The sequence below is a fragment of the Cryptosporangium phraense genome (assembly GCF_006912135.1).
Taxonomy (GTDB): Bacteria; Actinomycetota; Actinomycetes; order Mycobacteriales; family Cryptosporangiaceae; genus Cryptosporangium; species Cryptosporangium phraense.
Genome location: NZ_VIRS01000019.1, coordinates 1 through 56,033, shown reverse-complemented (window position 1 = coordinate 56,033; position 56,033 = coordinate 1). Strand labels below are relative to the sequence as shown.

Genomic DNA, 56,033 nt, shown 5'->3' with positions numbered 1-56,033 from the left:
TCTTGAGCAGGAAGCCGCTGGCTCCCGCGCGGAGCGCCGCGTAGACGTACTCGTCCAGGTCAAACGTGGTGAGCATGAGCACATGGGCGGTCAAGCGGGCATCGCTGAACAGCCGCCGGGTGGCCTCGATGCCATCCAACCGGGGCATTCGGATGTCCATCACGACGACGTCCGGGGAGGTGAGCAGCGCCTGCTCGATCGCCTCCGCGCCGTCGGCTGCCTCGCCCACCACGACGATGTCGTCCTGACCGGCGAGGATCGAGCGGAAGCCGCCTCGGACCAGCGCCTGGTCGTCCACCAGCAGCACGCGGATCATCGCGCCGCCTCCAGGGGTAGCTCCACCTTGACTCCGAAGCCGCCCTCGGAGCGCGGGCCGGCCGTCAGTTCACCGTCGTAGAGGCCAACTCGTTCGCGCATGCCCAGCAGCCCGTGCCCGGTCCCGACCACCGGTTCGGAGCCGGTCGAGCCGGACCTGCCCGTGTCGATCACCTCGATCGTCAGCGTTTCGTCGGCGTAGCACACCGCAACCGAGGCGCGGGCCGGTCCGCCGTGCTTCAACGTGTTGGTCAGCGCCTCCTGGACGACCCGGTAGGCGGTCAGTTCGACGCCGGGCGGCAACGGGCGCGGCTCTCCGTCGACGGTCATCTGAACCGGCAGGCCCGCCGCACGGACCTGCTCGACCAGCGCGGACAGCTCCGCGATGCCTGGTTGCGGGGCCAGGGTCGCGGCCATCCCCAGGTCAGCGCGGCGGAGCAGGCCCAACATCCGGCTCAGCTCGCCGACGGCGTCACGGCCGGTCTCCTGCACCGAACGCAACGGCGCCCGCGCGGCCTCCGGGTCGCGGTCGAGGAGATCCTCCGCCGCGCCGGCCTGCACGACCATCACGCTGACGCAGTGCGCGACGATGTCGTGCAACTCGCGAGCGATCCGGCCGCGCTCTTCGGCCAGCGCCGCCCGGATCGACTCCTCGCGTTCGGCCGCCAGCCGTTCGGCCCGCCCCCGCTCGGCGTCATGTTGACGTTGCCGGTGTCTGATCCCACGTCCGGCCACGACCGACACGAGGTAGGGGACGATCGCGAACGGCAGGTTCTCCACCGTGCGCAGCGCGGGAAGCCGCAGCATGCACACGGCCAGGGCCAGCGCGGCGGCGCCGGCGCCGATCAGCGCGCCCTTCCGGTCCGCGTAGCGGGCCACCGAGTAGGCGGCGATCAGGATCGGCAGGAAGTCGCCCCAGAGCTGGAACGTCAGCTGCGTGAACAGCTCCGGCCCGGCCACCGCGACCGCGACCGTGACTGCCGTTGCGACCGGGGCGCGGCGCCGGAAGACCAGCACGCCGGTGATCACCAGGGTCACCAGCGCGGAGACCAGCTGCGAGCCGTAATGCTGCGAGTTGTCGAGGTTCAGCCGCAGATCCAGCTGGGCGAAGGCGGTGACGATCGCAGCAAGGGCGACGTCGTGGCGTAAGTAGCTCGGCATCGGCCCCCCTCGTCGGCTCGGAGGCCGACGGTAACCGCTGGTCCCTACTCAGGGCGTCGTACCTGAGGAGCATGGTCGCCCTTCTCAGGTCGCACGTCGACGACGTTCTGACCCGACCTCCGGCTCTCGGGTGCATGCCTCGCGCTGGACGCCTTGGTCCACGGTCGAGCACCAACCTTTGGTCAGCGCCGCGCCAGTCAGGGCCGCGGTGACCGAGTTCGGAGGATCCCATGCCCCTCGACCGCGCTCGTCTGGCCGGCCTCACCCTGCTCGTGGGGAGTGCCGTGGCCAGCCTCGGCTACCTGGCCGGGCTCCTGTTCGTCGGTGGCTCCGGCGACGCCCGGTACGACGATCCGCTGTGGACACCGCTGTACGGCATCGCGCTCGCCGGTGACCTGCTCATCGTGCTCGGCTTACCGGCCGTCCTGATCGCCCAGGGTCGCCGGGCCGCACGGCTGACGCTGATCGGTTACGTCGGCCTCTACGCGGCCCTCGTGATGCTGAACATCTGCGAGGGTTGCTTGGAGGCCTTCGTCAAACCCTACGTGCTGCACCACGGCGGGATCCCGACCAGCGTGCCCGGGTGGGGGGTGTTCGAGGGCGTCGCCCTGGTGCTCATGCTGATCGGTCTGATCGGCCTGGGCGTCGCCGTGATCAGGGCCAAGGTATTCGCGTGGTGGGTCGGGGTGCTGTTGATCGCCTCGCCGTTCGGCTCGTTCGTCCTGCCCTCGCAATTCGCTCTGCTCAGCGACTTCCTGGCCTATGCCGCCCTGTTCGTGATCGGGCTGCGGGTGGCTCGGACCCACGACCCGGCCCCGGTCGCGGCCTGAGAACAGCCCGGACGGCCGCCATCGGTGTCACCAGAGCCAGTTTCTGGCCGACCGGATGCGGCCCCTGGCCGGGTGGATCGGCACCGGTCCCACCGAGCGGTGGGAAAGAACGCAGCGTCTTCGGCGCTACTTCGACGACGTGGGGAATCACTACCAGCGAATAGCGAGCGCGGCGGAGAGCCCGCCGCCGGACGGCCGACCCGCTCGGCGCAGCCAGCGGCGGGAACTCCAGCTGATCGTCGATGAAATGCGCCGTAAAGTTGATGAATTAGACCGGATGGTCCTCGGGCTGGAGGTCGAGTACCGCCTCCAGCGCCCGCCGGAAGCCGATCGCTGAGCAACTACCTGAGTTGCGCCACCAACGCCTCCGTACGCTGCGCCAACGTCGGGAACCCCAGCGCCCGGTGCGCGCTCAACGCCTTCACAGCATGCGCCCTCGCCTCCTCCATGCGGCCCAACGCGCCCAGCACCGCCGCAACGTGGTGATGCGTCGATCCCCAGCACGTGCCCGACGTCCCCAGCGTCGCCAGCCACCCCGCGTACGGCATCAGCTCCGCCAGCACCGCCTCCGGGTCGGGCGTCCCTAATTGCGCCCCCACCAGCGCCCACTGCACCAGCAGGAAATCCGTCGCCCAGTTCGACTTGATCGTCGTCCCCCAGCGGCCCACCAGGCGGCGCGCGTAGACCTCGTCGCCGGCCTCCACGGCCGACAGGATGGTCGCCGGGCGCAGGACCTCGAACGCGGGCTTGCCCGCGTACTCGAGGAGCTGCTCGAGCGCCTCGCCCGATCGGCCCTGGGCCCGGCGGCTGGTGAACAGCTGCACCAGGTGCGGCAGCTCACCGCCCCAGAGGCTGGTGCGATGGTGGAACTCCAGCGCCTCGGCCGAGAGCCGTTCGCCCTCCTCGTAGCGTCCGGAGAGCATGGTGCGGGTCGCCTCGGCGAACCTCAGCACGCCGTCGAGCTCCGGGCGGTTGACCTCGCCGACCAGCTCCCGGGCTCGGGCCAGGTCTCCGTCGAAACCGGCCAGGTCGCCGGCGCGCATGAGGTTGCCCATGCGGTGGATGCGGGCGACCAGCTCGTGCGGCCTCGGCAGGCCGGCCAGCCCGATGGCCTCGGTGGTGGCCCTGGTGCGGTCGGCCTCCCGCTCCGGCACCCAGGCCGCGATGTAGAAGTTGTTCAGCGTCTGCCCGAGCAGCGCCGGGTCGTTCAACGGCCGGGCCAGCTCGACGGCCCGGGCCGCGTGCCGCTCGCCTTCGGCTCGCTGCGGTCCGTAGTAGAGCTCGACGCCCAGCGTCCCCAGCATCGCGGCCCGCTGCGCGTCGGTCAGGCCCGGAGCGTCGACCCGATCGCGGAGGATCTGCACCATGCGGTCGTCGACGACGCCATACGGACGCCAGTTCCAGGCGGTCACCCCGCCGAACACCGTCACCGCCTCGACGACGGTCCGCTCGTCGCCGTCGGCCAGCGCCAGCTGGACGGCCTCGTCGAGCGCCTCGCGCGCGCCCTCGGTGTCGCTGCAGTTGCGGCGGGCGCGGCCGAGTTCGATCAGCAGGTCGCGCCGGCTGACCGGCGAGTTCTGGTCGAGTGCGGCCAGCGCGAGCTCCCAGAACTCGACCGCCTCCGGGTGGGCCCGCTGGGCCGCGGCCTGGTGGGCCGCCTTCACCGCGTAGTCGACGGCCTTCGCGCTGCTGCCGACGCGGGCGGCCAGGCCGAAGTGGTGGGCGAGCTCGGCCGGGTTGCCGTCGCGGGTCTCCAGCGCCTCGCCGACCCGGCGGTGCAGCCGGGCGCGCTGCAGACGGCTGAGCCCGACGTAGAGCGCGTCCCGGACGAGCGCGTGCGAGAACCGGTAGTCCCAGCCGTCCGGCAGCTCTTCGACCAGGCCGCTGGCCACGGCCGGTTCGAGCAGCGTGAGCACGCGTTCGTCGTCGAGCTCCAGCACGAGCTGGAGGACGTCGACGTCGATGTCGCGGCCACCGACCGCGGCGGCGCGCAGGAGCGCCTGGGTGTCCTGGGGGAGCCGGGCGACCCGGCGGTCGATCACCTCGCGGACGCCGGCCGGGACCGCCGAGGTGACGGCCTCGCTCCCGGCCAGGGCGGCCGGGTGCTCGCTGCTCAGCAGCCGGAGGAGTTCGCCCAGGTAGAACGGGTTGCCGCCGGTGCGGTCGTGGAGGGTGCGGGCCAGCTCCGGGGTGGCCTCGACGTGGTGGGCGGCGAGGTACAGCTCGGTGTCCTCGGCGGTGAACGGGTGGACGCCGATCCGCTCGACGCCGGGCTGGCGGGCGACGTCGCCGAGCGTGTGGTGGAGGGCCTCGGCGTGGTCGCCGGCTTCCTGGCGGAGCGTGACCAGGATGAGCGTGGGGGAGCGGTGGAGCTCACCGGCGACGAACGCGAGGAGCTCCAGCGACGAGGCGTCGGCCCAGTGCAGGTCCTCGATGACGATGAGGGCCGGGGCGTCGTGGGCGAGCAGGGCGTTGGCGACGTCGGCGTGGAGCTGGAAGCGGGCCGCGTCGGGATCCGGGTCGGTGGCCGGTGTCTTTCCGGTGAGGAGGCTCAGCGCCGAGTCCGAAGCGGGGGACGAGGCCTCGAGGACCTGGAGCCAGGGCCAGAAGGCCGGTGAGGCGCTGCTCTCGACGCAGCGGCCCCAGGCGACGCCGAAGCCCAGGTCGGTGGCGGCGTCGGCGGCCGCCCGGGCCAGCCGGGTCTTGCCGATGCCGGCCTCGCCGGTGAGCAGGACGACTCCGCCTCGGCCTCGCGGGAGCTCCCGGAGCCGGTTGGTGATCCAGCCGAGCTGGAAGTCCCGGGCGATCAGCGGCGCGGCGGCGGCTCCCGGTAGCGCCGGGACGGTGGGCCGCGCCTCCGCCGCCGGCCGGCTCGGGTGCGGCTGAGTGGGAAACGGAGCCAACGCCTCGGCCGGGGCCGGGATCGGGGCCGGGCCGGGGGGCGGAACCACGTCGAGGGATCGGTCCTGGCGGAGGATCTTCGACTCGATCTCGCGGAGTTCAGGCCCCGGATCCAGCCCCAGCTCGTCCGCCAGCACCCCCCGGACCCGCTGGAGCGCGCCCAGCGCGTCGGCCTGACGGCCGCCCCGGTACAGCGCCAGCGCCAGCAACGCCCAGAACCGCTCCCGGAACCGGTGCCGCTCGACGATCTGCTCGAGCTTCAGCACCGCCTCGGTGTGACGCCCCAGCGCGAGCCAGGCTTCGATCTGCAACTCGTGCGACTCGAGGTGCAGGTCGTGCATCCGGGTGATCGTCGGCTGGGCGAACGCCAGGTCGGAGAAGTCCTGCAGCGCCGACCCGCGCCAATGCGTCACCGACGCCCGGAAATGCGCGTCGGCCGCGGCCGGGTCCCCCGCCCGGAGCGCCTGCCGCCCGGCGTCCACGTCACGCGTGAAGCGGACGAGATCCACCTGCGCGGGGTCGACGTCGAGCAGATACCCCGGCTCGCGGGTCAGCAGCGTACGGGGCGGAGTCCGCGGAGCCCGGTCGGGCTCCAGCGTCCGGCGGAGCTGGGAGATGTAGGCCTGCAGCGTGCCGGTGGCGCTCGACGGCGGCTCGTCGGCCCAGAGCTGGTCGATCAGGCGGTCGAGCGGCAGCACCTCGCCCGGCGTGATGAGCAGCATCGCGAGGATCGCGCGCTCCTTGCGGGGCCCGATCTCGATCGGCTGCCCGTGCCCGTCCAGCACCACCAGGGGGCCGAGTAAGCGAAAGTCCAGCACGGGCCCCCCGCTTCAGGTGTCTCGGGACACCCAGCGACGCCCCCCAGTGTCGGCAGCGTAATCGGCGTTCTCCGGCCCGGGATCCTCCGCAAAGCCGAGTCCGTGCAGGATGTTCGTCAATCGCCCATCGGCCTCGATACAGAGCTCGAGCACCGTTCCGGCCCCATTCAGGCTTCGCCGGACGTCCGACATGAGGCGGGTGGCCAGACCGCGGCGGCGGAAATCCGGGTCGACCGCGAGGGCGACCAACCGGGCCCGGCCCGGACGCACGGCGAGCACGACCGCGGCCGCCAGGGCCCGGTGCGGATCCTCACCGGCGACGTCGACCAGCAGGAACCGCGGCCCGTCGGGAGCGTCGAGCGCGCACCGGCGCAGGAGGTCCGTCGCCGGGTCCGGCGCGGCCGGGGGCGAGATCCGCAGCACCACCATGTCCGCCGTCACGATCCAGAGGATCGCGAGGCGGCCTTGGGCGCGACTTGGATCCCACTAGGATTTCCGTCCCCAAGCGCGGATCAAGTCGGCGCCAAGCCGCTTGACCCACTGTTTCGTTGTCGAACAACGAGCAGTGAGGGAAGAACGATGATCACCACCGACGCCGTCGGTACCGACCTGAACCGCATGGTCCGCGGGCAGGTGCTCACCCCGGGCGACTCCGGGTGGGACGTGGCCCGGCGTCCGTGGAACCTGCGCGTGCAGCAGGAGGTGCGGGCGGTCGTTCTCGCTTCCGACGCGGCCGACGTGGCCGCCACCGTGCGGTACGCGGCCCGGAACGGGCTCTCGGTCGCCGCGCAGCCGGTCGGCCACGGCGCCACCACCGCGCTGCGCGACACGATCCTGCTCCGCACCGGGGCCTTACGCACGGCCGAGATCGATCCGGTCGCGCGGACGGCCCGCGTCGCCGCCGGGGCCGGCTGGGCCGACGTGCTCGGCCGCGCCGGGGCGCACGGGCTGACCGGCCTGGCCGGCAGCTCCACCGGCCCGAGCGTCGTCGGTTTCACGCTGGGTGGCGGGCTGTCGTGGTTCGGCCGCAAGTACGGCTTCGCCGCCAACGCGGTCCGGTCGGCCGAGGTCGTGGACGCCACCGGCGAGCGCTACCGCATCGACGCCGCGAGCGACCCGGAGCTGTTCTGGGCGCTGCGTGGTGGCGGCGGCGACTTCGCGCTGGTCACCGAGCTGGAGTTCGACCTGTACCCGGCGCCCCTGCTGTACGGCGGACGGCTGCTCTGGCCGGTCGAGCGGGCCGCCGAGGTGCTGGAGGCGTACCGGGAGACGGTCGCGATGGCGCCGGAGGAGCTGAGCCTCTGGTACACGCTGCTGCGCTTCCCGGCGATCCCCGAGCTGCCGGAGTTCCTGCGCGGGCGCGCGATGGTGGCGGTGGACGCGACCTACCTGGGCGGGCTGATCAGCGGCCGCGAGTTGCTGGCGCCGCTGCTGAAGGTGCCGGGGACGCTGCTCGACACGGTCGGGACGCTGCAGGTCGCGGACCTGGGCTCGGTCGCCGCCGAGCCGCTCGACCCGGTGCCGGCGATGGAGTACGCGGCGCTGCTGCCCGAGCTCACCGACGACGCCGCCGACACGCTGCTCGGCCTGGCCGGCCCGCACAGCGGGTCACCGCTGACGTCGGTGCAGCTGCGTCACCTCGGCGGCGCGCTGGCCCGCCCCACCGGGACCGGAGGCGCGGTCGGGCACCTCGAGGAGAGGTTCAGCCTGAACGCGATCGGCATGCCGATGGGGCCGGGGATGGCCGAGCAGATCGAGACGCACCACGGGCTGATGGCGCAGGCGCTGGCCCCGCACGCCAGCGGGCGGATCTTCTTCACGTTCCTCGGATCGGAGGAGAGCCCGGTGGCCGCGTTCCCGCCGGACGTGCTGGCCCGCCTCCGGGCGATCAAGCAGGAACGGGACCCGTTCGGTGTTGTCCGCAGCAACCACCCGGTGTTGAGCTGACTTCTTACCCTGGGTACATGACCAGACACCTGGCCGCCCTTGCCACCGCCGCCGTGCTCGCCGTCGGCCTCCTCGCCGGCTGCGGCGGAGAGAACTCGCAGACCAACTGCAACCTCAACTCGTGCACGATCACGTTCGACCGCGGGGTCGACGCCAGCGTCTCGGTGCTGGGCGTCGAGGCCAAGCTGGTGAACGTCCAGAACAGCCAGGCCACCGTCGAGGTGGCCGGTCAGCAGGTGACGGTGCCGGTCGGCCAGGACGCCCAGTCCGACGGCTTCAACGTCAGCGTGCAGTCGATCACCGCCGACAACGTCGTCGTCGAGATCTCCGCGAACTAGAGCGGCTCGGTCCGGAGTTCGTGCGCGCCGTCGGCGCGCGTCCCCTCGTAGTAGACCCGGACGCCGGGGATCACCGAGACGTACCGCAGGCCGCCGGGCGCGAACGGGGAGCGCGTCGGCGGTCGCGGGTCGGCGGTGAACGCCGAGAACAGGCCGTCCGGGCCGAGCGTGCCGATCGCGCGGCCGGTGGCCTCCTCCCAGTTCTCCTCGGCGGTGGCCCGGCCGTCGTAGAGGGCCACCGCGTCCGACCCGGTCACCACGACCGACGAGAACCGCACCCCGCGCGCGTCCCACTCGCCCGGACGCCCGGCCAGCGCCGTGCCCTGCCAGGTCCACTCGACGCCGTCCGGGCTCGTCGCGTACTCGGTCGTCATCCGGTCGGCGTGCTCGTCGGACTCCAGCGGGTGGACCGACGCCCAGAGGTGCCACCGCCCGGCCGCGTGCACGACCACCGGATCCTTGACGCCGGTCGTCTCGTTCCCGGGCAGGACGGTCCGCGGCGCGGCCAGCGGCAGCTTCTCCGGGGTGTCGGCCTCCAGCAGGACGACCCGCCAGTGCTTGGTGCCCGGCGTCGCCACGCTCACGTAGAGCCGCCAGCGTCCGTCCGGCGCCCGGAGCAGGGCCGGACGCTCGAGCGAGTCCGAGTCGAACTCCTCCCGGCGGACCTCGGCCACCGGCTCGAAGTTCACCCCGTCGCCGGAGCGGGCGATGACGTTCACGTAGCCGCGTCCCGCGCCGATCGGCAGCCGCAGCCGGTACGCCAGGTAGAACGTGCCGTCGACGAGGACCGCGCTCGGGGCCCCGGCCCAGGAACCGGTGCGGCTGTCCGGGGGTTCGACGACGACGGTCGCTCCATCCCAGCGAGGTATCACGCGCTATCTCCTTCGGTGTGCCGGCGGTGGGTTCTCGAGGTCCAGCCAGTCCTGGTACGACTCGCCGGTCACTTTCTCCAGTAACTCGATGTCCTCGGTGAAGTACGGGGTGATCGTCGCGCGCTCGGCCGGCATGAGGCGCGGCCGGTGCCCCTTCTGCCGGTGCAGCACGGTGAGCAGCGGGCCCCGGGCGGCCAGCCGCAGCGGCACCGGGAAGTGCTGCCCGAACCGGCCCCCGGTGCGTAGAGCGGTCCGAAGAACCGCGTTGACGGGAGTGTCCGGCACGTACGGCGTGACGTTCGACGACGGCACCGCGGTCAGCACCCCGGTGCGCACGCCGAGGAACGCGCAGACCCGATCGAGTGCCTCGACCGGCGTGTCCCGCAGGTCGCGGTAGCGCATCAGCAGCACCTGCTCGCGGTCGAACAGCGTGAAGAGATGCCGGAGCTGTTCGCCGTAGCGTCCCTGGCCGAGGTAGTGCCAGAAGTGCGCCCAGCCGGCCGCCTTCCGGGCCGGTTCGGCCTCGCAGGCGGTGACGAAGTCGCGTTCGGACTCCAGGCCGGCCGCCCACAGGTGGTACCAGTTCGAGTGCGCGCGATCGACCGGGTTGCGCAGCACGACGATCAGCTTGGCGTCGGGGATCGTGCGGGCGATCCGGGCCTGGGCGTCGAGGTCGTAGAGGTAGAACGGGGTGGCCTCACCGGTGCGGGTGCCCGGCGGGGCCGGGGCGAACAGCGCCTCGTAGTCCGCGCGCCGCCAGACGTGCTCCTGGTAGGTCTGGGCGTCTCCGGGGCCGCCCCGGGCCGGCGGCGGCCCGTCGGACAGGAAGTACTTCGGCTCCTTCACCGCCGAGAGGTACAGCTCGGGGTGGTGCACCAGCGCGGCGTGCAGGGCGGTCGTCCCCGCCTTGGGGACGCCGATGACCAGGAAATCGGGCAGCGTCATCGGTCTCCCTGCTCCGGTCGGCGCACCAGCGCGGCGGCGATCGCGTCACCGGTGCGTTCGGCCAGGAGCAGCGCTGCTCCCGTGGTCCGGTCGAGGCCGTAGGGGTCGACGGCCAGCGGCTCGGCGACCGCGATCGTCACCCGGCCGATGTCGTTGGTCTCCAGCCGGTCGGCCGGGCGGCGGCGTCCGGTGTCGATGTCGACCGTGTCGGTGACCTCGCGGACCAGCCCGCGGACCACCCGGCCGGTGTGCCGGACCAGCACCCGGTCACCCGCCCGCACCGGGCGCTCACCGAGGATCGCCAGGTCGGCGACGAACTCCCGGACGACGTCGGCCGGCGCGTCGGCGGCCGCGATCAGCTCGCCCCGGCCGACGTGCAGGTCGTCGGCGAGCGTGACGGCCGCGGCCGCCCCCTCGCCGGCGGCGTCCAGCTCTCCGTCGGCGTCCTCGAGCGTCCGCACCCGGGTCCGGCGTCCGGACGGCTGGACGACGACGTCGTCACCGGGGCGCAGGACGCCGGAGGCGACCGTCCCGGTGTACCGGCGGCCGGGCGCGACCCACTGCACCGGAAGCCGTAGCGGCGCCCCGGCCCGGACCGGTACCTCGACCGAGGCCAGCAGGTGCAGCAGCGTCGGCCCCTCGTACCAGGGGGTGCTCGGCGACGGAACCGACACGTTGTCTCCGGCTTTGGCGCTGACCGGCACCGCGGTGACCCGCGCGATCCCGACTTCCTTCGCGTAGGCCTCGGCGTCGGTCACGACCTGCGCGAACGCGGTCTGGTCGTAGCCGGTGAGGTCGATCTTGTTCACGGCCAGGATCAGGTGCGGCACCCGCAGCAGCGCGGCCACGGCCGCGTGCCGCCGCGTCTGCTCCACCAACCCGTTGCGGACGTCGACGAGCAGCAGCGCTACGTCGGCCGACGACATGCCGGTGACCGTGTTGCGGGTGTACTCGACGTGACCCGGGCAGTCGATCAGGATCACGTCCCGGGCCGGCGTCGAGAGGTAGCGGTGGGCGACGTCGATCGTGATGCCCTGCTCGCGCTCGCTGCGCAGGCCGTCGACCAGCAGCGAGAGGTCGAGTTCGGAGCCGCGGGCCCGGCTGGCCGAGGACACCGCCTGCAGGGTGTCGGCCAGCACCGCCTTGCCGTCGTAGAGCAGCCGCCCGACCAGTGTGCTCTTGCCGTCGTCGACCGAGCCGGCGGTCGCGACACGGAGAAGACCGGTGACCCCCATCAGAAGTAGCCCTCCCGCTTGCGGTCCTCCATGGCGGCGTCGCTGGTGCGGTCGTCGGCCCGGGTCGCGCCGCGCTCGGACTGCTCGGCCAGCGTCACCTCGGTCAGGACGGCGTCCGCGTCGGTGGCGTTGCTCTCGACCGCGCCGGTGCTGATCGCGTCGCCGACCGTGCGGTACCGGACGCGCCTGGTCGACGCGGCCGCCCGGTCGGCGTCCGACGACCACTCGGTGATCGCGAGCAGCATCCCGTCGCGCTCGACGACGTCCCGGTCGTGGGCGTAGTAGAGGGCCGGGAGCGGCAGCCGCTCGCGGGCGATGTAGCGCCAGACGTCGAGCTCGGTCCAGTTGGAGAGCGGAAAGACGCGGACGTTCTCGCCCGGCTGATGCACGCCGTTGTAGAGGCGCCAGAGCTCGGGCCGCTGGCGGTGCGGGTCCCAGCCGCCGAACGTGTCGCGGAGCGAGAACACCCGCTCCTTGGCCCTGGCCTTCTCTTCGTCGCGGCGGCCGCCGCCGATCAGCGCGTCGAACCGGTGCTGCTCGATCGCGTCGAGCAGCGTGCGGCTCTGCAGCGCGTTGCGCGACTGGCCGGCGGCGACGTCGGGCACCCGGCCGGCCGCGATCGTCTCCTCGACGTGCGCGACCTCCAGCCGCGCGCCGGTCTCGGCGACCCGCCGGTCGCGGAACTGGAGCACCTCGGCGAAGTTGTGGCCGGTGTCGACGTGCAGCAGCGGGAACGGCAGCGGCGCACCGGCGAACGCCCGGGTGGCGACGTGCAGCAGGACCGCGGAGTCCTTACCGCCGCTGAACAGCAGCGCGGCCCGGTCGAACTGCCCCGCGGCCTCGCGGAGCACGTGGATGGCCTCGGCCTCGAGCAGGTCCAGGGCGCCGGGGGCGGTGTGGTCCGGGATCAGCCCGGCGACGCGTGTCCCCATGGGCTCATTGTTACCCGCCCCTAGCGGGATGTCACATCGATCCCACCGATTGGATAGGGAATCCGATTCACCGTGGAGTCGGGGTGTTCGTCGTCCGGGTGTCGTCTTCTTCCTCGTCGTCGCCGCCCTGTTGGTCGCGATCACGCTCACGGTCACGGTCTCGGGACCGCTCGCGGTCGCGGTCGCGCCGCTGCTGATCGGGATCGACCGGACCGCCACCGACGCTCGGGTCGCTCTTCAGCGTCGGCGGGGACCCGTCGGCGCCGTACTTGCGCAGCGTGGAGGGGCCGACGAAGTTCTTCGGCGGCACCGTGCTCAGCGCGGTCTGCATCGTCTTGATGAACACCGACGCCGGCACCCGGTAGTTCGGCACCGGACGTTTGGACGGGTTGTCGGGGTCGGAGAAGAACACCGCGGCGGCGAGGTTCGGGGTGAAGCCGACGAACCAGGCCGCCTTGTTCTCGTCGGTGGTGCCGGACTTCCCGGCGATCGGCCGGACGAACGCCCCGCCGACCCGGGCCGCGGTCACGCCGTTGTTCCGGGCGCAGCCGCCGGCCGCGCTGTCGCCCACCGGGCAGCGGGCGGCGTCGGCCACCGCGTCGGCGATGTCGGGCGCGAGCACCTGCTTGCAGGTCGGGTTGCCGAACGCGATCTGACGTCCGTTGCGGTCGGCCAGCGAGAGCAGCGGGGTCGGGTCGCAGCGCTTGCCCCGGGCCGCGATCGTCGCGTAGGCGGTCGCCATGTCGAGCGGGGTGACCAGCGCCGTTCCCAGCGTGAACGAGCCCCAGGCGTTCGGGTTGGACTGCACCGCGGTGCGCTGGTCGTAGTCGGCGCTGGAGCGGAACGTCACGCCGAGCCGCTCGGCCATGTTGACCGCGTTCTTCACCCCGACGCGTTCCTCCAGCTGGACGAAGTACGTGTTCACGGACTCGCCGAAGCCGGACCACATCGTGTGGGTGCCGGCCATCCGGGCGGCCGCGTTCTTCGGGCACCAGTAGTCGCCGTCGCAGGCCACCGGGCCGGTGGCGTTCCGGAACTGGGTCTTGATCCGCGACGGCGAGTAGATCTTCGTGCCGAGCGGATAGCCCTTCTCCAGCGCCGCGGCCAGCGTGAACAGCTTGAACGTCGAACCGGCCTGGTAGCCGGGGGAGACGTTGGTGCCGGTGAGCAGCGGGTTGACGGTGTTCGGGGCCGACTTGCCGCCCGGGTTCTTCTTCAGGCTGTACGTGCGGTTGATCGCCATCGCGGTGACCCGCCCGGTGCCGGGCTGCTCGACGACGACGCCGGTGGCGAAGTTGCTCGACCGGCTGACCTGCTCGTCGACCGCCTTCTGGGCGGCCCGCTGGGTGGCCGGGTCGAGCGAGGTGACGATCTTGTACCCGCCGGTCTTCAGGTTCTGCTCGCGCTCGGTGCGGTTGCGCCCGAACGCGGGGTTCGACTTCCACCAGTCCAGGAACCAGTCGCAGTAGAAACCGTAGAGCGGGTTCCCGTTGACGCACGAGCCCTGGGGCTTCTTCGGGTGCAGCACGAGGTCGGTCGCGATGGCCTCGTTGGCCTCGGTGCGGGTGATGTAGCCGAGGTCGGCCATCCGGGTCAGCACGTAGTTCCGGCGCGTCTTCGCCGCCTCCGCGTCGCCGCTGATCGGGTCGTACGACGTGGGGCTGCGGACCATGCCGGCCAGCATCGCGGCCTCGGGGAGCGTCAGCTGCTCGGGCGTCTTGGAGAAGTACCGCTGGGCGGCCGAGCCGATGCCGTAGCCGCCGTTGCCGTAGAACGCGATGTTCAGGTACCGCTCGATGATCTGCTGCTTGGTGAGCTGCTTCTCCAGCGCGATCGCGTACCGGGCCTCGCGGACCTTCCGGCCGACCGTGTCCTCGGTGGCGATCTTCCGTTCGGTGGCGGTGTTCGCCGCGTACGACAGCACGTTCCGGACGTACTGCTGGGTCAGCGTCGAGGCACCCTGCTGGATGTCACCGGCCTGCTGGTTGCGGACGAACGCCCGGATGATGCCGGGCGCGTCGATGCCGTTGTGCTTGTAGAACCGGGCGTCCTCGGCCGCGACGATCGCGTCCTGCATCTTCTGCGGGATCTCGGAGATCGACACCGGCGTGCGGTTCTCGGCGTAGAACGACGTGATCGGCGAGCCGTCCGAGGCCACCAGGTACGACGTCTGCGGTAGCGGCGGGGTGGCCAGGTCGCTGGGCAGGTTCTCGAACTCGTCCGAGGCCGACTTCGCGGTGAGCCCGGTGACCGCGACGACCGGGAAGGCGGCGGCCGCGACCACGATCCCGGTCAGGAGTCCACATAGGGCAATCGCGAAAAGTTTGACTCGCCGGTCTTTGCCCCGCTTCCCCATGCCTCAAGGCTAGTTTCAGCAATGGGAACAAGGAAGACAAAACTCCGTAACAGCACGATCCGCGTTGTGCCGACGGACCCAGCGAATGGTAGAGCCTACGGTCAATGGATCTGCTCAATGTCTACCTGCTCGGCGGGTCGGCGGTGCTGCTCGCCGCCGTCATCGCGGTCCGAGTCGCGTCCCGGGCGGGCATCCCCGGTCTGCTGGCGTTCCTCCTGGTGGGTCTGGCGCTGGGCGAGGCCGGCCTCGGCATCCGGTTCGACGACGCCGAGCTGACCCAGCTCGTCGGCTTCGCCGCGCTCGCGATCATCCTGGCCGAGGGTGGTCTGACCACCCGCTGGCACGACATCCGTCCGGTGGCCTGGCTCTCGGTCGTGCTCTCGACCGTCGGCGTGCTGGTCAGTGTCGCGGTGGTGGCGGTCTGCGCGCACTTCGCGCTCGGTCTGGACTGGCGGATGGCGGTGCTGATCGGTGCGGTGGTGTCCTCCACCGACGCCGCCGCGGTGTTCTCCGTGCTCCGCCGGCTGCCGCTCCGGCGTCGGCTGAGCGCCACGCTGGAGGCCGAGTCCGGCTTCAACGACCCGCCGACGGTCATCCTGGTGACGGTCGTCGCGTCGGACGCCTGGGAGTCGGCGTCGGTCTGGGAGGTCGGCGGGCTCGTCGTCTACGAGCTCATCGCCGGCGCGCTGATCGGGCTGGTCATCGGGTTCGCCGGGCAGTGGCTGCTCAACCGGGTCGCGCTGCCGGCGTCCGGGCTCTATCCGGTGAGCGCGATCGCGATCCCGCTGCTGGCGTTCGGGACGGCCGGGTTCCTGCACGCCAGCGGTTTCCTGGCCGTCTACGTCGGCGGGCTGGTGCTGGGGAACGCGTCGCTGCCGCACCGGAACGCGACGCTCGGGTTCGCCGAGGGCGTCGCCTGGGTGGCCCAGATCGGGCTGTTCGTGCTGCTCGGCCTGCTGGCCAGCCCCGGACGGCTGGACGACGCGCTGGTGCCGGCGCTGGTCGTCGGGCTCGCGCTGCTGCTGATCGGGCGTCCGCTCTCGGTGCTGCTCTCGGCGTCGCCGTTCCGGCTGCCGTGGCGGGAACAGGCGTTCCTGAGCTGGGCCGGGCTGCGCGGGGCGGTGCCGATCGTGCTCGCGACGATCCCGGCGGTGGCGCCCCTGGCCGGGCGCGCCCGGTTGTTCGACGTCGTCTTCCTGCTCGTGCTGATCTTCACGCTGGTGCAGGCGCCGACGCTGCCGTTCCTGGCCCGCCGGCTGGGCGTCGCCGCCCCGGACGAGGCCCGGGACGTCGTCGTGGAGGCCGCGCCGCTGGACGAGCTCCGGGCCGACCTGCTGGCGGTGGCGATCCCGCCGCGGTCGCGGCTGGCCGGCGTCTGGGTGACCGACCTGCGCCTGCCGGACGGCGCGGTGGTGACGCTGCTGGTCCGCGACGGCCGGAGTTCGGTGCCGGACGAGCACACCCGGTTCCGGACCGGCGACCAGTTCCTGGTGGTGACGACCACCGCCGACCGCCGGGCCACCGAGCGACGCCTGCGGGCGGTGAGCCGGTCGGGCGCGCTCGCCCGCTGGTGGGGCGAGCACGGCGGTGACGTGCCAACCCCCCGTGATTGACCCGGACGCCGAGGGGAAACGTAACGAACGTGGATGACGACAACACCTCAGGTAAAGCGCTCGTCGAACGCTTGCTGGCCTACGCCATGGACGAGGTGGCCGGGGCGACCGGAGCCGGTGTCTCGTTCGTCCGGGACGGCACGATCACGGTGTTCGCGAGCACGGGTATCGCCGAGCAACTGGACCGGCTGCAGTGGGAGCTCGGGGAGGGCCCGGTGGTCCGGGCGCACCAGACCGAGCAGAGCGTGCTGAGCAAGGATCTGGGCTCGGACGAGGAGTTCCCGGCGCTGCGCCGGGCGCTGGGCGACACGTTCCTGCCCGGCGTCGTCGCGCCGGTCGGTGCGGTCGCGATGCCCGGCTCGTGGGACGAGGGCGGCCCGTCGCAGTTCTCGCTCTACCTCGACCGGGAGCCGACCGAGAAGACCGTCGCGGTGCTCGACCGGATCGAGCCGATGGTGTCGCACTCGCTGGCCACCGTGGTGTTCTGCCAGCGCGAGTCGATGCGCGCCGACCAGATGGCGAAGATGGTGCAGTACCGGCGGGTGATCGAGCAGTGCAAGGGGGCGGTGATGGCCACCGCCGGGCTGTCCGCGCCGCAGGCCTTCCAGGTGCTCGACAAGGCCAGCCAGCGGTACAACGTCCGGCTCCGGGAGCTGGCCGTGGCGCTGGCCGAACACGTCGGCAACGCCCCGGCCGAGCACCCGGACGACATCGGTCACGTGCTGAAGCCGACCGAGACGAGCCGGAAAGCCGCCCGCGACCTCTGGGCCGGAATCAAGCGCGCTAGAGCTTGAGGATCGCGACGGACTCGGGGGGCAGGGTGCCGGTCCACTCCGGGCCGAAGAGGGTGGCGGTCACGTCCCGGTGGATCGGCACGGACCGGGGCTCGGAGGAGAGGTTGGCCGCCACCGCGTGGTGGTCGCCCCGGTAGACGACGACCCAGCGGGCCTCCTCGTCGTACTCGACCGAGACCTTGTCGAGGCGCGGGTCGGTCAGGTCGGAGACCTCCCGGCGCAGGCGGATCAGCTCCCGGTACGTGTCGAGCAGGCCCTTGTGGGGTGGCTCGGACAGCTCCGCCCAGGACAGCTTCGACCGCTGGAACGTCTCCGGATCCTGGGGGTTCGGGACGTCGTCGCCCCAGCCGTGTTCGGCGAACTCGGCCTTGCGACCCTTTTCGACGGCCTGCGCCAGCTCCGGCTCCGGGTGGCTGGTGAAGAACTGCCAGGGGGTGCTCGCGCCCCACTCTTCGCCCATGAACAGCATCGGCGTGAACGGCGACGTCAGCATCAGCGCGGCGCCGATCGTCAGCAGGCCGGGGGAGAGCGTGGCCGAGAGCCGGTCGCCGGTGGCCCGGTTGCCGATCTGGTCGTGGTTCTGCAGGCTCACGACGAACCGGTGGCCCGGCGTGTTGTGCCGGTCGACCGTGCGGCCGTGCACCCGACGCCGGAACGTCGAGTACGTGCCGGCGTGGAAGTACGCCCCGGTGAGTACCGTGGCCAGCGTCGAGAACGCGCCGAAGTCGCCGTAGTAGCCGGTGCGCTCGCCGGTGATCAGCGCGTGCAGGGCGTGGTGGACGTCGTCGTCCCAGGCCGCGGTGAGGCCGTAGCCGCCGGCCTCGAACGGGGCCATCAGCCGCGGGTCGTTCAGGTCGGACTCGGCGATCAGCGAGAGCGGCCGGTTCAGGTGCGTCGAGAGGACGTCGACCTCGCGGGCGGCCTCCTCGAGCAGGTGCGCGGCCCGGGTGTCGGCCAGCGCGTGCACGGCGTCCAGGCGCAGGGCGTCGACGTGGAAGTCGCGGAGCCAGCCGAGCATGTTGTCGAGGATGTACCGGCGGACCTCGTTGGACTGCGGCCCGTCGAGGTTGACCAGGTCGCCCCAGGTGTTGCTGCCCGCCTTGAGGTACGGACCGAACCGGGGCAGGTAGTTGCCCGACGGCCCGAGGTGGTTGTAGACGACGTCCAGGACGACGCCCAGCCCCCGGCCGTGGCACGCGTCGACGAACCGCTTGAGGCCGTCGGGGCCGCCGTACGGCTCGTGCACGGCGTACCAGGCGACGCCGTCGTAGCCCCAGTTGTACTCGCCGTTGAAGCCGTTCACCGGCAGCAGCTCGACCAGGTCGACGCCCAGCTCGACCAGGTGGTCGAGCCGCTCGATCGCCGCGTCGAACGTCCCGTCCGGCGTGAACGTGCCGACGTGCAGCTCGTAGACGACGCTGCCCGCGAGCCGGCGCCCGGTCCAGGCCTGGTCGCCCCACTCGTACGCCGACTGGTCGTACACCCGCGACAGCGAGTGGACGCCGTCCGGCAGCCAGGCCGCCCGCGGATCGGGCAGCGGCTGGGCGTCGTCGTCGAGCACGAAGCCGTAGTCGGTGCCGGGGCCGGCGTCCGGGAGCTCGGCCCGCCACCACCCGTCCGGGGAGCCCTGCATGTCGGTGTCCCGGCCCCCGGCCCGCAGCCGGACGCGGGACGGCGTGGGGGCCCACAGCGAGAAGCTCGTCACGACGTCGCCCTCCTCAGGAGAGCCACCGGATACCGCGAAAGGACGTCGACCAAACCGGCCGGGCCGTCGGCGCCGGTCGAGTACACGGAGCCGGTCAGCTCGTCCTGCCACTCCCCGTCGGGCAGCGCCAGCACGGTGTCGCCCCAGCCGCCCCGGCGCTCCAGCCCGACCGGCAGCCGGGTCGCGACCGTGATCGCTCCACCGCGGTCGAACGCGATCGCGTGGGCGGCGGCCGGTCCGGTCACGGCGACCGGCGCGTAGGACTCGAACAGCTCCGGCGAGTCCCGGCGCAGCCGCAGCGCCCGCGACGTGACGAGCAGCTTGGCCGCGCCCTCGGCGTCCACCGGGGGCAGCCAGCCGTCGTCCAGGCGGGCCAGCAGCTTGCGCCGGGCGTCGAAGTCGACCGGACGGCGGTTGTCCGGGTCGACCAGCGAGTTGTCCCACAGCTCGGTGCCCTGGTACGTGTCCGGGATGCCGGGCATCGTCAGCTGGACCAGCTTCTGGCCGAGCGCGTTGCTCCAGCCGTACGGGGTGATCCGCTCGGCGAACGCGGCCACCTCGGACGAGGCCAGCAACGTGTCGATGGCCGCGTTCAGGGCCGACTCGAACTCCTCGTTCGGGTGGTTCCACGAGGTGATCGTCCGGGCCTCCCGAGCCGACTTCTCGATCGCCGCCTTCAGGCGCTCGACGCTGATCGGGTAGGTGCCGGCGATCGTCTGGTAGAGCAGGTGAGCGATCGATCCGTCCGGTACCGGGGCCAGCTCCCGCCAGCGCCGGACGACGTCGGCCCACTCGTCGGGGATCTCGGCCAGGACCGCCATTCGGGCCCGCACGTCTTCCGACCGCTTCGTGTCGTGCGTCGAGAGCGTCGTCATGCCCCGGGGCCAGGACGCGTGCCGGACGGCGGCGGCGTCGTGGAAGTCCGACACCGGTGCACCGAACCGCTGCGGGTCACCACCCACCTCGTTGAGCGCGACGAACCGGGTCCACCGGTAGAACGCGGTGTCTTCGGCGCCCTTGGCCATCACCGCGCCGGAGGTCTGCTGGAACCGGATCGCGAGCTGGTCGTCGGGGTCGGCGAGCCGCGGGGCCAGCGCATCGAGCGCCGGGCCCAGGTCGGGCCGCCTCTCGCGGGCGGTCGCCAGCGCCTCCTCGAGGTGGTGCACCCCGAACGGCAGGTACGACCGGTAGACCGGGAACGCGGCCAGCACCTCGGCCAGCGCCGCCTCCACTTCGGGAGCGTTCTCCCCGGTCACCAGCCGGGCCAGCCGGCGCAGCTCGGCCCGCAGCATTCCGGTGGCGACGTCCTTCTTGGACGCGTACAGCAGCCCCGGATAGTCGGTGGCGACGCCGGTCAGCTCGGTGTCGAGCGCGGTGAACGCGTCCTCGGCGGCCGGGTCGACGAACAGCGCGCCGACCTCGCCGAGCGCGTCGTAGCCGGTCAGCCCGTCGATCGGCCAGTCCGGGAGCTCCTCGCCGGGCTCGGCGATCTTCTCGACGACCAGCCAGGCGTCGGGCGCGCCCATGTGCAGGCGCTGGAGGTACTCGCCCGGGTCGCGCAGGCCGTCCGGGTGGTCGACGCGCAGCCCGTCCAGGCCGCCCTCGGCGTACCAGCGGAGGATCTCGCCGTGGGTCGCGTTGAAGACCGTCGGGTCCTCGACGCGCAGCCCGGCCAGGTCGGCGATCGCGAAGAACCGCCGGTAGGTGATCTCGGAGTCGCCCCGGCGCCAGTCGACCAGCTGGTAGTGCTGCCGGTCGTGCACCTCCTGCGGGGTGCCCTCACCGGTTCCGGGCGCGATCGGGTACCGGTGGTCGTAGTAGCGCAGCTCGCCGTCCTCGACGGTCAGCGCCGAGACGTCGTCGTCGGACCCGAGTACCGGGATGAGGATGCGGCCCCGGCCCCAGTCGACGTCGAACCACCGGGCGTACTCCGAGGAAGCCCCCAGCTTCAGCACGTCCCACCAGGCCGGGTTCGCGTGCGGCACCGCGACCCCGACGTGGTTGGGCACGATGTCGACGACCAGGCCGAGACCGTGCTTCCGCAGCGTCGTCGTCAGCTCGGCGAACGCGGATGGGCCGCCGAGCTCGGTGTTCACGTGCGAGGGGTCCACCACGTCGTACCCGTGCTGCGAGCCCGGCGAGGACTGCAGCAGCGGCGCCGAGTAGAGCTGGGTCGCGCCCAGGTCGCGCAGGTACTCGGCCAGCCCGGCCGCCGCGTGCAGGTCGAACGCCGGCTGCACCTGCACCCGGTAGGTGCCGCGAACCGCGTTCACGAGATCACCCGCTGCAGCACGAGCAGCGACCGCGACTCGACCGCGATCGTTCCACCGGCCTCGGCCACTCGATCGTCTCCGTCGTCCGGGGCGGAGGTGTCGATCGCCACCCGCCATTTCGTCGCGTACTCACTGGGCGGCATCGTGAAGTCGATCGGCTCCCAGTGCGCGTTGAAGCACAGCACGAACGAGTCGTCGGTGATCTGGTCGCCCTGGGGGCCCAGCTCGCGGATCCCGTCGCCGTTGAGGAACAGCATGATCGCGCGGCCGAAGTCGCTCTCCCAGTCGTCCTCGGTCATCTCCTGGCTGTCCGGCGTGAACCACTCGATGTCGTTGAGCGGCGTCCCGGCTCCGCGGCGGACCGGGCGTCCGTCGAAGAAGCGGCGCCGCCGGAACACCGGGTGCTCGGCCCGGAAGGCCGCCAGCTGCCGGACGAAGTGCGTCAGCCCCTCGTCGGCGTCCTTCCAGTCGACCCAGGAGATCTCGCTGTCCTGGCAGTAGGCGTTGTTGTTGCCCTGCTGGCTGCGGCCCAGCTCGTCGCCGTGCCCGATCATCGGGACGCCCTGGGAGAGCAGCATCGTCGCCAGGAAGTTCCGCCTCTGGCGGGCCCGCAGCTCGAGGATCGCCTTGTCGTCGGTCGGGCCCTCGGCGCCGCAGTTCCAGGACCGGTTGTGGCTCTCGCCGTCCTTGTTGTCCTCGCCGTTGGCCGTGTTGTGCTTCTCGTTGTACGAGACCAGGTCGTTCAGCGTGAACCCGTCGTGGCAGGTCACGAAGTTGATGCTGGCCACCGGGCGGCGCCCGTCGTGCTGGTACAGGTCGGCCGACCCGGAGATGCGGGACGCGAACTCGCCCAGCGTGCCCGGCTCGCCACGCCAGAAGTCCCGGACCGTGTCCCGGTACCGGCCGTTCCACTCGGTCCACAGCGGCGGGAAGTTGCCGACCTGGTAGCCACCGGGCCCGACGTCCCACGGCTCGGCGATCAGCTTCACCTGGCTGACGATCGGGTCCTGCTGGATGACCTCGAAGAAGGTCGAGAGCCGGTCGACGTCGTAGAACTCGCGGGCCAGCGTCGCCGCGAGGTCGAACCGGAACCCGTCGACGTGCATCTCGGTGACCCAGTACCGCAGCGAGTCCATGATCAGCTGCAGCGAGTGCGGCTGGCGGACGTTCAGGCTGTTGCCGGTGCCGGTGTAGTCCATGTAGTACTCGGGCTGGTCGTCGACCAGCCGGTAGTACGTGCGGTTGTCGATACCGCGGAAGCTCAGCGTCGGCCCGAGGTGGTTGCCCTCGGCGGTGTGGTTGTAGACGACGTCGAGGATGACCTCGATGTCGGCGTTGTGCAGCGCCTTGACCATGGCCCGGAACTCCTGGACCTGCTGGCCGCGGGTGCCGGTGCCGCTGTAACCGGAGTACGGGGCGAGGAAACCGATCGTGTTGTAGCCCCAGTAGTTACGCAGCCCCTTCTCCACCAGGTAGTGGTCGTGGACGAAGTGGTGCACGGGCATGAGCTCGAGCGCGGTGACCCCGAGCTTCTTCAGGTGCTCGATGACCGACGGGTGCCCGATGCCCGCATAGGTGCCCCGCAGCGCCTTCGGCACGCCCGGGTGCTGCATGGTCAGTCCGCGGACGTGGGTCTCGTAGATGACCGTGTCGTGGTACTGGTGGCGCGGCGAGCGGTCGTCGGCCCAGTCGAAGTACGGGTTCGCGACGACGCATTTGGGCAGGTGGCGGGCGGAGTCGGAGTCCGAGCGCTCGTTCGGCGAGTCGAAGTTGTAGCCGAACAGCGAGTTGTCCCAGTCGACGTCGCCGTCGATCGCCTTCGCGTACGGGTCGAGCAGCAGCTTGTTCGGGTTGCAGCGGACGCCGGACTGCGGGTCGTGCGGCCCGTGGACCCGGAACCCGTACCGCTGGCCGGGCTGGATACCGGCCAGGTACCCGTGCCAGACGAATCCGTCCACCTCGGGGAGGGCGTATCTCTCCTCCGCGCCGCTGTCGTCGAACAGGCAGACTTCGACTTTCGACGCGGCTTCGGAGAACAGCGCGAAGTTCGTGCCGACGCCGTCGTAGGTCGCACCCAGTGGGTAACTGGTGCCGGCCCACACCTGCATCGTGCCTCCTCGTGAACAAGTGTCTGGATCGAGATCTGCCCCATCGAGGCCCGGTGCAATCCTCCGCCCTCCGGGGGTCGGCGCGCAGACCGGGGGCCGTGAGTGAGTAGGTTCTCGCTTTCGTTACGGGGTAGCTCTCCGGCCGTGAGTTCTCTGGTCATCGTCCTGGTCCTGCTCCTCGGGGTCGTCCTCGTCAGTCCGCTCGCCGACCGGTTCGGCGTTCCGGCCCCGGTGGCGCTGACCCTCGTCGGCGCGGTGCTGGCCCTGTTGCCGCATGCCCCGCGGGAGCTGATCGACCCCGATCTGGTCCTTCCACTGTTCCTTCCGCCGCTGTTGTTCGCGGCCGCTCAGCGCAGCTCTCGCCGGGACTTCACCCGGAATTGGAAGGCGCTGCTCGCGCTGGCGGTCGGCCTGGTCCTGGTGACGACCGCGGTGGTCGCGGTGGTCGCCCGCTGGGTCGACCCGAGCCTGCCGCTGTGGGCGGCGATCGCGCTGGGGGCGATCGTCTCGCCGCCCGACCCGGTCGCGGCCACGTCGCTGGCCGGGCGGCTCGGGCTGCCGAAGCGGCTGGTCTCGGTGCTGGAGGGCGAGGGTCTGATCAACGACGCGGTCGCGTTGGTCGTCTACACGATGGCCGTGTCGGCCGCACTGACCGGCTCGCTCTCGGTACCTGACGGCGCCGGCACGCTGGCGGTATCGGTGCTGGTCGCGCCCTTGGTCGGGCTGCTCGTCGGATGGCTGGGGCGGACGATGATCAGCCACCTGTCCGATCCTCGGGCCGAGGTCGGGCTGTCGCTGCTGCTGCCCTACGGCGCCTACCTGGCGATGGAGGAGCTGGGCGGTTCAGGGGTGCTCGCGGTGGTCGTCGCCGGGCTGATGCTGGGCGAGCGGGGCAGCGACGCGTACACCGGCGCCGGGTTCCTGGCCGGCAACACGGTCTGGCGGGTCCTCGACTGGCTGATCGGCGGGTTCGCGTTCGGTCTGGTCGGGTTCGAGCTGGTCAAGGTCGTGGCCGACCCGGGCGTGCCGACCTACGGCGCCGGGGTGGCGCTGGCCGTGTGCCTGGCCGCGGTCGCCACCCGGGCGCTGTTCGTGCTGCCGCTCGGGTGGGTGGCCGGCCGCCGGATGCGGAAATCCGTCGACCAGGGGCACGGGTGGCGCGAGTCGGTGGTGGTGTCCTGGGCCGGGATGCGCGGGGTGGTGACGCTCGCCACTGCGCTGGCCCTCCCGGACGACTTCCCCGGGCGTCCGGTGGTGCTGTTCGCAGCGATCGCGGTCGTCGTCGTGACGCTGGTCGGCCAGGGTCTGTCGCTGCCCTGGCTGGTGCGGGCGCTCGGCGTCCGGTCGTCGGACGAGGAACAGGACGACATCGGCCGCGCCCGCGCGCTGGCCGCCGGTGCGGCCCTGGCCCGTCTCGACGAGCTCCACGCCGACGGCCGGGTGGACGACGAGGTGGCCGGCGCCGTCCGGAAGCGGTACGCGCGCTCGGTGCCGGATCTCCGCGAGGACCTGCCCGACGAGGTCCAGCAGCGGATCTTCGACGTCACGAAGGTGTCGAAGCACCTGCGCGAGGCCGAGCAGGCGGCGGTGCTCAACCTGCGCAGCGAGGGAGAGGTGAGCGCCGAGGCCGCCGACCGGGTCCTCCGAGACATCGCCGCCCGATCCCTCCGCGACTCCTACCGCCACTCCTGACCTGCGACTGAAGCGCACTTCGGGCGCGACCGTTCGGGCCCGATCTCCCGGTTGTCAGCAGGTTCGCAGCCGAGGGAGATCAGATGACGTCCGACCAGCTCTTCGCCACCGCCGCCGTCTCCGACGCGCAGGTCGTCCGCGACCGTCGTCGCCGGGGGCAGCACGTCGAGCTGATCGGCACGATCAGCGCGGTCGACGTCAACGAGGGCACGGCGACGATCGTCGACGTCCAGGACGGCCGCCGGGTCCACGCCGAGCTGGTCGTGCAGCTCACCGACGGCGCCACGATCACGGTCGACGGTCGTCGCCGGGTCCTGTCCGCGCTGCCGATCGGCCAGAAGCTCCTCGTGGCCGGCCTGCTCGACGGCACCCTGCTCCTCTCCGGCGAGGTGCACGCGCTCACAATCGCCGGCTGAGGCCGTTTGCCCCCCGGATCGCTCGGGCACCTCGTCGGTGCACCCGAGCCGAACCGAGGAGACGAACGACCATGCCGACAGCGTCCGGTGCCCCAGTGGTGGTTGTGACCGGCGCCAGCGCAGGCGTGGGCCGCGCTGCCGCCCTCGCGTTCGCGAAGCGCGGGGCCGCGCTCGGGCTGATCGCCCGCGGTCACGCCGGCCTCACCGCCGCCCGTGCCCAGGCCCTGGAGAACGGCGCGGCCGACGCGCTCGTCATCCCCACCGACGTCTCCGACGCGGACGCCGTGGAGGCGGCCGCCGCCCGGGTCGAAGCCGAGCTCGGGCCGATCGACGTCTGGGTGAACAACGCGATGGCCAGCGTGTTCGCCTACACCTGGGACGTCACCGCGGCCGAGTTCAAGCGGGTCACCGAGGTCACGTACCTGGGCTTCGTGAACGGCACGCTGGCCGCGCTCAAGCGGATGCGCACGCGCGACTCCGGCACGATCGTGCAGGTCGGGTCGTCGCTGGCCTACCGGTCGATCCCGCTGCAGGCGCCGTACTGCGCGTCCAAGCACGCGGTCGCGGGCTTCACCGACTCCCTCCGGGTGGAGCTCCGCGCGACCGGCAGCAACGTGCGGATCAGCCAGGTGAACCTGCCCGCGATGAACACGCCGCAGTTCGGCTGGGTCCGGACCCGGCTGCCCCGGCACCCCCAGCCGGTGCCGCCGATCTACCAGCCCGAGGTGGGCGCCGAGGCGATCGTCCGGGCGTCCGAGACCGGCCAGCGGATGCTGGACGTCGGCCTGATCACGGTCGCCACCCGGTGGGGCGACAAGTTCATCCCGCGGCTGCTCGACCACTACCTCGCCCGTAAGGGCGTCGACAGCCAGCAGACGTCGGAGCGGATCGACGCCGGGGCCTGGAAGGACAACCTGGCCAAGCCGCTCGACGACACCCAGGACCGGGGGGCCCACGGCATCTTCGACGACCAGGCCAAGTCGCACAGCTGGCAGGCCTGGGCGGCCTCGCGGAAGCCGGCCGTGCTGGCCGTCGGCGGCGCGGTGCTCGCGCTGGCCACCGCCTCCACCGTCTTCGGCCGGGCGCGCCGATGAGCGCACCGACCGAGACGGTCGACGCGGTCGTCGTCGGCGCCGGGCACAACGGGCTCGTCGCGGCGAACCTGCTCGCCGACCGGGGCTGGCACGTGCTCGTACTGGAGGCGGCCGACCAGCCGGGCGGAGCGGTCCGCAGCGACGAGATCAGCCCCGGCTACACGGCCGACCTGTGCAGCGCGTTCTACCCGCTGGGCGGGGCGTCGCCGGTGCTGGCCGGGCTCGAGCTCGAGCGGCACGGGCTGCGCTGGCTGAACGCGCCGCGGGTGCTGGCCCACGTCCTCCCGGACGACCGGGCCGCGGTGCTCTCCCGCGACCTGGACGAGACCGCGGCCTCGGTCGAGCAGTTCGCCCCCGGCGACGGCGACGCCTGGCGGGCCGAGGCCGAGCGGTTCCGCGGTGTCTCCGACCAGCTGATCAACGCGCTGTTCCAGCCGTTCCCGCCGGTCCGGGCGGCGGCCGGGCTGCTCGGCTCGCTCGGGGTCGCGGACGCGCTGCGGTTCGCGCGGTTCGCCGTGCAGCCGGTCAAGCAGTACGTCAGCGAGACGTTCTCCGGGGAGGGCGCGAAGATCCTGCTGGCCGGGAACGCGCTCCACACCGACCTGCAGCCGGAGAGCGCCGCGTCGTCGGTGTTCGGCTGGCTGCTGGCGATGCTGGGCCAGTTCCACGGCTTCCCGGTGCCCGAGGGCGGCGCCGGCGCGCTGACCGGCGCGCTGGTCTCCCGGCTGGAGGCGGCGGGCGGGATGCTGCGCTGTTCCGAGCCGGTCGAGCGGGTGCTGGTCGCGCGCGGCCACGCCGGTGGGGTCCGGACGGCGTCCGGCGCGCTGATCCAGGCCCGCAAGGCCGTGATCGCCGACGTCGCCGCGCCCTACCTCTACCGGGAGCTGGTGGGGGAGAAGCACCTACCCCCGCGGATGGTCGACGACCTGAACCGGTTCGCCTGGGACAACGCGATCATCAAGATCGACTGGGCGCTGTCCGACCGGGTGCCGTGGACGGCCGAGGAAGCCCGGCGGGCCGGCACCGTGCACCTCGGCGTCGACCTCGACGGGCTCACCCAGTACGGCGCCGACCTGGCCCGTCGCCGCATCCCCGAGCACCCGTTCGTGCTGGCCGGCCAGATGGCGGTAGCGGATCCGTCCCGGGCACCGGGGAACGGCGAGTCGCTCTGGGCCTACACGCACGTCCCGCACGGGCACGACTGGAAGCCCGGCGAGACCGAGCGGCACGCCGACAAGGTCCAGGCGCTGTTCGAGAAGCACGCCCCGGGCTTCGCCGACCGGATCGTCGCCCGCCGGGTGCTGAGCACGCACGCGGTCACCCACGGGAACCCGTCGCTGCCCGAGGGGGTGGCCAACCTCGGCACCGCGGCCATCCACCAGCAGCTGTTCTTCCGGCCGGTGCCGGGGCTCGGCCGGGCCGACACCCCGATCGACCGGCTGTACCTGGCCAGCGCGTCCGCGCACCCGGGCGGGGGCGTGCACGGCGGGCCGGGCAGCAACGCGGCCCACTCGGCGCTCAAGCGCAACGCGCTCGGCGGCTCCACCTACGCCGCTCTGATCCGCGCGCTGAACGAGCAGGTGTACCGCTAGCGGTGCTCGGCGCCGCCGGCGGCGTAGCGGTCGTCGTTCACGGCCCGGTCGGCCAGCCGCCGGAGCGACTCCCGGTTGCGCGCGTTGAGCAGCGGGGCGATCAGCGGCTCGGGCACGAACTTGCCCGGCCCGTCGACGAACTCCTCGGACATGACGGCCATCGTCCCCTCGCCGTCCGGCTCCAGCTCGACCCGGACGATGCCGCCGAACAGCGGCCAGACCTTCACCTTCAGCACCAGCAGCCGGTCCGGCTCGACCTCCAGCACCTCGGAGGTGTCCTCGACCATCGCCGGCCACCCGCCGACGCTGTGGTGGATCCGGGTCCCCACCGCCGGGAAGCCGTCGTCGACGTTCCGGATGTGGCTGGCGCCGACCACCCAGCTGGCGTAGGCCCAGCCGTCGGTGAGGACGGCGAACACGCGGTCCGGGGGCGCTGGGATCGACAGGCGAACGGTCTGCATGGCCCTGCGTTACCCAGGAAGCAGAACCGCGAACGCGTGTCCGGGCACCGAACCGTTCTCCAGGGTTCCGGCGCCGGCCGAGTACCCACCCGGCACCGGCAGCGGGTCGTCGCCGACGTTCAGCGCGACCAGCAGGTGCTGCCCGTCCGGCCCGGTGACGCGGTAGACGAGCGACTCGTTGGCGACGTGCTCGGCGGAGAGGCCCCCATGCGTCAGCCAGGGGTGGCGTCGGCGGAGGCCGAACAGCTCCTGGTGCAGCCGGTAGACCGGCCACCCGTACGGGGCCAGGTCGTCGGGCGAGTCGGGGAACGCCGGCCGGACCGCGTCGTCGCCGCCCGGCCGGTCTTCCTTCCGCCCGCGGAACGCCTGCTCGTCGCCCGCGTAGACGCTGGGCACGCCGGGCACGGTCGCCAGCACCGCGATCGCGTGCCCGAGGTGCCGGTCGTCACCGACCTGGTCGGCCAGCCGGGTCACGTCGTGGTTGCCGAGGAACGTCTGGGGGACGAACGCGGCCGCGAACTCGGCGTGCCGCTTGAGCGCCCACGACAGCTCGAACAGGTTGCGGTCGGCCAGCGAGCTCCAGATCGCCTTCCAGAGCTCGTACTGGGTGACCGAGTCGATGCCGCTGGCGGCCACGTAACCGGCGTAGTCGCCGTGGATCATCTCGCCCAGGAACCAGGCGTCGGGGAACTCCTCCCGCACCGGCCCGACGGTCTTCCGCCAGAACTCCGGGGCCACCGCGTAGGCCGCGTCGAGCCGCCACCCGGCGACGCCCGCCCGCAGCCAGTGGCGCATCACGTCGGCGACGTAGGCCGCGACCGCCGGGTTGTCGTGGTTCAGCTCACGCAGGATGTCGTGGCCCTCGAACGTGCCGCCGGTGAACCAGCCCGGGTGCTCGCGCACCAGCGGGTGGTCCCGTCCGACGTGGTTGAAGACGCCGTCGAGCAGCACCCGCACCCCGCGGGCGGACGCGGCCTCGATCAGCGACCGCAGGTCGTCGGACGTGCCCAGGCGCGGGTCGATCGTGAAGTGGTCGACGGTGTCGTAGCCGTGTGTCGACGACCGGAAGACCGGGCCGAGCAGCAGACCGTTGCACCCCAGCTCGACCAGGTAGTCGAGCCAGCCCTCGAGGCGGGGGAGCCGGTGCCGCACCGCCGGGGTGGCCTCCTTCTCGGCGCCGAGGAAGCCCAGGGGATACACGTGCCACCAGATCACGTGCTCGGTCCAGCCGCTCACGAGACGCTCCCGTCGCTATTGAGTTGCGAGTCAATAGGATAGCGCCATGCGTACCGCGGATCGACGCCCCCGTCGGCGGCTCAGCCCGGCCGAGCGACGGGCCGAGTTGCTGGCGGCCGGCGGCCGGGCGTTCGCGGCCGCGTCGTACGCCGACGTCTCGGTCGCCGACGTGGCCGCGGAGGTCGGGGCGTCGCCGGCGCTCGTCCACCACCACTTCGGGAGCAAGCACGGGCTGTACGTCGCCGTGCTGACCGAGGCCGCGGACGACCTGCGGAGACGCCTGCGGGCCGTCGCCGACGTGGCCGAGCCGTCGGAGCGGCTCCGCGCGGGCATCGGCGCGTTCGTCGGGTTCGTGGGAGAACGGCGGGTGGGTTGGATCGCCCTCTACCGGGGACGGCACGCGGCCGACCCGGCGGTCCGGGCCCTGTTCGCCGACGTCCGGGCCGAGGTGCTGGACGTCCTGCGGGCGGACGCGGTGGCCGGCGGGTGCGCACCGGGCCCGGCGCTCGAGATCGCGCTGCGCGGGTACCTGGGGTTCGTCGACGAGGCGTGCGTGGCCTGGACCGAGCAGCCCGACGGCACGCCGCCCGAGCTCGTCGTCCGGGCGGCGCACGCGGCCCTGCTCGCCGCGCTCAGAGCGTAGGGCCTACTCCTCCAGCAGGCCGGAGCGGAGCTTGGCCAGGGTCGCCGCCAGCAGGCGGGAGACGTGCATCTGGGACACGCCGATCTCGGCCGCGATCTGCGTCTGGGTCTGGTTGCCGAAGAAGCGCAGCGCGAGCACCCGGCGCTCCCGCGGCGGGATCTTCGCCAGCAGCGGGGCCAGCGCCTGCCGGTACTCGACCGCGTCGATCGCCGAGTCCTCGCCGCCGAGCGTGTCGACCAGCGAGGGCGCGTCCGGTTCGGCGCCGACCGGGGTGTCCAGCGACGTCGACTGGTAGGCGTTCGCGGCCTCCAGGCCCTCGAGGACCTCCTCGCGGGAGAGCCCGAGGTGCGCCGCCAGCTCGCTCGCGGTCGGCGCGCGCCCGTTGTGCTGGGACAGCTCGCTGACCGCCGCGTTGATCGACAGGTGCAGCTCCTTGAGCCGACGCGGAACCCGCACCGACCAGCCCTGGTCACGGAAGTGCCGCCGGACCTCGCCCATGATCGTCGGGATACCGAACGACAGGAACTCGACGCCACGGAACGGATCGAACCGGTCGATCGCCTGGATCAGCCCGACCATCGCCACCTGGGCGAGGTCTTCCAGCCGCTCGCCGCGGTTGGCGAACCGCCGGGCGATGTGCCGGGCCAGCGGCAGGTGCACGGTGACGAGCTGCTCGCGCAGCTCGGCCCGCCGGGGGTCGTCGGACGCCAACCCGGCGTACTCCTCGAACAGCGGAGCGACGGTCGAGTAGTCGTCGTAGTCGAGCCGCTTGCCGGCCCGTTCGGTGAGGTGGGCGGTGAGCGCGGTCGAGGCGTAGCCGTCCGCCGGTTCGCGGCGGCGTTTGCGCGGTTCGGCCTCGGACGCGGTGTCGGACTCGCCCCAGAGGTCGCGCTGGCCGCGGAGGCCCAGGTCGGCCTCGGGGCTCAGCTCCGGCTCGGCGTCCGGGTCGCCCGTGCGGAGCTCGGGGTCCCGGAGGTCGGTGCCGGTGCCGCTATCGGTCACGAGCGTTCCCTCCGCACGCTGACCAGCAGCGAGCTGCGCAGCTCGTAGCCGTCGTCGAGGGATTGGATCTCGGTGGCCAGCCGGTCGGTCAGGCTGGCCAGCAGCAGCGCCCCGATCTCGTCCTCGGGCGTCGCCGGGTACTCCGACCAGACCGCGACCTCCAGCTCCACGGCGTCCGGGTGGGAGGTGAAGCGGCAGTGCAGCGGCTCACCCGGACCGGCCGCGCGGACCAGGGCCGTGCAGGCCTCGTCGACGGCCAGCCGCAGGTCGGCCACCCGATCCAGGTCGGCGTCGGCGCGCAGCGCGATCGACGTGGCGATCGCGCGCAGGACCGGAAGTTGCTCGGCGGTGGCCGGGCAGATCACCTCGACCGCGTCATCGACGGCGGTCCGAGCGGTAGCGGACCCGGTCGACGACCGGGGGTCAGCGGCGGGAGACGACGAAAACGCGGGTTGTGCGGAGCGAAGAGTCGCGGGCACCGGATCCCCTCTTTCACGGTTGGCCGGGTAGGCAAGGCCCGGCTCGGCCGGCCCGGCGCACGACCACTGCGGTCTGCGCCCGGGCCGGCCGATGGTCGGATCAAGTCAGCGGACGTCCCTCGTCGTGGGCGCGCTGGGCTTCGTCGTGCGAGACCGTGGAGCGTCCGGTGACCGGGTCGATCCCGCCGGCCGTCGTCACGGGCGGTGCGCCGTGGGCGATCGCGTTCGGGTCCTCCTCGGTCCGGGGCGCGTTCCGCTGCGGAGGCGCGTCCTTGTCGCCGCGCCAGGCGCCGGTGGCCGCGCCGTGGTCCTCGATGAACGTCTTGAACCGCTCGAGGTCGCCCTTGACCCGGTGCGACACGATCCCGAGCGCGTCACCGGCCTTCTCGACGACGCCCTCGGGGTGGAAGTCGAGCTGCAGCATGATCCGGGTGTTCTCGTCGTCGAGGCGGTGGAACGTGACGACGCCCGCCTGCTCCTCGCCGTCGACGGACTTCCAGGCCACCCGCTCGTCGGGGCGCTGCTCGGTGATCTCGGCGTCGAACTCGCGCTTGACCCCGGCGATGTTCGTGCGCCAGTGGGTGCGGAGGTCGGTCACCTGGGTGATTTCCTCGACGCCCTCCATGAACTGGGGAAACGTCTCGAACTGGGTCCACTGGTTGTAAGCCGTGGACACCGGGACTCGGACGTCGATGGAGCGCTCGATGGTGCTCACGCTTGCTCCTTCCGCTGGCGGCCGCTGCGGGCGAGCCGCCTATGCCGATCGGTGTTAGGGGATTCGCCAATCGCCCAGCGCCTGGGATGCTGTTTCCCGGCGTTGATTTCCTCGTCGATTTCCTCGTCGCGGGGCGCCTGGTCTGCACCCGCACGCGACGGACTCGTCTCCGCCCTACAGCAGGTGGCCTGCGGTAATGCCGCAACCAGGTGCTGTGAGGGCCACAGCACCCATACCCGGGCCTCCCGGGGTCACACACGTGTTTCGGCACGATTTGTAGGTCGGTCCTCATGCGCCCCCGACTGGCGGGCTCGGCAACAACCGTGTGACATAGAAGATCCACCGGTTGTGCTGTCGGTCCTCGAATAGAGGAGTAGGCAGAACTTGGGCCGGAAATGGAGGCACCAGAACGGCAGCCGGGCTTAGCGTGGGGTACGGAGCGGTACTCGTCCCTACCGAACCGGCTCCAGGAGGGCAGTTGTTCATGAGAATCGCGTTGGTGTCACCGCCGGCAGAGTTGCTCACCGCCCGTGAGCGTGGCTTCGCCGGTGATCTGCGTTCGCTGGCGGCCGGGCTGGCCGGCCGGGAGCACGAGGTCGTCATCTACACCAGGCGCGAGGACTCGGCCCGGCCGGAACGGGAGCGGCTGTCATCGGGCGTGGTGATCCGGCAGATCGACGCCGGCCCGGTCGGTCCGGTTCCCGAGAGCCAGGTGTCGCCGCTGCTCGGGTCGTTCGGGCAGGCGCTGGCCGCGGCCTGGCGCGAGGACCTCCCGGACGTCATCCACGCGTACTCGTGGGGCGGCGGGCTGGCCGCGGCGGCCGCGCGACGGCAACTGCGTGAGACCGCACTGATCGGCGGCGGGCCGTCCGAGGCGCCGGTTCCGCTGGTCCAGACGTTCGGCGCGTTCGGTGCCGAGCAGCGCCGGGGTGCCGGTCCGGTGAGCCCGGGGCTCGCGAACCGGATCCAGCTCGAGGTCGCGCTGGCCCGATCGAGCGACGCGATCGTCGCCCGCAGCGACGACGAGATCGAAGAACTGACCCGGATGGGCGCGCCGCGCGACCGCGTCCGGATGATTCCGGCCGGCGTCGACACCGCCCGCTTCGAGCCCAGCGGCCCGGTCGACCCGCGCCCGAGCGTCGCCCGGGTGCTGGTGGTGGGCGAGATCTCGCCGCTGAGCGGCATCGAGACCATGATCGCCGCCCTGCGCGGGCTGCCGGAGGTCGAGCTGGTGGTACTGGCCGGGCCCGGTGACATCGACGAAGTGGAGCGGCTGCGCAAGGGTGCGGCCCACCTCGGCGTGGTCGACCGGACCGACTTCCGGGACGCCACCGAGTACGACGACGCGGTCCCGGAGGCGCGCCCCCGTCTGCTGCGCTCCGCCGACGCGGCGGTCTGCGTCCCGTGGCGCGGCCCCGGTAGCGCGGCGGCCGTCCTCGAGGCGATGGCCTGCGGGGTGCCGGTCGTCGTCACCGCGGTCGGTCCCGCGACCGACGTCGTGGTCGACGGGGTCACCGGTCTGCACGTGGCGCCCCGGCGTCCGGATCAACTGGCGGACGCGGTGCGCTCGCTGCTCGGCGACCCGGTGCGTCATCTCGGGTTCGGCGTGGCCGGGGCGGACCGGGTGCGCTCGCGGTACGAGTGGACCCGGGTGGCCGCCGACACCGAGCGCGTCTACGCGGGGCTGCTGCCGGTTCCGGTACTCGTCGACGAAGAGGTTCCGGACGAGGTCGACGTCACGACCGACTGACGTTCTACCAGGCGTCCCGAGGGTCGGTGACGGTGGTGAACGCGGTGGCCAGGCCGGTGATCTCCAGCGGGCGCAGCACGCTGGGGCCGTCGGCGACGAGTCGCAGCTGGATCTGATCGGCCGCGCAGCGGCGGGCCATCGCGATCAACGCGGTGAGCCCGCTCGACCCGAGGAACGTCACCGGGCGTAGGTCGATCAGCATGCGGTCGCACCCGCGGTCGAGCTCTTCGTCGACCACCGAGCTGAGCATCGGCGCGGTGAGCATGTCGACCTCGCCCTCGACGGTCACGGTCGTGAGCCCGCTCTCTCCCCGGGCGGTGGCCACGGTGAGGGTCTCGCGGACCGGCGAGCCGGTGCTCTCGGCCACGGTGCGGACCTCGACGCCGTGCTCGTGTTCGGCCAACGTCCATTCGGCTTCCGGTGCGGTCATGGCGGCTCCCTCGCTGACGCGACCTGGGCGCACGCCGAGGCGCACGGGGGGAAGCGGCTGGCTGCTGAACCACTCCATCCCGACCAGACTACGGACTTTGACGCCGAGATAACAGGGTGGACCGGACAATCCGCCGACATTGCTCTGCACCGATTCGACTCAGCGGGCATTGACATTCGTCACCCGGGGTATGGGGAGGCATACGAACGCCTGATCGGTACAGGAGGGGGTGCAGCCGGATGACCGCTGTCTCCGCGGGCGGGAACACGCGCGGACGCCAAGCGACGAAGCCCACTCAGATTCCGGCCCGGGGCTGGAAAGACGTGCTGGTCCGCACGGTCCGGGAGTTCAAGGACGACCAGATCTCGACCGCCGCCGCCGCGGCCGCGTTCTACGCCTGGCTGGCGCTGATCCCGGCAGCGATCGGCGCGATCACCGTGTACGGGCTGGTAGCCAGCCCGGACGTGATCGCCGACCAGATCGACGACCTCACCGCGAGCCTGTCCAACGACGTGAAATCGGTGATCACCGACCCGATCACGGCGGCGACCGGCGCGAGTGGCAAGGGGCTGTCGATCGGCCTGATCATCTCGCTGGCCGCGGTGCTGTGGAGCGCGTCCGGTGGCATGAACGGCATGATCCAGGCCGTCAACACCGCGTACGACGAGGTCGACGAGCGCAACTTCCTGAAGAAGCGCGGACTGGCCATCCTCATGACGCTCGGCGCGATCGTCGCCTTCGTCGTGGCGATTCTGCTCGTCGCGGTGGTGCCGCCGGTGATGGATGCGGTCCACCTGGGCTCGTTCGCCAGCGCGACCGTGAACATCGGCCGGTGGTTGCTGCTCGCGGTGCTCATGATGTTCGGGTTGAGCCTGCTCTACCGGTTCGCCCCCGACCGTCAGCACGCGAAGTTCCGCTGGCTCTCCTGGGGTGCGGTGGTCGCCACCGCCCTCTGGCTGATCGCGTCGGCCGGCTTCTCGTTCTACGTCAACAACTTCGGTAGCTACAACAAGACTTACGGGGCGCTCGCCGGGGTAATCGTCCTCAACCTCTGGCTCTACATCTCCTGCATGGCGATTCTGTTCGGCGCCGAACTGAACGCCGAGCTGGAGGCCCAGACCACGGTCGACAGCACCACCGGGCCGGAACAGCCCCTCGGCAGCCGGGGCGCTACCAAGGCCGACGAAGTGGGTCCGAGCACCGAAGGCTCGCTCACCTGAATTTCCGAGTTTTGATGGAAGGAGTCCCATGGCAACGCAGACCGAGCCGGCGCCCACCCCTTCTCCCGGGCGTCTGGACCCGGCGCACGCGTCGACGGCCGAACTCGTCACCCGTCTGTCCGATCAGGTCTCCACGCTCGTCAAGGACGAGCTGAGACTCGCGCAGCTCGAGCTGACCGAGAAGGGCAAGAAGGCGGGCCTCGGCGCCGGCATGTTCGGCGGAGCGGGTGTCGTCGCGCTGTACGGCGTCGGCGCGCTGGTGACCGCCGCGATCGCCGGGCTGGCCGTCGTCCTCCCGGTGTGGGCGTCCGCGCTGATCATCGCCGTCGTGCTGTTCGCCGTCGCCGGCGTGCTCGCGCTGACCGGCAAGAAGGAGATCCAGCAGGCGACGCCGCCGGTTCCCGCCGAAGCCGTCAGCGGCGTGAAGAAGGACATCAACACCGTGAAGGAGAGTGTCCACCGATGAGTGCCGACAAGGGTTCGGCCACGACCGAGCCCGCCAAGGACCCGGCGCAGCTCCGCGCGGAGATCGCCGAGATCCGGGCCGAGCTCGGTGACACGGTCGAGGCGCTGGCCGCCAAGGCCGACGTGAAGGCCCAGGCCCAGGCCAAGGTCGCCCAGACCAAGGAGCAGGCCCAGGTCAAGGTCGCGCAGCTGCGCGAGAAGGCCGGCGAGAAGACCGCCCAGGCCAAGGTCCAGGTAGGCCAGACCGCCGACACGCTGAAGGCACCGGAGTCGCGGCCGAAGCTGCTCGCCGTCGCCGGTGCGGTCGTCGCGGTGGTGGCCGCGGTCGTGGGTGGACGCGCGATCCGGTCCCGCCGGGCGACGACCAGGACCGAGCGGATCCTGCGCAAGGCGGCCCGCCGATGAAGGCTTCCGCCCTCGCCTACCGGCCGGTCGGGCTGGCCAGCGGTATGGTCGGCGGGCTCGTCGCCGGAGCCATCTTCAAGCAGGTGTGGAAGAGGGTGGCCGGAGAGGACGATGCGCCGGGCGCTACCCAGAGTGAATACTCGTGGCGCGAGGTGCTACTGGCGTCCGCAATCCAGGGTGCGATCTACGGCGTGGTCAAGGCTGCGATCGACCGGGCCGGCGCGCAGGCCTGGGCTCGTTCCACCGGGACTTGGCCTGGTGACTGATCGTGTTCCATAATGGAGCCCTGCGCCCGATCGGCGCAGGGCTCCATTCTTTTTCGGTCTCCCTCGATACAGCTCCGAGCCGGGGATTGAGGTCCCGTGACCCGGGTAGCTGGTCGTCGTCGACAGGGGAGAACGTCATGACCGAGGTTTCGATTGCGCGGGTCGGCTTCGCGCTGCGGCTGGCCGGGTGGCGGCGGCGGGCGTCGCGGTGGGTGTCGGCTTCGGCGGCCTGGGCGCGGGCCGAGCGGCACGCGTTCTTCGCCCCGCCGACGGCCGGCGCGTTCCACGGCGAACCTCGCCGAGAAGACGGCTACCTCACCGCGATCCGCTCGACCTGGGGCCGGCCCTAGTTCGTCAGTGTTTCCCCGTCTGCTCGGTGGACATGTCCCCAGAATGACGAGTGACGAGACCCAGCCGCCTCCGGCGTACGCCGACGTCGAGAACCCGAACGATCCCGGTGCGGGCGCCGGGATCGCCGAGCAGGCTCCGGCCGAGAGCGGCACGCTGTCGTCGGCGGCCGACGAGCGCGAGCACGGCGATCAGGACGTCGAAGCCGGGCCGGCCAGGGAAGCGCCGGGTAGCGGATCCGGGGACACCGGGCTGCCGAGCGGGCCGACCGGTTTGCCCCCGGCCGACTCCAGCGTTCCGACCGGCGGCTCGGGTGTGTCCGGCCGGCAGCCCGGCGAACCGGACCTCACGAACCCGGGCGGTACCGGGCTCACCACCGCCGACACGGAATGACCAACAGCCCTACAGGGCGTGCAGGTAGCCGCTGAAGCCGTCGGCGGCCCGGGCGTCCCGGCGTGCGCTGGTCAGCACGCGCACCCGCGTGCTGCCCACCACCCGCAGCCCCGCGTCCGCGGCCGCGAGGACCAGCGCCTGGTCCTCGCCCACCGCGACCGGCCGGAACCCGCCGGCCCGGCGGTACGCGTCGCCGGTCAGGCCGAGGTTCGCGCCGTGCACGTGAGCGTGCTGCTCGCCCCGGATCCCGCGCCGGTAGGCGTCCCGGTACGCCGACACGGTCGAGGGCGGCCACTCCGACCAGTCGTCCACGTCGACGACGCCGGTCACCACGTCCGCCCCGGCCTCGGCCAGGCGCAGTTGCTCGACCAGCCAGTCCTGCGACACCCGGGAGTCCGCGTCGGTGCAGGCCAGCCAGGTGTTCCCGCCGTCGTCGGCGAGCATCGCGGCCGCTCCCGCGGCCCGGGCCTGACCCGCGTTCCGCGCCTGCACCTCCATCGTGCGGACGCCGGCCTCGGCGGCGATGCGAGCCGATCCGTCCGCGCACGAGTCGAGGACGACCAGCACGTCGACGGGGAGCGGTGCGCGGCGGCTGGCTTCGCGCAGAGCGTCCAGACAGGCCGGTAGCAGTTGTTCTTCGTCGTGGGCGGGCACCACGACGGCGATCCGCGTCAGCACAGGCCCTCGGCCGCGGCGACCGACCGCGCGGCCGGCGGGGTGCGGGCGTAGACCTCGAGGCGGAAGTCGTCCTCGACGTGCGCCACCGTCCGTTCCAGCTCCGGACGCCCGGCGAACGCGTCGTGCACGGTGTCGCCGTCGAGCGGGTAGTCGGCGACCGGGTGACGCCAGTGCACGAGGACGAGGTCGCCGCCGGGTTCCAGCGCGGCGACCGTCGCGTCGACGAGCCGGGCCAGGGCGCCGGAGTCCAGGTAGTAGCCGACCTCGGACAGCACGATCAGGTCGAACGGACCGTCGGGGAAGTCCTCGGGGATCCGTCGCTGCTCGACCCGGGCGGCCGGGACCCGCGCGCGGGTGGCGGCGACCGCCTTGGCCGCGACGTCGGTGGAGAGCAGCGCGTCGCAGCGAGGCGCGAGGGCGGCCGAGAGCACGCCGATCGAGCAACCGGGCTCGAACGCCGAGCGGTACCGCCGACGGGGGAGCGCGGCCAGCGTCAGCGCGTACTTGCGCTCCTCGTACCAGCGGGTCTCGAACTTCCAGGGGTCGCCGTCGGCCCGGTACATCTCGTCGAAGTATTCGGTCGGCAGGCTCACGCGAAGAACACCTCCACCGGCCGGTCGAAGCGGGCCAGGACGTGCGGGGGCAGGATCGGGGCGTCGTCCGGGTCGGGGCCCAGCGGCCGGGTCTGGGAGACGAACGCGTCGAGCGCGTGCCGCTTGGCCGCGCGTTCGGCGTCGCTGAGCGGGAGGCGGCGGCACCGGTCCCAGGGCACGCGGGGGTCGCCCGGGGAGGCCCAGTGCCAGGTCCAGATCGGGTACTCGACCAGGATCGCGCCGGTCGTGGCGCAAGCCGCGGCGGCGGCGCGGCCGACGGCCTCGTGGTCGGGGTGGCCGTCGCCGCGCCAGCTGGCCAGGCACCAGCGGCCCGGGGTCAGGAGCCGCTCGAGTGCGGTGGTCAGCGCTATCTCGTCGATCGCGCCGTCGGGGTGGGCCAGGCGGTGGATCGTCGGCGTCTGGTGTCCGAGCCGGGTCAGGGCCTCGTCGGTCTCGGTCCGGCGGACGGCGGCCATCGCCGGCCGGGTGAGCACGGTGCTGTGGGGGTGGGACGCCTCGCCGTCGGTGACGGCGACGACCTCGGCGTCGGGAAGCCGGGCCAGCAGGCCGCCGGCGCCGAGGACCTCGTCGTCCGGGTGGGGCGCGACGACCAGCGGGGCTCCATCGGGCAGGTCGAGGAGCGGCCAGTCGGTGTCCCAGGCCCGCCAGTGCTCCTCCGCCGTGCCGGTGCCGTGGATCAGCGGGGTCACCAGCCGGATCCGTTCTCGAGAACATCGGAACCGAGGTCGGCGAGGTCGCGTTCGGCGTGGCTCTGGCGGAGGTAGACCGTGAGATCGGCGACCCGGTGGGCGTGGGCGGCGTCCTGGCAGAGCGGTTTCGCGCCGAGCGCCCGCCCGACGTGGTCGAGCGTGGCGGTGGCGGCCGCCTCGGCGGCGGCCCGGACCCGCCGGACCGGCCGGCGCAGCGCCTCCGCGGTGAAGTCGTCGTCGATCAGGGCCGCGACCTCGTCCAGCAGCGCGCTCGACGCCCCGAGCGCAGTGTCCACCGCACCGAGGTGGGCCAGCAGGTGCGGGTCGGTCCCGGCGTCCAGCAGGGGCTGGGCCACCCCGACGGCGGCGCCGTGCCAGCAGGCGGCCACCCCGGCTCCACCGGCCCAGAAGCCGGGCCGGGCGACGTACTGGCCGACGTCACCGACCGGCTCGGCCGGTGCCCGGTCGAACCGGACGGTCCGGCTGTCGCTGCCGGCCATCCCGACCGCGGGCCAGGTGCCGTCGAGCGGTGTGACCCCGGGCCCGCCGACGTCGACCGCGAACAGCCGGATCCCCTCGTCGCCGGCCGCGGTGACCAGCGCCCGAGTGCACACCCCGGCCCCCGAGCACCACGGCCGGTCCCCCGTCAACTCCCACCCGGAGCCCCGGCGCACCGCGGTCACCGAGCGGGGAACCGCCGCCCATACTCCCCACGACGCGTCCCCGGGCTCCGGACCGCCGAGCTCGGCCAGGATCGCCACCGCGTCCGCATGGCCCTCGGCCAGCCGGGCGAGCACCGGGTCGGCGCGCCCGAGCGCGCCGAGCACCGCGAACCGCTCCCGGGTCCGGCCGGCCCCGGGAAGCGGAAGATCGAGCACGCCGGCCTTGCGGGCGGCGAGGAACGCGTCGGCGGGGGCGAGCCCCGCGAGTTCACCGGGCAGGACGTAATCGGTTCGCACACCGGCTCATGTCCCCGGTCGGAACGCTTCTATGCCGAAGTGTTCAGCCGCTCACGCGCAGTGTCGCCCAGACCACTTTGCCTGCGTCGATGGGCAGGTGCCCCCAGGCCGTCGCGAACTCTTCCACCAGCATCAACCCGCGCCCAGTGAGCGCGCCGACGGACGGGAAGTCGCGCGGCTTCTGCGGCGGATCGGGGTTCCCGTCGGCCACCGTGAGGTGCAGCAGACCGCGCCGGAGGATCACCGCGACCGTGAGGTCGGTGCCCGCGTGCTGGACCGCGTTGCTGGCCAACTCGGACATGATCAGCTCGGCCGGCATCGTGAAGTCGCCGAGCCCCCACTCGGTGCAGGCGTCGGCGACCAGCGTCCGGGCCTGCGGCAGGGCCATCGTCCCCGGCCGGAGCCTCCGCTCGACCCGCCGCACCGGTGGCGGTCCGAACGGCGCTGCGCTCAGCGCCGCCTCGACCGACTCGTGCACCGGGAGGCCCCAGGCCCGGGACACGGTCGCGAGCTGCTGACGAACTCCCGGTGGCCGGGCCGCGAGCACCAGCGGCACCGGCGGCCAGACCGCGGCGCGGCGGCTCACCGCGGCGAAGACGGTCAGCGCCACCGGGGCCCCGATGACGGTGCGGGAGAGGTCGACCAGGACGGCGTCCGGGCACTCGGCCAGGCATTTCAGCAGCGCCGCGCGCACCTGGGACACGGTGCCGAGCCGCAGGTCACCGTCCACCGCCACGACGGTGATCGGGGACGTCCGGTCGATCTCGCAGGTGAGCATCCAAGCCTCGCTTCGCGGGCGACGGTCTGCACCCACCGGCCGGGAGTTACCCCGACCGCTACGAAGAATTCCTCGAAATCCGATGGTAGCTCGGAACCGCGCACGGACGGGCTGTGTCGGGGACGAAGGGGCAGGGTATGCCGCAGACCAACGGGGGTAAGGGGGAGCCATGAGCGGAGACCCGGACGCGCTGATCGTGACCATGAAGCGGGTGGCGAGCACTCTGAAGGCGGCGGACCTGCCGTTCGCACTCGCCGGGGGATTCGCGGTCTACGCCAGAGGCGGGCCCGCCTCCACGCACGACGTGGACTTCCTGATCCGTCCGTCGGACGTCCAGTCCGCGCTCGGCGCGTGCGTCGAGGCCGGGCTCCGGTCCGAGCAGCCGCCGGAGGACTGGCTGGTCAAGGTGTACGACGGCGACTGCCTGGTCGACCTGATCTTCCGGCCGTCGGAGCGCGAGGTCACGGTCGAGATGCTCGAGCGGGCCGAGGAGATGCCGGTCGAGGCGGTGCGGATGCCGGTGCTGGCCGCGACCGACCTGCTGCTCAACAAGCTACTGGCGTTCACCGAGCACTACTGCGACCTGTCGACCGTGTTGCCGCTGGCCCGCGCGTTGCGGGAGCAGATCGACTGGGACCTGGTGCACGACTCGACCGTCCACTCGCCGTACGCGGAGGCGTTCCTGCTCGCGGCCGAGCGGCTCGGGATCGCCCCGGCCGGCACGCTCCGCCTGTCCGGCCTCGGCCACGACGCCGGCCCGGCGTCCACCGGGGCGCCCGTTCAGCCGGAAGCGGCCTCGGTGAGCTGAGGCAGGAGCCACGGGGCCACGTAGTCGCGGACTCCGCCCGCCGTGAGGTGGAGTCCGTCGCTGCGCAGGTGAACGCCGTCGACGTCGGCGGTATACCGTCCGTCCGGGCAGAGCCGGGCCCCGAGGTCGACGATCCGGATCCGGGCCGGGTCGGCCGCCGCGGTGTCCCGGAGCATCCGGTTCCAGGCGTCCATCCGGGCCGGGTCGTCCTCCGGGTAGAGGCTGCCGTCCCGGCGCTCGTACCGGTGGTTGAACGGCGCGGTCGCCAGCACGATCCGGGCGCCGCCCGCGGTCAGCACCCGGACCATCGTCGCCAGCTCCCGGCGCAGGTACGCGTCGAACGCCGGTTCGCCGATGTGCTGCCAGCGGCCGTCCAGCTCGCGGTCGAGCACCTCCCACCGGGCCAGCACGACCAGCGCCAAGTCCGGCCGGTCGGCCCGGACGCCCGCGGCCCAGTACGCGTCCCAGCGCGGACAGCGCGCGTAGGGCGACTGGGTCCTGGCCGCGTTGTGCACCCGTCCCGACCGGGCGATCCCGCAGCCGATCAGCGACCGGTTGGTCAGCGTCCCGTTCCGCAGCCGGGGCAGGCCGACGGCCAGGCTGTTGGCGACCGAGTCGCCGAAGACCGTGATCCGCAGCGGTCCCGGTTCCCGTCCCGGTCGGCTGAGCAAGGTACTGCTCTGGACGCTCGGCAGCGCGGCCGGGCGGGCCGGCTCCCGGGGTTGCGCCGGCCGGGTGAGCACGATCGACGCCGACGCGACGGCGGCGACCGCGGTGAGCGTGACGAGCACCGGCCGGGTCCGGGGCCAGCGGCGGATCCGGACCGGCCGGCTGAGCAGCCGGTAGGTGGCCATCGCCAGCACCGCGGTGACCACGCATCGGGCGGCCAGCAGCGGTACGCCGGACAGCCCGCTGCGCTCGGCGTCCAGAAAGAGGAACGTCGGCCAGTGCCAGAGGTAGAGCTCGTACGAGACGCGTCCGATCTCCGGCAGTGGACGGATCGCGAGCACGGCGGCGAGCCGTCCGTCCGGACGCCGATCGGCGGCGCCGATCACGACCGCGACCGCGCCGACGACGGCGAGCAGACCACCCCGGTAGAGCGCGGGTCCGCTGTCGTCGAGCAGCAACAGCGCGGCGGCGAGGACCCCGAGCGCGATCGCCACCGGCAGTGACCACCGCCGCGGGGCCGCGTGCACCGCCCGGTACCGCCGGGCGCCGAGCGCCAGCGCGCACCCGGCCAGCAGCCCGAACGCGCGGGTGTCGCTGCCGTAGTAGGCCCGGGCCGGTTCGGCGTCGGGGACGTAGAGCAGGGCCATCGCGGCGGCCGAGGCGCCCGCCGCGACGAGCGTGCCCAGCAGCAGCCCCCGGCCGCGCCACCAGGCCAGCGCGGCGACGATCACCAGCGGCCAGAGCAGGTAGAACTGCTCCTCGAGAGCGAGCGACCAGGTGTGCTGGAGCGGGGACGGCGACGCGGTGAGGGCCGCGTAGCCGTCGCCCCGGTGCAGCATCCGCCAGTTCGCGACGTACGCCAGCGCGCTCACCGCGTCCGGACCGAGCGGTTGCCGTTCCTCGGGCGGAACCAGCCAGTGCGCGCACCCGACCACCGCGGTCACCACCGCGAGCAGCGCGGGCAGCAGCCGCCGGGCCCGGCGGCCCCAGAACGCGGCCAGCCGGATCCGGCCGGTCCGCTCGTGCTCGGCCAGCAGCAGCGTCGTGATCAGGTAGCCGGAGAGGACGAAGAACGCGTCGACGCCGAGCCAGCCGCCGGGCAGCCACGACACTCCACCGTGGAACAGCAGCACGACGACGACCGCGACCGCACGCAGCCCGTCGAGCGCGGGGCGGTGCGAGAGCCGGAGCCGTTCGGTCCGCTGTGGCCGGTGGAGCCGAGGCGGGTGGAGCGTGAGGAGGGAGTCCGGCATCCGCCGGATGGTAGGCCGACAAACGGGGCTAAAGGCCGCACGCGCGGTTACCCGCTGATCTGATCCATCACCACTATCGCCCCCGCGGTCTGGCCCGCGCGGTAGACGAGCGGGCTGGCGCCGACCCGGACCTCGACCGTCCGACCGCGCCGGTTGATGGCCTCGACCAGCAGCTCCTCCGGCTCGTCACCACCGTTGAGGACCTGGCGGACGAGCGGCCGGAGCTGATCGGTGGAGATCCCGATGTCGAGGTTGAGCAGGTGCTGCCCGACCGCCTCCTCCGGACGCAGGCCCCAGAGGTCCTCGGACTGCCGGTTCCAGACCCGGACGACCAGGTCCGAGTCGACGACGATGACGCCGCTGCGCAGGCTACGCAGTATCGACTCGAGGAACGCGTTGGCGTCGTTGAGCTGCTCGGTGCGCTCGCGCAGCTCGTCGTTGATCGACTGGAGCTCGTCGTTGGTGGACTGGAGCTCCTCGTTCATCGTCTCCAGCTCCTCGTTCGTGGACTGGAGCTCCTCGTTGGTGGTCTCGAGCTCTTCGACCGTGGACTGGAGTTCCTCGTTGGTGGTCTCCAGTTCCTCGACCGTGGACTGCAGTTCCTCGTACGCGGTCTCGATCTGGCGGTTCGCGTACTCGAGCTCGTCCTGCAGCTTGCGGTAGCGGGTGACGTCGTTGACGAACACCGCCGCGCCCGCGTGCGTGCCGTCCGAGCTGATCAGCGGGACGACCTGGAGGTCGAGGTAGAGCTTCTCGCCCGGCGACCGGGCCCACTCGACGTCGCGGACCCAGACCGGACGCCGGTCACGCCGGACCTCCTCCAGGTGCGGGCGCAGCTCGACTGGGCGGTAGGACAGATCGAGGTCGAGGAACGGCCGGCCGAGATCGCGGGTGGAGACGCCGAACAGCGCCTCGGCCCGCTGGTTGACGCCGGCCACCGTGCCGTCGTCGGTGACGACGATCGTGGCCACCGGAGCGGCCAGCAGCGCTTCGGTCTGCAGCCGGTCGGCGCCGAGCATGTCGTGCAGCGCGTTGCGGGCGCTGTTGCCGCTGGAAATCACGCCGAGCCCCGGTACCGCACGCGGAACCTTTCGGAAGAACCGCCGTTTGAGGTCGAGAGGCGTGAACAGCTGCCCGTGGCTGAGCAGCATTTCCGCCTTGCCCAGGAACAGTACGCCGGTGTCGTTGAGCGCGAAATTGAACCGCGCCAGCACCCGCGACTGGGTTTCGGCGTTCAGGTACATCAGCGTGTTACGGCAGGTCAGCAAGTCGACGCGGCTGATCGGCGCATCCTGCACCAGATCGTTGCGCCCGAAGATCACGCCGCGCCGGAGGTCCTTCCCGAACACGTACCGGACGCCGTTGCGCTCGAAGTAGCGCTCGAGCAGGTCCTGCGGGACCGCCCGGGTCTCCTTCTCGCCGTAGGTGGCCTGCCGGGCGATCGAGAGGGCCTCGTCGTCGACGTCGGTCGCGTAGATCTTGACCCGGTCGCGGAACTCCTCCGGGCCGAGCAGATCGGCGAGCAGCATCGCGATGCTGTAGGCCTCCTCACCGGTGGCGCAGCCCGCGCACCAGATGCGGATGGTCTCCGACGGCTTCTTGGCCGCGATCATCTGGGGCAGGATCTCGCCCCGGAGCTGCACCCAGGACTCCTGGTCGCGGAAGAACCCGGTGACGTTGATCAGCACGGTGTTGAACAGGATCGTGTACTCGTCCTGGTGCACCTGGAGGTAGTCGAGGTACTCGGCCCAGCCGCCTTCCAGGTTGAGCGCCTGCGTCCGGCGGGCGACTCGTCGCATCAGGCTCGACCGCTTGTAGCCGGTGAAGTCGAACCCTCTGCTCTCCTTGAGGAAATCGAGCAGTGCCTCGAACTCGGGGTCGTCCTCGCTCAATTCTGTTCCTCGCTGACGTCAATGGTGCCCGCAGAGTAACGGGTGAGCGGGTCACGGCTGGCCCGGTGGCTCCTGGGCCAGCAGGTCACGGATCAGCCGGGCGGACTCGCCGAGCTCGTCGGCCGCCTGGATGTTGGCGTTCGCGGTCATCGGGGCGCCCCGTTCGAACGCCGAGTCGGCGAGCCGCCGGTGCAGCGCGGCCTTGTCTTCCATCGTGCGCAACGCCATCCAGAGCGCGCCCTCCACGGCGATGTTCTGCCGATCGAGCAGGCTGTCGGGTGACCAGGCGTGGCCGACCCGGCAGCGGTACCGGGTCATCGGGCCCTCGGTGACCGCGAACAGCGCGCCGCTGCAGTCGGGGCAGCCGAGCCCGGCCGGGACGCCCGGCCGGGCCGAGTCGTTGAGTTCGTCCATGTTCAGCTCCGCGATCGCGGTCTCGTGTTCGAGCAGCGGGTCGACGGTATGCGGATCGGGGATCGGCTCGTCGCCGACGAGAAGGGCGATGATCGGGCCGAGCTTGTCGGCCGGGGCGACGGTGGCGTGGCCGCAGACCGCCAGCGCCGCCCGGGGCATTCCGGCGTAGAGCGCGTCCTCGGGGTCCTGGACCACGGCGGCGCCGGAGTGCCGGGTGATCGTCGCGAGGCCGGCCGCTCCGTCGTCGAGCATGCCGGAGAGCACGACGCCGACCACGGCCGAGCCGTGCGCCCGGACCGCCGACCGGAACAGCGGGTCGATGGCCGGCCGGTTCCCGTTCTCCCGGGGCCCGCGCGAGAGTAGGCAGTGCCCGTCGGTCACCGTGAGGTGGTGGTCGGGCGGAGCGACGTAGATGTGGCCGGGCCGGAGGTGCTCGCCGTCCGTCGCGGTGGTGGCCGGGAGTGGACCCGACCGGTCGAGAATCGACGCCAGGACGCTGGTGCCGCCGGGCGACGTGTGCAGCACGACCAGCACGGCCGCCGCAAGATCCGGAGGAAACCCGCGGACCACCGCTCGCAGGCTCTCCACGCCACCGGCGGACGCGCCGACGACGACGAGCGGTCGACCTCGCATAGGAAAACTCCCCTCGGTGTGACAGAGGTTACTCGCGTCCGGCAGGGTGCCGTCGTCCGCGCGTGTGCCCTGTGCAGAACCTGGGTAACTCCTGGCCACAGAAAAGAATGTGCGGAGTGATGACCCCGGAAGGGTGGTGGTGGACGTGCCGGACAACGTCTCGCTGCTGCCCCGCGTGCACTGCGCCCACTTCTACCCGGTAGCGGAGGCGGGCGTGCGCCATGTCGATGACCGGCCGGCACGGGTCACCCGGGACTGCACGGTCCCGGCCGACCCGTCCGCCTCGGCGGCGGCCAGGCGGTTCCTGCAACAGGCAGCGGCCGACTGGGATCTCTCGCCGGATCTGACGGAGATCGCCCAACTCGTCGTCAGCGAGCTGGTTTCCAACGCGGTCGAGCACGCCGGGACGTCGTCCACCGTCGTGCTCGAGCTGTCCGACGGTGAGCTCACCGTGCGGGTACGCGACTCCTCGACCGTCCAGCCGGTGGCCCGGCCGCTGGACATGGTCAGCTTCCGCGGCCGCGGTCTGCCGCTGATCGACCGGGTGAGCGAGCGCTGGGGAATCGAGAACCACTCCGACGGCAAGACGGTCTGGGCCACGCTGAGCGACGTTTAGCCCGCTCCCCGGGGTTACCCGGGGGGCATGGCCATCGGAAGCTTGCTGTTCGTCGGGAACGCCACCGTGCTGCTGCGGCTGGGCGGGTTCACGGTCCTCACCGACCCCAACTTCCTGCACCGGGGTGAGTTCGCGTACCTCGGCTACGGCCTGGTCACGCGACGGCTGACCGAGCCCGCGATCGCGCTGGACTCGCTGCCGCCGCTGGACGTCGTCGTGCTCTCTCACCTGCACGGCGACCACTTCGACCGGCGGGCGTCCCGGGGGCTCGACCGCACGACGCCGATCGTCACGACCCCGCACGCGGCCCGGCGGCTGATTCGTCGCGGGTTCCGTTCGTCGGCGCCGCTGTCGCCATGGACGGCCTGGGAGTCGACCCGGGGGAACGAGACGCTCCGGGTGACCGCGGTGCCCGGGCAGCACGGGCCGGCCGTCGTCCACCGGTTGCTGCCACCGGTGATGGGCAGCGTCGTGGACCTGCTCGTGGACGGGGACCGGGCGTTCCGGCTGTACATCAGCGGGGACACGCTGCACCGACCCTGGCTCGGCGAGATCGCCGAGCGCTTCGACGGCATCGACGCGGCACTCGTCCACCTCGGTGGCACGCGGGTGCTCGGCGTCCTGGTGACGATGGACGGGAAGCAGGGGGCCGACCTGGTGGAGCTGATCCGCCCGTCGACGGTCTACCCCGTTCACTACGACGACTACCGGGCGTTCAAATCCCCGCTGGCGGCGTTCACGGCCGAGGCGTCCCGGCGGGGTATCGGCGGGGTGCAGGAGCTTCGACGCGGTCAGACGGTTCCGCTCTCACCTGCTGTTTCGAACCAAAAGTGACGGGCATTCCGGTTCGGGTCGGTGCGAAGAGGCGCCGAATCGGAGAGGAAACTCGGATGCGTCTACCGGAGCCGCGTGGTGCGGTGAGTGCGGAAATCATCGAAGCGCTGCTTGCGGGCGGCGCTCCGGTTGTCACGGGGCCGGCTGACGGGCCCGAGCCATGGCTGGACGAGGACCTGCAGATCTCGCTCTGGATGCTGTACGAGCTGCACTACCGGGGGTTCGACGGGGTCGACCCGTCCCTGGAGTGGGACGTCGACCTGCTGCGGCTGCGCGCTTCGCTGGAGACCCGGTTTCTCGACGGTGTGCGGGCTGCGGTGTCCGTGCCCGCGGCCGGCGTGGTGCCCGGGCTGACCGAGCTGACCAGCGCGGACTCCGGGCCGTCGATGAGCCGGTACCTGCAGCGGTCGGCGACCCTCGACCAGTTCCGCGAGTTCGTCGTGCACCGGTCGATCTACCACCTGAAGGAGGCCGACCCGCACAGCTGGGGGATCCCGCGGCTGTCCGGCCGGGCCAAGGCGGCACTGGTCGAGATCCAGTCGGACGAGTACGGCGGCGGCCGGCCGGAGCGGATGCACTCCGCGCTGTTCCGGACGACGATGGACCGGCTCGGGCTCGACACCCGGTACGGCGCCTACATCGACGTCGTGTCGGCGCCGACGCTCGCCACCAGCAACCTGATGTCGCTGTTCGGGCTGCACCGGCGGTGGCTGGGAGCGCTGCTGGGCCACCTGGCGGCGTTCGAGATGACGTCGTCGATCCCGAACCGGCGGTACGGGAACGCGCTGCGCCGGCTGGGCGGTGACGCGGCCGCGACCCGGTTCTACGACGAGCACGTGACCGCGGATGCGGTGCACGAGCAGATCGCGGCCCACGACTTGTGTGGCGGTTACGTCGACGAGCACCCGGGTTCGGCGCCGGACGTGCTGTTCGGCGCGGCGGTCGGGCTTTTCCTGGACGATCAGGCGGCGGGCTGGCTCCTGGCTCGCTGGGAGCAGGGCCTGCCCGCGGTGGCCTGAGGGCCGGGCCCCTCGGGGCCCGGGGGCTAGCCTTTGAAGCCGATGAGTTTGTGGGTGCCGTCGCAGAAGGGCTTGCGGCCGGACTTCCCGCACCGGCACAGCGCCACGGTCGCCCGCTCCGGGTCGATCGTGGCGCCGTCCTGCGTCCGGATCGTGAAATCGCCCCGGACGAGCAGCGGCCCGTCCTCGTAGAGCGTCACGGTCACGTCGTCGTTCATACTTCCGCGTTCTTCCACACGCTTCCTTCCGCGTACGCCCGGGCTCGAAGGCGTCCCGCGGCTATCTCCGTCTTGAACACCGGCTGGCACGCCGTCGCCGGGCCGCGCAGCGGCTCGCCGTCGACCAGCCGGAACACCGACCCGTGCCACGGACAGGTGATCCGCGGCTCGCCCGGCCCGTCGGTGACCTCGCCCTCATGCAGCGGCCCGCCGACGTGCGAGCACTCGGACGCCAGCACGTGGACGCCGTTCTGCGAACGCCGGACGACCACGACCGTGGTGTCGCCCACCTCACGACGGACGGGTTCGCCGACTGGGATCTCGTCCAGCGGGCCGAGGTCGTACCAGCGGTCCCCGGCCCGGCGCATCGCGCCCTCGGCGTGGTTGACGCCGCCGGCCTGCGAGTACGCCAGGTGGCCGCCCAGTGCGCCGCCGAGCCCGACCGCGGTCAGCCCGAGCAGCGCGTACCCGACGCCCTTGACGTGGTGCCCGTTCCGGCGGGCCGACCACGACGCGGCGTAGAGCGTCACGCCGACCGTGTTGGCGGCCGCGTGCACCAGCCCGACCCGGCGCTGGTCGGGCTCGAGGTCGGCCCAGTCCGCGAAACCGGCCGCGATCGCGGCCGGTGCGGCGAGCAGCCCGAGGCCGACGAGCCGGCGCGCGGCCCGGCGGCCGCCCGGGGTGAAGTCCAGCGCGGTGGCCGAGACCCAGGCCCCGATCGGTACCTGCACGAGGATCGGGTGGACGGGATGACCCAGCCAGCGTCCGTGCAGGAGATCCGCTACCCGGGCGTTGGGGATGGTCGAGTGGACAGCGCCTGCGACGGCCTCGGCGACGGGATCGAGGGGCCGTGCGTTCTCCAGGCGGGAAAACAATGCTCGGATCACCGACATGGGGGGCGGTTACCCAGCTGCCGGGCGATCACACCGATTGGGTGTGGACTCCGACCGACCGGGTACGGCCCGGGTCTCACCATCGGGAGGAGTACGGATGAGTTGGCAGGGGCCAGATCCGAGCCGGACACCGGGGTTGGAACCGGGCGGTGGGGTGCCGCCGGGCGAGACGCCGCCGGGGGAGGGGGGAACGTCGGCGATCACGCATCAGGAGAAAGGGCCGGCGCCGAAGTGGGTGCCGTGGGTGGTGATCGGGGCGATCGGGCTGATGGTGCTGCTCGTGGCTCTGTTCATGCTCGTCCGCGTGTTCTTGATGGCGTCTAGCTGAAGATTCTCAGGGGCCGGAGGAGCGGGGAGCGGTCGCCGGCGTTGGCGCGGATCCCCGCGATCACGTCGGTGAGCGCGTCGGCCGCGGTGTGCAGCGGCGACCAGCCCAGCTCACCCCGGGCCCGGGAGCTGTCCAGCAGCGGGTGACCGAGTAGCATGTCGACCCAGCCGACGTCGACCGGCTGCAGGTGGGTGGTCCAGGTCGCGGTGGCCGCGGTGCGCAGTAGCCCGGCCGGGAGCGGTACCCGCCGTCCGCCGAACGCGGCCGCCAGCGCGTCCGGGCCGAGCGAGTCGGCCGGGGCCAGGTTGAACGCCCCGCCGGGCCGGGCGGCCAGGATCCGCAGCACCGCGTCGGCGACGTCGTCCGCGTGGACGACCTGGGTCACCGTGCGGTCGGGGAGCGGCAGCAGCGGCAACGGCACCCGCGCGACCGGCCGGGCGATCGCGGGCAGGAAGTAGCGCAGCAGTTCGGCGGCGGCGCGCTTCTGGACGACGAGCGCGGGCCGGACGCGGGTGACGGTCTCGAGCCGGTTCTGGGCCGCGTCCAGCAACCGCTCGGCGGCGACCTTGTCCCGGCTGTAGGACGAGGACGGTATTCCGTCGGTGGGCCAGGATTCGTCGACCAAACGGTCCTTCGGCCCGGCCGAGTACGCGCCGACCGACGACGCGTGGACGAGGTGTGGCACCCCGGCGGCCTCGGCGGCGGCGATCACGGCCTCGGTGCCGAGCAGGTTCGTCCGGATCAACCGTCGGCGGTCGTGGCTCGGTTGGATCGCCCAGGCCAGGTGCACGACGGCGTCCGCCCCGGTGAACGCGGCGCGCAGCGAAGCGTCGGCATCAACTGCACCGATGTCGCAGCGGACCCACTGCGTGCCGGGAGGCGCGGCGCGGTCCGGCGGGACCCGCCGGACCACCCCGACGACCTCGGCACCGGATCTCAGCGCCGCACGAACAACGGCGCTTCCGACATTTCCACTGGCTCCGGTCACCGCGATGCGCATGACGGAGCGGTTCCCGCTGAGGCCTTCGGCAATCCTGGAGGGTTTACACGAGGCTGTTACTCTCGGCCCGTCCCAGCGGTAGGCATTCCGGAGTCGAGAATCCCGTGAGCCAAAGGTCCGACACCGTCGTGGCAACCCCGGCCCCGGAGCCGTCGCCGGAGGAGCCTTTCGTTGCGGCTGAACCGCGTTGGCAGCGGGCGCTCACCGCGGTGGTGGCCGCGACGATCGTCGTGTACGCACTGATCGGCATCGGTTCGCCGCTGCTCGGTCTGAAGGTGTTCGCGGCGACCGACATGATCGCGAACAAGGCGCCGTACGCGTCGTCGCTCTCGGACGTCGAGCCGACGAACACGTACCTCAACGACACCGTCGACTCGGTGGTGCCGAACACGACGCTCTTCGGTGAGCTGTTGCGGTCCGGGGACGTCGGGCTGTGGAATCCGTATCAGGCCGGTGGGGCCGCGTTCGGGTCGACGCCGAACAACGCGGTCTACAACCCGCTGACGCTGCCGTACCTGATCCTGCCCGGTCAGCTGGCGCCCGGGTACGTGAAGCTGCTCGAGATCATCGTCGCGGCCGGAGCGACGTTCCTGTTCCTGCGACGTTTCTCGCTGGGGCGGGCGGCGGCCGGGCTCGGCGGGCTGATCTACGTCGGCAGCGCGTTCATGATCGCCTGGACGAACTGGCCGCAGACGAGGGTGGCGGCGTTCATCCCGGCGGTGTTCTGGTGTGTGGAGCGGCTGATCGTGTCGCGCCGGGCGCGGGACGGGGCGCTGCTGTGCCTGGCCGTGGCGGCGATGCTGCTCGGTGGATTCCCGGCGGTGACCGGGTACACGATTCTGTTCGCGGGCGTGTATCTGGTCGTGCGGGTGTTCTCGCTTCCTCTTCGGCAGGGTGTCGGGGTGGTGGTCGGGGCTGGGGCTGCTCTGGCCGGTGCGGTGGCGCTGGCTGCTGTGCAGTTGTTGCCGTTCGTGTCGGCGATGTCTGGGGTGTACATCGCTGGGCGGGGTCAGACGCCGTCGGATCATTTGTCGCCGGTGACCGCGTTGACGGCGATCGCGCCGTGGGCGTTCGGGACCACCGATCCGTATCGCGGGCCGTATTGGTATCTGTCTCCGAACTTGGTCGAGTCGACCATGTATCTGGGGGCGGTGGCGGTGCTGTTGGTGTTGGTCGCGGTGGCTTGGCCGCGGGCTGCGATGACCCGCTTGCCTCGTGGGGGTTGGTCGTTCTTCGTGGTGGCGGCGGCTCTCGGGTTGGGTGTGGTCTACGCGGGTGGGCCGCCGTTGGCTCTGCTGCAGAAGCTTCCGGTGTTGTTCTCTGACAACTACGTCGGGCGTCTTCGTAGCGTTTTGTGCTTTTTGCTAGCCGTGTTGGCCGCGGTCGGGTTCGACCTGCTGGTCCGTCGTGTGGTCGAAGCGGACGTTCTGCGTCGGGTTCCTGGCTGGGTTTTTGTGGTTTGGCCGGTGCTGGTGTTTTCCGGGGCCGGTGTGGTCGGGGCGGGGCTGTTGTGGCGGGGTCGTCGGGCGGCGGAGATCGCGCACGCGGGGTCGCGGGCCTCGGAGCGGGTGTCCTGGTTCGATACGCAGGTTCTGTGGGCCGGGCTGTTCGTCGCGCTGGGCGTTCTGGCCGTGTTCGTGCTCTGGCGGTCTTCGCGTTTCTTCATGGGCGCGGCGGCGATGCTGATCCCGCTGCTGGTCGTCGTCCAGGCGTTGTCGTTCGCGGCGCCGTACTGGCCCAAGTCGGACAAGGACACGTTCTACCCGACGACCGACGTGCACCGGTTCCTGGCGTCGCACCTCGGCGACGACCGTTACGCGGCCGGCGGGGCGATGTTCGTCGGGTCGGACTCGTACTACCGCTTGCGGGCGCTGAACGGTCACCAGTTCGTCGGCAAGCGCTTCGGTGAGGCGCTGGACGGCATGCCGGGCTGGGGGCTGGGTGACCCGCCGACCTACGTCAATTTCCGGTCCGACCTCAAGATGGCCCAGCAGCCGCTGTTCGATCGGCTCGGCATCAAGTACTTCGTGACCGCGCCCTGGGACAACGTGTTCGGCACGGTGACGCCGGCCCCGGCGTCGTCGGGCACCGTGGCGATCAGCGGTGACCAGCCGCTGCGGCTCGCGCTGCCCGGGACCGGTCCGGTGCGCGGCGTGACGTTGACCGTGACCACCGCGTTCCGTCCGGTGCGCGACGCGAACGTGACGGTGAGCCTGCGGGACGCGGCGGGCAAAGAGGTGGCGCGGGGGTCGCGTCAGGTGTTCGCGGTGGGTGGGAATCAGCAGGGTGTGGGCGTCGGAGCGGCCTTCACCGTGCCGATCTCGGCGGAGAACGTACCGGCCGGGACGGTGCTGACCGCGGTCGTGTCGCAGGACTCGCAGACGCCGATGATCGTGCGGAACTCGGCGGCCGTGGTGCGTCCCGCCGACGACGGTCTGCGGCTGGCGTACGCGGGCGACGCGGTCGTGTACCAGCGGTTGACCGCCCTCCCGAGGATCCGGTGGGCGAATTCGGTGGTGGTGGAGCCGTCGTCGGCTCGGCGGATCGCGCTGGTGAACTCGCGCTCGTTGGGCGCTGATCAGGTGGTGCTGGATGCGGCCGGGCCGGCGGCCGAATCGGGGAGCAAGGCTTCGATCACCGTGCTGAACGACGGTGTGGATGCGATTTCGGCCCGGGTCTCGGCGACGGGGGCCGGGTACCTGGTCGTGGCGGACGCGTTGCAGACGGACTGGGGCGTGACCGTTGACGGGAAGCCGGCTTCGTTGGTGCCGGCTGATCATGGGGTAGTGGCGGTGGCGGTGCCGGCTGGGGTACATACGGTGGCGCTGGCATATCGGACGCCTTATCACCGGGGTGGGACGTATTTGAGTGCGGCGGCTGTGGTGGGGGTGGTTGGGGTTTTTGTTGGTGGGTGGTGGAGGGATCGCCGTCGGCGGGGTGAGGTCGTTGATGCTGCGTAGGGGGCGTACCGCGTAGCGGGTTCTTGGGTGGGTGGCGGGCTTTTCGGGCTGGCGTGCTGCTGGGGTGTTGGGCTGGCGTGCTTTTGGCTGATGGGGTTTCGGGCTGGCGGGGCAGCACGGCTCTCGGCATCGCTGCCGTCGCAGCATCGCCGCCGCCGGGAGTGATGCCGCGGCATCGCCGCCGCCGGGAGTGATGCCGCCGCAGCACCGCCGCCGGGAGTACAGCCCTGCGGGCAGTGGCGCTGCTGCGGGGCGGCCGCGCAGCATCACCGCCGCTGCATCACAGAGCTGGGGCGTCGGTCTGGCTGCTGCACCGGCGTGGCCGCACGAGCGGCGCGGCAGCAGTATCGCCGCAGCAGTGGGGCTACGGATGCACCATTGCCGCAGTCCGCCGTTGCACCGCTACTGCGGGCTGCATCGCTCCCCGGGAGCATCGCCGCGGCCGCCGCTGCGTTACGGCCGAAGCCGCGCCGTCGAGGCCGTGCCGCCGAAGCCGCGCACCGCCGCAGCGGCGGCGCCGCTGCAGCAACACCGCCGAGGCCGCGCCCGCCGCTGCACCACCACCGAAGCAGCGCTGCTGCAGCAGCGTCGCTGCCGGACCATCCCTTCGCACCATTACCGCAGTGCTACGGGTGCCGCAGGGCATCGGGGCGGCGCTCGTCGCGGCGTTCGACTACATGCGAGGTCGGGCGGGCGGCGCTGTGGGTCAGAGGTTCGCGTGACGGTGCCTTGGCAGCAGGTGCCGCGACAGCCTTCGGCGCGTGCGATTACTTGCGGTGCTCCGCGGTATGGGAGTGATGTTCTTTTCGAATTGGTCAACTTTCCTGACCATTCCGTCAAGTAAGTTGACCATTCCTTGAAGCCACCTGGGTTGGATCATGCGTTGGATGAAGCGTGACTAGGGCAATTCGGCGAGCGCGCTAGGAGCGGCCAGCAGCGCCTACTCCCCCTGATCGGCGCCGCCGCTGGGACGTCGGCGCGGGCAGCCCGGTGGCGCGGTTGGGGTGAAGCGCGCGATGCTTGGGCGG

Annotated in this window: 52 protein-coding genes (1 of these 52 running past the window's edge); 23 read left to right on the top strand and 29 right to left on the bottom strand. The window is 72.0% G+C overall.

All coding sequences use genetic code 11. From position 1 onward, the window contains the following. Together FL583_RS25145 and FL583_RS25140 are read right to left on the bottom strand one after the other, a co-directional pair. Positions 1 to 316 carry the start of a response regulator gene (locus tag FL583_RS25145; RefSeq protein WP_142707287.1) on the bottom strand. 359 nt of this gene lie to the left of the window's left edge, so the window shows 316 of its 675 coding nt (coding positions 1-316); the start codon lies at positions 314 to 316; its stop codon lies beyond the left edge, outside the window. Then, positions 313 to 1,476 (bottom strand): sensor histidine kinase, encoded by a 1,164-nt coding sequence (locus tag FL583_RS25140; RefSeq protein WP_142707286.1) that lies wholly within the window; start codon positions 1,474 to 1,476, stop codon positions 313 to 315. Before FL583_RS25140 ends, FL583_RS25145 begins: the two co-directional genes overlap by 4 nt. 230 nt (positions 1,477 to 1,706) lie before the next feature. Here FL583_RS25140 and FL583_RS25135 point away from each other — a divergent pair, with 230 nt between their 5' ends. Beyond that, the gene (locus tag FL583_RS25135; protein ID WP_142707285.1) at positions 1,707 to 2,306 is read left to right on the top strand and encodes a hypothetical protein; all 600 of its coding nucleotides are present in this window, start codon (positions 1,707 to 1,709) and stop codon (positions 2,304 to 2,306) included. Between the two features lie 341 nt (positions 2,307 to 2,647). On the opposite strand, the gene FL583_RS25130 is transcribed toward FL583_RS25135, so the two are convergent. Further along, the gene (locus FL583_RS25130) at positions 2,648 to 6,025 is read right to left on the bottom strand and encodes an ATP-binding protein (RefSeq protein WP_142707284.1); all 3,378 of its coding nucleotides are present in this window, start codon (positions 6,023 to 6,025) and stop codon (positions 2,648 to 2,650) included. Between the two features lie 12 nt (positions 6,026 to 6,037). Beyond that, positions 6,038 to 6,466, bottom strand: a complete 429-nt coding sequence (locus tag FL583_RS25125; protein ID WP_142707283.1) for a GNAT family N-acetyltransferase — start codon at positions 6,464 to 6,466, stop codon at positions 6,038 to 6,040. 138 nt (positions 6,467 to 6,604) lie between these two features. On the opposite strand from FL583_RS25125, the gene FL583_RS25120 reads away from it, so the two are divergent. Then, positions 6,605 to 7,972 (top strand): FAD-binding oxidoreductase, encoded by a 1,368-nt coding sequence (locus FL583_RS25120; RefSeq protein WP_142707282.1) that lies wholly within the window; start codon positions 6,605 to 6,607, stop codon positions 7,970 to 7,972. Positions 7,973 to 7,989: 17 nt separating this feature from the next. Beyond that, positions 7,990 to 8,310: a hypothetical protein gene (locus FL583_RS25115; RefSeq protein ID WP_142707281.1), complete on the top strand. Its 321-nt coding sequence runs from the start codon at positions 7,990 to 7,992 to the stop codon at positions 8,308 to 8,310. On the opposite strand, the gene FL583_RS25110 is transcribed toward FL583_RS25115, so the two are convergent. The 5 genes from FL583_RS25110 to FL583_RS25090 all read right to left on the bottom strand — a co-directional run bounded on the left by FL583_RS25110 (position 8,307) and on the right by FL583_RS25090 (position 14,650). After that, positions 8,307 to 9,182, bottom strand: a complete 876-nt coding sequence (locus FL583_RS25110; protein WP_142707280.1) for a glycoside hydrolase family protein — start codon at positions 9,180 to 9,182, stop codon at positions 8,307 to 8,309. The two genes, FL583_RS25115 and FL583_RS25110, sit on opposite strands and share 4 nt — an antisense overlap. Before the next feature lie 3 nt (positions 9,183 to 9,185). After that, positions 9,186 to 10,127, bottom strand: coding sequence for a sulfotransferase family protein (locus FL583_RS25105; RefSeq protein WP_142707279.1), 942 nt, complete (start codon positions 10,125 to 10,127; stop codon positions 9,186 to 9,188). Then, complete coding sequence (locus FL583_RS25100) at positions 10,124 to 11,362, bottom strand: sulfate adenylyltransferase subunit 1 (protein ID WP_142707278.1); 1,239 nt, start codon at positions 11,360 to 11,362, stop codon at positions 10,124 to 10,126. Before FL583_RS25100 ends, FL583_RS25105 begins: the two co-directional genes overlap by 4 nt. Next, positions 11,362 to 12,294: a sulfate adenylyltransferase subunit CysD gene (gene cysD, locus FL583_RS25095; RefSeq protein ID WP_142707277.1), complete on the bottom strand. Its 933-nt coding sequence runs from the start codon at positions 12,292 to 12,294 to the stop codon at positions 11,362 to 11,364. Before cysD ends, FL583_RS25100 begins: the two co-directional genes overlap by 1 nt. Before the next feature lie 67 nt (positions 12,295 to 12,361). After that, positions 12,362 to 14,650 (bottom strand): transglycosylase domain-containing protein, encoded by a 2,289-nt coding sequence (locus FL583_RS25090; RefSeq protein WP_142707276.1) that lies wholly within the window; start codon positions 14,648 to 14,650, stop codon positions 12,362 to 12,364. Between the two features lie 104 nt (positions 14,651 to 14,754). Here FL583_RS25090 and FL583_RS25085 point away from each other — a divergent pair, with 104 nt between their 5' ends. Next, positions 14,755 to 16,263 carry a potassium/proton antiporter gene (locus tag FL583_RS25085; RefSeq protein WP_142707275.1) on the top strand — a complete coding sequence of 503 codons (1,509 nt, stop codon included), beginning with the start codon at positions 14,755 to 14,757 and terminating at the stop codon, positions 16,261 to 16,263. A gap of 29 nt (positions 16,264 to 16,292) precedes the next feature. After that, on the top strand, positions 16,293 to 17,057 hold the full coding sequence (locus tag FL583_RS25080) for an ANTAR domain-containing protein (RefSeq protein WP_142707274.1): 765 nt from the start codon (positions 16,293 to 16,295) through the stop codon (positions 17,055 to 17,057). Here FL583_RS25080 and treZ read toward each other — a convergent pair. From treZ to glgX, 3 genes are read right to left on the bottom strand one after another with little or no spacing between them, the layout of a single operon-like run. Then, entirely contained in the window at positions 17,047 to 18,762 is a 1,716-nt protein-coding gene (treZ, locus tag FL583_RS25075; RefSeq protein ID WP_142707273.1) for a malto-oligosyltrehalose trehalohydrolase, read from the bottom strand. The two genes, FL583_RS25080 and treZ, sit on opposite strands and share 11 nt — an antisense overlap. Then, positions 18,759 to 21,035, bottom strand: a complete 2,277-nt coding sequence (treY, locus tag FL583_RS25070) for a malto-oligosyltrehalose synthase (RefSeq protein ID WP_170323853.1) — start codon at positions 21,033 to 21,035, stop codon at positions 18,759 to 18,761. The genes treZ and treY overlap by 4 nt, the downstream gene beginning before the upstream one ends. Then, the gene (gene glgX / locus FL583_RS25065) at positions 21,032 to 23,143 is read right to left on the bottom strand and encodes a glycogen debranching protein GlgX (RefSeq protein ID WP_142707271.1); all 2,112 of its coding nucleotides are present in this window, start codon (positions 23,141 to 23,143) and stop codon (positions 21,032 to 21,034) included. The genes treY and glgX overlap by 4 nt, the downstream gene beginning before the upstream one ends. A 144-nt stretch (positions 23,144 to 23,287) precedes the next feature. Here glgX and FL583_RS25060 point away from each other — a divergent pair, with 144 nt between their 5' ends. The 4 genes from FL583_RS25060 to FL583_RS25045 all read left to right on the top strand — a co-directional run bounded on the left by FL583_RS25060 (position 23,288) and on the right by FL583_RS25045 (position 27,937). Next, positions 23,288 to 24,835: a Na+/H+ antiporter gene (locus tag FL583_RS25060; RefSeq protein WP_170323857.1), complete on the top strand. Its 1,548-nt coding sequence runs from the start codon at positions 23,288 to 23,290 to the stop codon at positions 24,833 to 24,835. An 83-nt stretch (positions 24,836 to 24,918) separates the two neighbouring features. Then, positions 24,919 to 25,251: a hypothetical protein gene (locus FL583_RS25055; RefSeq protein ID WP_142707269.1), complete on the top strand. Its 333-nt coding sequence runs from the start codon at positions 24,919 to 24,921 to the stop codon at positions 25,249 to 25,251. A gap of 95 nt (positions 25,252 to 25,346) precedes the next feature. Then, positions 25,347 to 26,345 (top strand): SDR family oxidoreductase, encoded by a 999-nt coding sequence (locus FL583_RS25050; protein WP_205752434.1) that lies wholly within the window; start codon positions 25,347 to 25,349, stop codon positions 26,343 to 26,345. After that, a complete protein-coding gene (locus FL583_RS25045) occupies positions 26,342 to 27,937 on the top strand; it encodes a phytoene desaturase family protein (RefSeq protein WP_142707267.1) in 1,596 nt (531 codons plus the stop codon). Before FL583_RS25050 ends, FL583_RS25045 begins: the two co-directional genes overlap by 4 nt. Here FL583_RS25045 and FL583_RS25040 read toward each other — a convergent pair. Then, positions 27,934 to 28,398, bottom strand: coding sequence for an SRPBCC family protein (locus FL583_RS25040; protein WP_142707266.1), 465 nt, complete (start codon positions 28,396 to 28,398; stop codon positions 27,934 to 27,936). The genes FL583_RS25045 and FL583_RS25040 overlap by 4 nt on opposite strands. 9 nt (positions 28,399 to 28,407) lie before the next feature. Next, positions 28,408 to 29,634, bottom strand: coding sequence for an alpha-amylase family glycosyl hydrolase (locus FL583_RS25035; RefSeq protein ID WP_142707265.1), 1,227 nt, complete (start codon positions 29,632 to 29,634; stop codon positions 28,408 to 28,410). A gap of 46 nt (positions 29,635 to 29,680) precedes the next feature. On the opposite strand from FL583_RS25035, the gene FL583_RS25030 reads away from it, so the two are divergent. Next, complete coding sequence (locus FL583_RS25030; protein ID WP_142707264.1) at positions 29,681 to 30,277, top strand: TetR/AcrR family transcriptional regulator; 597 nt, start codon at positions 29,681 to 29,683, stop codon at positions 30,275 to 30,277. A 3-nt stretch (positions 30,278 to 30,280) separates the two neighbouring features. Here the strand turns inward: FL583_RS25030 and FL583_RS25025 are convergent, their stop codons facing one another. The 3 genes from FL583_RS25025 to FL583_RS25015 all read right to left on the bottom strand — a co-directional run bounded on the left by FL583_RS25025 (position 30,281) and on the right by FL583_RS25015 (position 32,473). Continuing rightward, positions 30,281 to 31,279, bottom strand: coding sequence for an RNA polymerase sigma factor SigF (locus FL583_RS25025; protein WP_240746794.1), 999 nt, complete (start codon positions 31,277 to 31,279; stop codon positions 30,281 to 30,283). Next, a complete protein-coding gene (locus FL583_RS25020) occupies positions 31,276 to 31,758 on the bottom strand; it encodes an ATP-binding protein (RefSeq protein ID WP_142707263.1) in 483 nt (160 codons plus the stop codon). Before FL583_RS25020 ends, FL583_RS25025 begins: the two co-directional genes overlap by 4 nt. 100 nt (positions 31,759 to 31,858) lie before the next feature. Then, entirely contained in the window at positions 31,859 to 32,473 is a 615-nt protein-coding gene (locus FL583_RS25015) for an SRPBCC family protein (RefSeq protein WP_142707262.1), read from the bottom strand. A 499-nt stretch (positions 32,474 to 32,972) separates the two neighbouring features. Between FL583_RS25015 and FL583_RS25010 the strand changes: the two genes are divergently transcribed. After that, positions 32,973 to 34,223, top strand: coding sequence for a glycosyltransferase (locus tag FL583_RS25010; protein WP_170323856.1), 1,251 nt, complete (start codon positions 32,973 to 32,975; stop codon positions 34,221 to 34,223). A gap of 4 nt (positions 34,224 to 34,227) precedes the next feature. On the opposite strand, the gene FL583_RS25005 is transcribed toward FL583_RS25010, so the two are convergent. Further along, the gene (locus FL583_RS25005) at positions 34,228 to 34,653 is read right to left on the bottom strand and encodes an STAS domain-containing protein (RefSeq protein WP_170323855.1); all 426 of its coding nucleotides are present in this window, start codon (positions 34,651 to 34,653) and stop codon (positions 34,228 to 34,230) included. 239 nt (positions 34,654 to 34,892) lie between these two features. On the opposite strand from FL583_RS25005, the gene FL583_RS25000 reads away from it, so the two are divergent. The 6 genes from FL583_RS25000 (at position 34,893) to FL583_RS24975 (ending at position 37,750) form a co-directional block, all read left to right on the top strand. Beyond that, positions 34,893 to 35,873 carry a YihY/virulence factor BrkB family protein gene (locus FL583_RS25000; protein ID WP_142707259.1) on the top strand — a complete coding sequence of 327 codons (981 nt, stop codon included), beginning with the start codon at positions 34,893 to 34,895 and terminating at the stop codon, positions 35,871 to 35,873. A gap of 28 nt (positions 35,874 to 35,901) precedes the next feature. Beyond that, positions 35,902 to 36,339, top strand: coding sequence for a phage holin family protein (locus tag FL583_RS24995; RefSeq protein ID WP_142707258.1), 438 nt, complete (start codon positions 35,902 to 35,904; stop codon positions 36,337 to 36,339). Then, a complete protein-coding gene (locus FL583_RS24990) occupies positions 36,336 to 36,743 on the top strand; it encodes a DUF3618 domain-containing protein (RefSeq protein WP_142707257.1) in 408 nt (135 codons plus the stop codon). The genes FL583_RS24995 and FL583_RS24990 overlap by 4 nt, the downstream gene beginning before the upstream one ends. Continuing rightward, positions 36,740 to 37,009: a DUF4235 domain-containing protein gene (locus FL583_RS24985; RefSeq protein ID WP_142707256.1), complete on the top strand. Its 270-nt coding sequence runs from the start codon at positions 36,740 to 36,742 to the stop codon at positions 37,007 to 37,009. The genes FL583_RS24990 and FL583_RS24985 overlap by 4 nt, the downstream gene beginning before the upstream one ends. Before the next feature lie 137 nt (positions 37,010 to 37,146). Continuing rightward, a complete protein-coding gene (locus tag FL583_RS24980) occupies positions 37,147 to 37,359 on the top strand; it encodes a hypothetical protein (protein WP_142707255.1) in 213 nt (70 codons plus the stop codon). A 43-nt stretch (positions 37,360 to 37,402) separates the two neighbouring features. After that, a complete protein-coding gene (locus tag FL583_RS24975; protein ID WP_142707254.1) occupies positions 37,403 to 37,750 on the top strand; it encodes a hypothetical protein in 348 nt (115 codons plus the stop codon). 9 nt (positions 37,751 to 37,759) lie between these two features. Here FL583_RS24975 and FL583_RS24970 read toward each other — a convergent pair whose 3' ends face one another. From FL583_RS24970 to FL583_RS24950, 5 genes are all read right to left on the bottom strand, one after another. Beyond that, complete coding sequence (locus FL583_RS24970) at positions 37,760 to 38,428, bottom strand: glycosyltransferase family 2 protein (RefSeq protein ID WP_205752433.1); 669 nt, start codon at positions 38,426 to 38,428, stop codon at positions 37,760 to 37,762. Further along, positions 38,422 to 39,021: an SAM-dependent methyltransferase gene (locus FL583_RS24965; RefSeq protein ID WP_142707253.1), complete on the bottom strand. Its 600-nt coding sequence runs from the start codon at positions 39,019 to 39,021 to the stop codon at positions 38,422 to 38,424. The genes FL583_RS24970 and FL583_RS24965 overlap by 7 nt, the downstream gene beginning before the upstream one ends. Further along, entirely contained in the window at positions 39,018 to 39,731 is a 714-nt protein-coding gene (locus FL583_RS24960) for a PIG-L deacetylase family protein (RefSeq protein WP_240746793.1), read from the bottom strand. The genes FL583_RS24965 and FL583_RS24960 overlap by 4 nt, the downstream gene beginning before the upstream one ends. Continuing rightward, the gene (locus tag FL583_RS24955; RefSeq protein WP_142707394.1) at positions 39,728 to 40,609 is read right to left on the bottom strand and encodes an acyl-CoA dehydrogenase family protein; all 882 of its coding nucleotides are present in this window, start codon (positions 40,607 to 40,609) and stop codon (positions 39,728 to 39,730) included. The genes FL583_RS24960 and FL583_RS24955 overlap by 4 nt, the downstream gene beginning before the upstream one ends. A gap of 124 nt (positions 40,610 to 40,733) precedes the next feature. Beyond that, on the bottom strand, positions 40,734 to 41,468 hold the full coding sequence (locus tag FL583_RS24950; RefSeq protein WP_142707251.1) for an ATP-binding protein: 735 nt from the start codon (positions 41,466 to 41,468) through the stop codon (positions 40,734 to 40,736). Positions 41,469 to 41,637: 169 nt separating this feature from the next. Between FL583_RS24950 and FL583_RS24945 the strand changes: the two genes are divergently transcribed. Continuing rightward, positions 41,638 to 42,276, top strand: coding sequence for a nucleotidyltransferase family protein (locus FL583_RS24945; protein WP_142707250.1), 639 nt, complete (start codon positions 41,638 to 41,640; stop codon positions 42,274 to 42,276). Here the strand turns inward: FL583_RS24945 and FL583_RS24940 are convergent. From FL583_RS24940 to FL583_RS24930, 3 genes are read right to left on the bottom strand one after another with little or no spacing between them, the layout of a single operon-like run. After that, positions 42,249 to 44,198: an acyltransferase family protein gene (locus FL583_RS24940; RefSeq protein WP_142707249.1), complete on the bottom strand. Its 1,950-nt coding sequence runs from the start codon at positions 44,196 to 44,198 to the stop codon at positions 42,249 to 42,251. The genes FL583_RS24945 and FL583_RS24940 overlap by 28 nt on opposite strands. 47 nt (positions 44,199 to 44,245) lie before the next feature. Next, positions 44,246 to 46,090 (bottom strand): CheR family methyltransferase, encoded by a 1,845-nt coding sequence (locus FL583_RS24935; RefSeq protein ID WP_142707248.1) that lies wholly within the window; start codon positions 46,088 to 46,090, stop codon positions 44,246 to 44,248. 51 nt (positions 46,091 to 46,141) lie between these two features. Further along, positions 46,142 to 47,137: a chemotaxis protein CheB gene (locus tag FL583_RS24930; RefSeq protein ID WP_142707247.1), complete on the bottom strand. Its 996-nt coding sequence runs from the start codon at positions 47,135 to 47,137 to the stop codon at positions 46,142 to 46,144. A gap of 145 nt (positions 47,138 to 47,282) precedes the next feature. On the opposite strand from FL583_RS24930, the gene FL583_RS24925 reads away from it, so the two are divergent. The 3 genes from FL583_RS24925 to FL583_RS42520 are packed head-to-tail and all read left to right on the top strand — an operon-like array spanning position 47,283 to position 49,606. Beyond that, positions 47,283 to 47,753 (top strand): ATP-binding protein, encoded by a 471-nt coding sequence (locus FL583_RS24925; RefSeq protein WP_170323854.1) that lies wholly within the window; start codon positions 47,283 to 47,285, stop codon positions 47,751 to 47,753. 27 nt (positions 47,754 to 47,780) lie between these two features. Then, complete coding sequence (locus tag FL583_RS24920; protein WP_142707245.1) at positions 47,781 to 48,587, top strand: MBL fold metallo-hydrolase; 807 nt, start codon at positions 47,781 to 47,783, stop codon at positions 48,585 to 48,587. A gap of 56 nt (positions 48,588 to 48,643) precedes the next feature. Further along, the gene (locus FL583_RS42520; RefSeq protein ID WP_142707244.1) at positions 48,644 to 49,606 is read left to right on the top strand and encodes an iron-containing redox enzyme family protein; all 963 of its coding nucleotides are present in this window, start codon (positions 48,644 to 48,646) and stop codon (positions 49,604 to 49,606) included. A gap of 26 nt (positions 49,607 to 49,632) precedes the next feature. Here FL583_RS42520 and FL583_RS24910 read toward each other — a convergent pair whose 3' ends face one another. Together FL583_RS24910 and FL583_RS24905 are read right to left on the bottom strand one after the other, a co-directional pair. After that, positions 49,633 to 49,824, bottom strand: coding sequence for a CDGSH iron-sulfur domain-containing protein (locus tag FL583_RS24910; RefSeq protein ID WP_142707243.1), 192 nt, complete (start codon positions 49,822 to 49,824; stop codon positions 49,633 to 49,635). Further along, entirely contained in the window at positions 49,821 to 50,717 is an 897-nt protein-coding gene (locus tag FL583_RS24905) for a Rieske (2Fe-2S) protein (protein ID WP_338081130.1), read from the bottom strand. The genes FL583_RS24910 and FL583_RS24905 overlap by 4 nt, the downstream gene beginning before the upstream one ends. A gap of 97 nt (positions 50,718 to 50,814) precedes the next feature. Here FL583_RS24905 and FL583_RS24900 point away from each other — a divergent pair, with 97 nt between their 5' ends. Next, positions 50,815 to 51,045 carry a DUF6480 family protein gene (locus FL583_RS24900; protein WP_142707241.1) on the top strand — a complete coding sequence of 77 codons (231 nt, stop codon included), beginning with the start codon at positions 50,815 to 50,817 and terminating at the stop codon, positions 51,043 to 51,045. On the opposite strand, the gene FL583_RS24895 is transcribed toward FL583_RS24900, so the two are convergent. Then, entirely contained in the window at positions 51,038 to 52,045 is a 1,008-nt protein-coding gene (locus FL583_RS24895) for an NAD-dependent epimerase/dehydratase family protein (protein WP_142707240.1), read from the bottom strand. The two genes, FL583_RS24900 and FL583_RS24895, sit on opposite strands and share 8 nt — an antisense overlap. A 128-nt stretch (positions 52,046 to 52,173) precedes the next feature. Between FL583_RS24895 and FL583_RS24890 the strand changes: the two genes are divergently transcribed. Further along, on the top strand, positions 52,174 to 55,005 hold the full coding sequence (locus FL583_RS24890) for a hypothetical protein (protein ID WP_142707239.1): 2,832 nt from the start codon (positions 52,174 to 52,176) through the stop codon (positions 55,003 to 55,005). Positions 55,006 to 56,033 lie beyond the last annotated feature (1,028 nt).

Excerpts from the sequence above, each read along its gene's own strand:
- FL583_RS25140 (WP_142707286.1), bottom strand. The coding sequence starts at position 1,476 with ATGCCGAGCTACTTACGCCACGACGTCGCCCTTGCTGCGATCGTCACC.
- FL583_RS25135 (WP_142707285.1), top strand. The coding sequence starts at position 1,707 with ATGCCCCTCGACCGCGCTCGTCTGGCCGGCCTCACCCTGCTCGTGGGG.
- FL583_RS25120 (WP_142707282.1), top strand. The coding sequence starts at position 6,605 with ATGATCACCACCGACGCCGTCGGTACCGACCTGAACCGCATGGTCCGC.
- FL583_RS25115 (WP_142707281.1), top strand. The coding sequence starts at position 7,990 with ATGACCAGACACCTGGCCGCCCTTGCCACCGCCGCCGTGCTCGCCGTC.
- FL583_RS25105 (WP_142707279.1), bottom strand. The coding sequence starts at position 10,127 with ATGACGCTGCCCGATTTCCTGGTCATCGGCGTCCCCAAGGCGGGGACG.
- FL583_RS25100 (WP_142707278.1), bottom strand. The coding sequence starts at position 11,362 with ATGGGGGTCACCGGTCTTCTCCGTGTCGCGACCGCCGGCTCGGTCGAC.
- cysD (WP_142707277.1), bottom strand. The coding sequence starts at position 12,294 with ATGGGGACACGCGTCGCCGGGCTGATCCCGGACCACACCGCCCCCGGC.
- FL583_RS25090 (WP_142707276.1), bottom strand. The coding sequence starts at position 14,650 with ATGGGGAAGCGGGGCAAAGACCGGCGAGTCAAACTTTTCGCGATTGCC.
- FL583_RS25085 (WP_142707275.1), top strand. The coding sequence starts at position 14,755 with ATGGATCTGCTCAATGTCTACCTGCTCGGCGGGTCGGCGGTGCTGCTC.
- glgX (WP_142707271.1), bottom strand. The coding sequence starts at position 23,143 with ATGCAGGTGTGGGCCGGCACCAGTTACCCACTGGGTGCGACCTACGAC.
- FL583_RS25055 (WP_142707269.1), top strand. The coding sequence starts at position 24,919 with ATGACGTCCGACCAGCTCTTCGCCACCGCCGCCGTCTCCGACGCGCAG.
- FL583_RS25045 (WP_142707267.1), top strand. The coding sequence starts at position 26,342 with ATGAGCGCACCGACCGAGACGGTCGACGCGGTCGTCGTCGGCGCCGGG.
- FL583_RS25040 (WP_142707266.1), bottom strand. The coding sequence starts at position 28,398 with ATGCAGACCGTTCGCCTGTCGATCCCAGCGCCCCCGGACCGCGTGTTC.
- FL583_RS25030 (WP_142707264.1), top strand. The coding sequence starts at position 29,681 with ATGCGTACCGCGGATCGACGCCCCCGTCGGCGGCTCAGCCCGGCCGAG.
- FL583_RS25005 (WP_170323855.1), bottom strand. The coding sequence starts at position 34,653 with ATGACCGCACCGGAAGCCGAATGGACGTTGGCCGAACACGAGCACGGC.
- FL583_RS25000 (WP_142707259.1), top strand. The coding sequence starts at position 34,893 with ATGACCGCTGTCTCCGCGGGCGGGAACACGCGCGGACGCCAAGCGACG.
- FL583_RS24995 (WP_142707258.1), top strand. The coding sequence starts at position 35,902 with ATGGCAACGCAGACCGAGCCGGCGCCCACCCCTTCTCCCGGGCGTCTG.
- FL583_RS24990 (WP_142707257.1), top strand. The coding sequence starts at position 36,336 with ATGAGTGCCGACAAGGGTTCGGCCACGACCGAGCCCGCCAAGGACCCG.
- FL583_RS24985 (WP_142707256.1), top strand. The coding sequence starts at position 36,740 with ATGAAGGCTTCCGCCCTCGCCTACCGGCCGGTCGGGCTGGCCAGCGGT.
- FL583_RS24980 (WP_142707255.1), top strand. The coding sequence starts at position 37,147 with ATGACCGAGGTTTCGATTGCGCGGGTCGGCTTCGCGCTGCGGCTGGCC.
- FL583_RS24975 (WP_142707254.1), top strand. The coding sequence starts at position 37,403 with ATGACGAGTGACGAGACCCAGCCGCCTCCGGCGTACGCCGACGTCGAG.
- FL583_RS24950 (WP_142707251.1), bottom strand. The coding sequence starts at position 41,468 with ATGCTCACCTGCGAGATCGACCGGACGTCCCCGATCACCGTCGTGGCG.
- FL583_RS24945 (WP_142707250.1), top strand. The coding sequence starts at position 41,638 with ATGAGCGGAGACCCGGACGCGCTGATCGTGACCATGAAGCGGGTGGCG.
- FL583_RS24940 (WP_142707249.1), bottom strand. The coding sequence starts at position 44,198 with ATGCCGGACTCCCTCCTCACGCTCCACCCGCCTCGGCTCCACCGGCCA.
- FL583_RS24930 (WP_142707247.1), bottom strand. The coding sequence starts at position 47,137 with ATGCGAGGTCGACCGCTCGTCGTCGTCGGCGCGTCCGCCGGTGGCGTG.
- FL583_RS24920 (WP_142707245.1), top strand. The coding sequence starts at position 47,781 with ATGGCCATCGGAAGCTTGCTGTTCGTCGGGAACGCCACCGTGCTGCTG.
- FL583_RS42520 (WP_142707244.1), top strand. The coding sequence starts at position 48,644 with ATGCGTCTACCGGAGCCGCGTGGTGCGGTGAGTGCGGAAATCATCGAA.
- FL583_RS24910 (WP_142707243.1), bottom strand. The coding sequence starts at position 49,824 with ATGAACGACGACGTGACCGTGACGCTCTACGAGGACGGGCCGCTGCTC.
- FL583_RS24905 (WP_338081130.1), bottom strand. The coding sequence starts at position 50,717 with ATGTCGGTGATCCGAGCATTGTTTTCCCGCCTGGAGAACGCACGGCCC.
- FL583_RS24900 (WP_142707241.1), top strand. The coding sequence starts at position 50,815 with ATGAGTTGGCAGGGGCCAGATCCGAGCCGGACACCGGGGTTGGAACCG.
- FL583_RS24895 (WP_142707240.1), bottom strand. The coding sequence starts at position 52,045 with ATGCGCATCGCGGTGACCGGAGCCAGTGGAAATGTCGGAAGCGCCGTT.